Genomic DNA, 51,537 nt, shown 5'->3' on the forward strand with positions numbered 1-51,537 from the left:
CCCTGCCAGTCGATCAGGCAGCCGTTTCCCGCAATGCCGATACTGCCGCTTCCCAGCCCTCCCACGGGAAAGGATATGGCCCGCTGCCGGTCCTTTTTATAGGTAAAAGTATTGTAAGTGTCAGTTTTAATCGTGCTCACCTCTTTTCCTGTTTAATTCACTTCCAGCGCGTTGGCATCCGGCAACGGCGGAACGGGTTTGTGCGGCTCCAGCTGATACCAGTAGCCTACGGAAGCAATATCGTCCTGCAGGGGAAGATATCTGCCCTCGCTCCTCCAGCCAAGGGCCTGGATTTCCACATGCAGATCCGTATCGAACCGGATAGGATCCGTCAGATGAAAACGGTACATGCCAAAACGCTGCTGGGAGCAATACAGGCCGTCGGGCCTGATAATCTGATGCAGCCCGGAATAAGGTGTGGAGAAACGGCAGTATTCTCCCCTGGGATATTCGAAGTTCCAGGCGCCGCCGATATAGTCCTCTGTCCCGGTTCCGCATATGGTAGGAAAATCAGTGTCCCCGTCAAGGAAAAACTTGATTTCACCCTCGCCCCACCAGCGGTTGCTGTTTACGCCCCAGGCAAGATAGGTTCCCACATACTGCCCTTTGCCCACGGCCCGATCGACAATCACATGGTTTTTCATATATTCCAGCGGATTGTCTCTCCTGAACTGGGCGTGAAGATAGGGGGTATCCTCTTCTACGGCTGTTTCCACATAGGTGATCTGATAGTAGATCACACTTTTTTTACCCGTCAGGTTTTCCAGTGTGATTTTTGCACCTGTCCGGAAAGGCATCTGCCAGTAGCAGTTCATCCCGCCACTGGGATTAACGCAGACAGGAAGCGACTGCAGAAGCCCTGTTTCGCACCAGCCCATGCAGAAGAAATCTCCCAGGGGCACCTCTATGGAGGGCGTCTCCTCCGCATCCCAGTAAAAACGAAGCACTAAAGAACGCCAGTCCTCATGGGGACAGGTCAGCCAGATGTGCTGGATTATACCGCTGCCCTGGATGTCAGCCAGAAGCAGGGTTTCCTTACCGGGAATTTCAACGGAAGGGGATATCTTCCAGCCCTGTCCCAGCTCTCTTGCGCACTCCTTTCCCGTTCCTTCCACAGCCATGCCGCCCTTTCCCTTTTCCCCATGGAAATTTTCCGGGCTGATGGATCTTGTTTTTGCGTCTGCCAGGCAGGTCAGGCCTGCCAGCAGGGAATGTTTTTCGTTCATAAGAAATCCGTCTCCTTTTGCTTTGCTATATCTTTGTGGAAATGGCTTCTGAGCACAAAGGCGCAGAGAGCCGTTACGGCAAGCAGAACCAGTCCATAGAGGAAATAGGTTTTAAGCAGCCCGATTTTTCCTCCCAGCCAGCCGCCCGCGATGTTGCTGAAGGTACAGGCCAGGCCGGTCTGCACCATATAAAACAGGGATTGCCCAGTGCCATGCAGCTCCTTTGACAGGTTCTGGTTCATAAACATGACACAGCTGTAATACATGATCATATAGGTGACGCCCTGCAGGGACTGGCCTATGAAAATACCGGCTATGCTCCCTGTCAGCGGCAGCCAGATTCTGACGGTCATGGCTGCGCCTGCAATGAGGAGCAGGTATTCAATCCGGATCTTGCGTGAAATATAGCCGATGCACAATAGCACGGGAATTTCGCTCAGCGCCGAGACGCACATCAGCCGGCCGATTGTAGCGTTATCATACCCCATATCCGTCACCACCAGCCCCAGGAAGGATCCGTAGCAGCCCAATACGATCTGGAAAATACATGCATAAAACAGGACAAACAATATCTTCTTGTTTTTAAAAACAGATAATATCCCCGTCCGTTTTTCACATTTGTATTTCCGCACCTCTTTGTTCATAAACAGGGTAACCAGCAGCATGATGCACCAGACCGCGGCCGTAATCCCGAAGGAGGCGGTGGGATTTGTTTTCAGGTACATCCCTGCAAAAACCACTGTCGCCGCATAGGCAAGAGTCCCGCCCAGCCGGATGGAAGAAAACTGCAGGCCATTTTCCAGGGCCATATCCACCACGATGGAATCCCCGATGGGCCCGACTGCACAGTTGAAAAAACTGTAGACGGACACGCATACGGCAAAAAGAAGGAAGGTGTCCGCCCGGTAATAGCACAGGACACCGGCGGCGGAGCCTGCAAGGGCCAGGCGGAGCACTGCCATGTGGCGGCCCCGCCTGTCGGAAAAAATCCCCCAAAGCGGCTGCAGGATAAGCGCAAGAAGCGGCCCAATGGCCGACAGCAGGCCTATCTGAGATACGTTCATTCCCTTTGATCTGTAGTATACACCGATATATGCGCCGAAGGTAGCCCCGGGCACATAAAATAAAGCATTAAAGGCAAACAGTGTCCAGAATATCCGGAGAGTCTTTTTACTGCCTTTCATAAACGCTCCTATCTGCCTGCCGAAGCGGGCGGCTCATCAATACCGGTTCGGCATATCCGGCAGATCAATCCGGATTCCCAGATAACGGCAGGCTTCCTGGATGATATGGGAATACCTTCCATGGATGCCGACCACATGATGGATATAGGGCCCGAAAATAAATTTTTTCTCCCATTTTACCCAGTTGTCCGTTTCGATCCACAGATAATTGCCGTTGGTAACCGGCCCGTCCACGCCTTTGGCTTCTCCTGCGAACATATAGTACTCTCCATGGTTCCCGTCAAAGCGCAGTACGGTGACCGGCCCGCCCTCCAGCTCATAGAAGCCCTTTCCCTCTTTCACAATCCGTCCGTTTGCATCCGCTTTCTTCAGCTTCTTGGCAAAGGAACCGCAGTGCCATAAAAGCTCCGCATTGTCATTTTCGGGATGCCTTATGGTGAGATCCGCCACAAAGGAGGGCGTTTTGTATCTTGCGGCGGCTACCGCCATTACGGAGGTGATTGCCGCGTGGACGTCGTTTTCACAGGCGGCAGGCAGGCCGCGGTCGTTCAAATCCCCCAGGATAAAGCAGGGGGATACACCGTATTTTTTGCGGAACAGGTTCCAGCATTCACAGGAAAGGGCATTGCAGTCGTTTGCTTCGGCAAAGTCCATCAGTGCCAGCTCAATGGCGGCCAGAGGATATCTTTTTTCTCCCAGCGCGCTGATATCAAGCCCTGCGTCCACCAGATCCTGCAAAAGCGCTTCCATGCGTTCCCTGTCCTCTGCCAGTATCCGGTCCACCCTGTCCAGAATCACCGTCGGCTCCCCGGATACGATTTCGATATCGTATTTTTCCAGAAGCTCCGCTTCATTGACCATGACGCTTAAAAATTCCTTGGGGCGGCTGCTGATCCTGGCGATGCGCAGGGCGCGGAAGGCCTTTACCACATTGGCTGCGGCCAGGAAATCTGCCAGCTCTTTTTTCAGGATATCACTGTCAATTGCGCAGTTTTCTATGTAGGAAAAGGTTACGCCGTAATGCATGAGCAGCTTGGTGGTGGCGAACATGCCGCACTGGCTGTCGGTGGGCCGCCATTCCAGGCCGTTGGGGCAGCCGTCCCTGGGCCCCCAGATCAGAACCGGCAGATTCATATCCTTCGCCAGCCTGCCCACAGCCTCCTCCTGGCCGAAATTACAGTGGGGGAAGATCAGGGCGTCCACGCCAGCAGCCGTCAGCTTTTTGTAAGCCGCTTTCACATCGTGATATGTCATCAGCAGGCCTTCTTCATTAATGTCCTCGATAGTAACGATTTCAAAATCCAGTTCTTCCGCCAGCTCCCGGAAGCGTTTAACGACGGCTTCCTTCTGGCGGGTGGTAGTTTCATTGGCAAAGGCCTCTCTTCGGGTAGGAACCAGGCCTATTTTCAGCTGTTTGTCCAGATTTTTCATAGCTGCTCCCATCTGCCCGTACCAACGGGCATGTGAAATATGTCTGTAAGTAACCGGTAACTGTCCGTTTCATATACCGTTACCCTGCACTATACAATGGTTTTGTCAAACAATGTTTTATAAGTCGGCAGGCTGTAAGCGAAGTCCCGGCTGTACTCATCCAGATACTTCATATCCTCTGCGGAAAGCTCCCATCCGCATGCGCCTGCGTTGTCATTTACCTGCTTCCTGTTCCTGGCGCCCACAATCGGCGCCGTCATGCCTTTACACTGCATTACCCAGCGGATGGCGGTCTGCGCCGGTGTTTTGCCATATCTGGCGGCGACCTCCTTCACCCGTTCGGTTACGGCCAGCGCGCGTTCAAAGTTTTCCGGTGCAAACAGCGGCGTATTCTGTCTGGAATCCCCTTCCCTGAAGGTATGGCCCGGCTGCATGGAGCCGGTAAGAATCCCCTGTCCCAGAGGCGAATAAGGGATTACGGCGATTTTGTTCTCAATGGCAAAGGGCAGGATATCCCTGTCAATAAAGCGCCAGAGAAGACTGTAGCAGGGCTGTATCACATCAATCTCCCCGAAACGCAGCGCCTCCTTCATCTGTTCCAGGCTGAAATTGGATACGCCGATGGCTCCGATTTTTCCTTCGGCCTTCAGACGCATAAGCTCTGTCATGGTTTCTTCGATCGGCACGGTTTCCGAAGGATAATGGATGAAGAAGACATCTATATAATACGTCTGCAGCCGCCGCATGGCCTCTTCCAGCCCCGGCTGCACCCTTTCCCGCGCCATATCTGTTTTCCAGAGCTTTGTAATGATAACACATTTATCCCGCACACCGCGGAGCGCTTCCCCGAGCAGCTCCTCCGCATGCCCCTTTCCGTAAATATAAGCTGTATCAAAGGTATTGATTCCGTGCTCCAGCGCGCATTGTATCGCCTCTGCGGATTCCCTGTCCTCGGCCCCTCCCCAGTAATCCTTTCCCATGACCCAGGTACCCTGGATGATTTCGGATACCTGAAGCTTTGTTTTACCCAATGACACCATTCCCATAAAATAACCCTCCATTCTGCCTTAGGACGGCGTGCCGTATACGGACACGTCCTCCGTTTATAAATTGTTTCTGTAATAAGCCAGTCTGCGCTGTGCCTCCGTCCGGTCGATTTCGCCTGTTTCCAGGAACCTTTGCACCGTATCCCGGTTTGGAATCCCGGTCCTTCCTCCGAAGCAGGTGCATTTTATGGCGGAAACCGCGCTGGCAAACCTGGCGCATTCCGGCGCGTCCATCCCTTCCAGCAGCCCCACGATATAGGCTCCATGAAAAACATCCCCGGCGCCCGTGGTATCCCTGACCGGCACATGGAAGCTTTCCGTCCGGAAAAAACCATCCTGCGCCGTCATCCCTACGCTTCCCCTGCTTCCCAGCGTAACTATCGCCGTAGACGGGCCGGCCTCCAGCAGCTTCCTGCAGCCCTCCTCATAGAGCAGATCCCCGAACATATCCCGGTAGAAAAATTCCGAGGCGATAAAAACATCCAGACAGGGAAGCAGCTTTACAATCCCCTCCTGATAATTGTCCGCATCCATTACCGTTACAATGCCGTGCTCCCTGGCAAAAAGAGCTGCCGCCGCGCTGGCAGGTCTGCCGTTTTCCAAATGAAGGTATTTTGCTTTGCCCAGATATTCATAATCGATTTCCTCCGGCAGCAGTTCTCCTGCGGTGCCCTCCTTGCCGATAAAAATCCTGGTTTTGTGCTCCTCCTCGGAAAGAGACAGGCAGAAGGGACTGGAGGTCCCCGGGGCATCCACGATGATGGCGGAGGTGTCCACACCATTGTAGCGGAAATCATTGATGATAAACTGTCCTCTGTGGTTTTCGCCCACCTTGGCCATCATGCCTGCGCTTCTCCCCAATCTGGCGGCAGCGGCCATTGCGGTCGCCACCTTGCCTCCCCCCTGGTAAAAAGCTTCGTTGGCGCCCGCCGCACCGTCCAGCCCGGGCATTTTGCTCACGTTGATCACCATATCATAGTAAGGGGTCCCGATTCCCACAACATCCATAGTTTCCCTCCCTATAATGAGAAATGGTAAGGATTAATCCGGGCAATCCGTCCTCTGACAAAATCGATTACCTCTTCCCCTGCTTCTTTGTAATGATCCAGGACAAATCCGTCCTCTCCCATATGCGCTGCAATGCAGTTTTTACACTTTTCAAAAAATTCGGTTCCGATATTTACCTTATTGATTCCATATTTTACGGATTCGATCATCTGCTCTGCCGGAATGCCTGAGCCGCCGTGAAGGACCAGAGGGGTATCGATGGTTTTATTGATTTCATCCAGCCTTCGGATATCCAGGTGCGGCTCGCAGACATAATGTCCATGGCTGTTGCCTATGGCGACGGCGAGGGAATCCACGCCCGTCCCTGCAACAAAATCCCTTGCCATTTCAGGCTTTGTATAAAACTCCTCGTTGCAGAAATCCTCTTTTCTGCTGCCCTGTCCCACGGTTCCCAGCTCTGCCTCCACATCCACTCCCAGCAGATGGGCGCATTTTACCACGCTTGCCGTAACCGACAGGTTCTCTTCAAAGGGACGCGCGGAGCCGTCATACATAATGGAAGGAAAGCCTGCCGCAATGCCGCCCACCGCTATCTCATAGGATTTGCCGTGATCCAGATGGACGCCTACCGGCACCTTTGCCTGCCTGGCAAGATCCACCGCTATGGCCGCCATAGTGCTGAATGGAATGAACCAGCTCATATCCGGGTAAAACATCAGCAGTACGGGCATATTTTCCCTTTCCGCGGCCTCCACCACCCAGTGCGCGGACTGGTAATCGAATACATCGATGGCCGCCGCCGCAAACCGGTTTTCATCCGCCATTTTCAAAATACTTTTTACATCCATAAGTCCCATAGAAACCCTCCGTTTCTCCGCATAGTGCGGTTACATCTATGACCGGCCGGCTTTATGCCTGCCGGTTTCCCAAGCGCTGGTTTCTGATTCCAGGCTTTGTTCCCTGTATTTCCGCGGGCAACGAGCCAAACGGATGCACTCGTGCGTCCACTTGGCGACTGCCGCGAGGGTCAAATGCCCCGTTGCTTGCGGCGGGGTGTTTGACTTGTGTTTTTTGGCCTACCAGCAGGATTTCCTTACCGGAAGCGGGTCACAGGTCTGCGCCATCCGGTCGCACATGGTTTCCAGAAGCCGGATCCTGATATTTAAAAGCTTCGGGTCTTCGTAGTGGTTTACCCGCTCCAAAGGCTGTTCCTCCAGATCATACAATTCTCCGCAGCAGCCCTCTTCACCTTCCTGTTTATGTACCTTCACCAGCTTGTAGCGGCCGTCCGAAACCATGGTGGCAAAGGCAAGCGGGTTCCTGTGGTTAATATTGCTGTTATAGTATTCGCTGTACACGCTGCTTCGGTGTGAATGCAGCTCTGCCTCCCCTGTCAGCAGCTTCCAGAAGGATTTCCCCTGAAAGCCTTCATAGGGAGCGATGCCTGCAGCTTCACAGAGGGTTGGCGCCAGATCCGTAAGCTCCACCAGCGCCCGGCTCCTGCGGCCCTCCGGTATTTTTCCGGGCCAGCTGATGATCAGGGGTACATGGACATTATTTTCATAAAAATACGGCCCCTTCAGATACATGCCGTGATCCCCCAGATTTTCCCCATGATCGGAATGGAAAAGAATCAGTGTATCCTTCCGTTGTCCGGTTTCCTCCAGATAATCCAGCAGGCGGCCAACCTGGTGATCGATCAAATCGACCATAGCCCAGTAGGCGGCCCGGATCAGGCGATGGTCCTTTTCACTCATTTTTTCATAAGCATAATAGTCCTTCGTATCATAGGCTCCTTCATGATCCTTCTGCTGGAAAACCGGCTTGTTATTAAGCTCCCCCTCTTCGTAATTGGGCAGTGGAATTTCATCCAGTCTGTTCAGGTATCTCTCCAGATACTCTGCCGGAGGATCAAAGGGATGATGGGGATCGAAGCAGTTCAGGGAGAACATCCATTCCTTCCCGAAAATCCGTGCGCTTTCCATAAAGTGTATGGCTTCGTTGACGCACCAGGCAGTCTGGTGCCATTCTTCCTCCACGCCGGTTTGTACATAGGGGCAGTCCTCTCGTTCCGGCGTCAGATAATCCCTGCCGTTTTGCATCAGGAACTGGTTATAGGCATTGGCGGGCCAGTTCGTACCGTGGTGCGGCTGCGGATGATGGGACCATTGGAAAAAATGATAGCCATCGTCAATGCGGGGTTCCATCAGCCTTCCTGTATTATCGTGGCAGGCCGACAGGTGAAGCTTGCCTGCCAGGCCGCAGTAATAGCCGTTATCGGCAAGAATTCTGGGAAGCAGCCGTTCCTTTGCATCAATATCCTGCCCGTTCTGCCTGGGGCCGCAGGTTCTGGGATAACGGCCGGTAAGGAAGCTTCCCCTGCTGGGCGAGCATACGGGGCTTTGTGCATAAGCGTTTTCAAACAGCACCCCTTCGGAGGCAAGTCTGTCCAGATTCGGGGTATGAACCCATTCGTTTCCCGTGCAGCCCAGTGTATCGAACCGCTGCTGATCCGTACAAATCCACAAAATATTCATAAAGTGCTCCGATCTGTCTGCTTTAACAGACATTGAAATCAGGAAGGCCGATGGCAGGATTCACGCCCCGACACAGCTGTTTTCCTGAAATATACATCCAAAAATTATGTACCTATACCTATCTTGATTATATAAATTACACATTAAAATTCAATATAATAAATTAATAATATACATTTTATATGCAATGCATTCATTTAATACATTTTTTATGTATCTATCTATTGATTTTTTGACAGTGATTGTCTATACTTTGTTTATAATCACATAACATATGCGGCCCGAAAGACGGCTTCCATCGCAGGGCTGACGTTTCACCCATTATTGAAGGAGTATCCTATGTACGAAGAAGTCAAAAATAAAAAAGACATCGTTATGGATCTATCGGATACGGAAACCACCGCCAGGATATGCCGGGCCCTTTCTTCTGAAACCCGTCTGGAAATTCTCAAATGCCTGGTGGCGAAAGCCATGACCATCAGTGAACTGGCGGAGGCCTTCTATCTGCCCATGTCTTCCATGTGCCTGCACATCAAGACACTGAAAGAGGCCAATCTGATTACGGTGGTGCCCAAGCCTGGAATGCGGGGCTCACAGAAGCTGTGCGGCATTAAGACGGCCAATGTTTCCCTGGATGTATTTGCCCATGTGAACAAAATCACACGGAAGCCGCCGGTCTTTGTCAATATGCCAATCGGGCACTACTGCAACTGCGAAATTTCTCCGCCATGCGGCATTGCCTCCGCTGTTTCCTATCTTTATTATGAAGACAGTCCCTATGGCTTTTATTCCCCGGATCGCACAGATGCTTCCCTGCTGTGGTTTACCAGGGGCTTTCTGGAATACCAGTTTTCCAACTACTCCCTGCTTCAGGACAAGGTCTCCCAGATTGAGTTTTCCTTTGAGGTATGCTCTGAGGCACCCGGCTATAACAATAACTGGCCGTCCGATATCACTTTTGAGCTGAACCATAAGAAAATCGTCACCTTTCTTACCAAAGGGGATTATGGCGGAAGGAAGGGAATCTATAATCCCAGCTGGTGGAGTGAATCCAACACACAGTTCGGTGAATATAAGAAAATTTATGTCACTCACAGCGGCTGCTACATGGACAATCAGAAAATATCGGATGAAACCATTGAAAGCCTGGGGCTGCTGAATGATTATTTCTTCTCCTTCATCCTGAAAGTGGACAGTGACAGCCAGCATGTAGGGGGCATGAATCTGTTCGGGAAGCATTTCGGCGACTATGCCCAGGACATTGTAATGAAGGTAGAATACGAAAACGGCTGATTTGCCCGGAAAGGAACGTTATGTTTAATCAGGAAAGCACTCTGGTAACAATATTGAATAAAGCGGCGGATATGGTCATCTTAAGCGTGCTGTGGTGTGTATGCAGCCTGCCCGTGCTCACGATCGGGGCCGCCTCTGCTGCCCTGTACCATACCTCAATCCGTGTCCTGCGGCAGAACCGGGGATATGCCTTTGCCACCTTCCGGGATTCCTTTAAGGAAAACCTGAGGCAGACGCTTCCTTTTACCGCCCTTCTGCTGCTCCTCTACGCCCTGTTCGGCGTCACCGGCTATGTGTGCTGGCAGAGGCCGGACAGCATGATTGCAGGTATGTATGTTTTTTTCTCCCTCTTTTCCATTCTTGTGTGCCTGACGGTTCAGATACACGGGTTTGCGCTGATGGGAAGATTCCGCCTCAGAAGACAGGAGCTGTTTACCCTGCTGGTCAGACTTACTTTCGGCCATCTTGTAAAAAATTTCCTGCTGCTCTGCCTGTTTCTGTTTGCAGTTGAACTTTCCATCTATTATCCGCCGTTGCTGTTTATCGTGCCTGCCGGTTTCTTCTTCCTCTCCTCCTACCTGCAGGAGCCTGTTTTCAAAAAACATATCAATTACCAGGAAGAGGATCCGTTAGAAGAGCTTTCAGAGTGAACAAAAGGACCGGCAAAACCTGCCGGCCCTTTTTAGATACGCTCCAGTCTGTTATCTTGTAACTTCTACGGACAGGACATCTCCGTCTATTTTCATTTCATCAATTCTGGCAGACCGGGCATCCTCCGGCAGATTTATGTCTCCAATATCACGCCCGTGATACACGATATAGCATGTTCCGTTATCAAAGATCACGCTGTTATGCCCCATCCCTTCCACAAAATCATTTTTGGAAAGAAGCGGCGCGTAGGTGGTATCGTCAGGAAACTTTTTCCAGTCCAGCGTTCGTAAATCCGCATCCGGATCCCCGTGCGCCACGCTGTAGCCGATAAAATATGTAGGATTCTGGTGGCATGCGCCGGAGTACATAAGGTAATGCGTATTCCCTTTACTGAAATAAAAAGCGCCCTCTATGGTATGCCAGTGCTCTCCCTTTTTGAAACGGTCGCGCTGATAAATCTCTTCATCCAGGGTGGGACGGATGACGCACACCGGTTTTCCTTCCATGGTAAACGGATCTGTCATTTTATCGCACATTACTACCGTTCCTACACGCTGGGCCTCGTATTCGTTTACACAGTAAAATAAATACATTCCCGAAGGGGTAACTACCATATGGGGATCGATGGAGAACGGAGGGAGAAGGTTCTTCACAAACCGGAACGGTCCCCCGGGGCAGTCAGCAACCGCGACTCTCATGGTCTGGCCATGCACATCATCGCTGTCTTCATCCATGCTTGAATAATACATATAATATTTACCGTCAATTTCGATCACGCAGGGCGCCCAGCAATTCTTCTGCCCCGGCGCTTCCAGGCAGCAGCCCTTGTATTCCCAGCCGTCAAGCAGGCTGTCGCTGCAAAATAGCTGGGGGCCGGGATTCCCTGTGGCGTAGATATAATATCTGCCGTCACCGGCTTTGATCATATAGGGGTCCGGCTGGCCGAGAGGAGCCCTGTCATCTGGTTTACGTTTATAAAGCTTCATTGTCTGTCTTCCTTCCTGTATTATATAATATTTGGTTATATTTTAACCGCTATTTTACAGAGCTGTCAATCTGTCCTTCAATAATATATTTCTGCAGGAACAGATACAGCAGGATGACCGGCAGAAGGCCCAGCGCACAGGTAGCACAGGCCTTCGGCAGATTGCCGACGCCGTTCGTTCTGTTGAAGGCTGATTTGATAACCAGGATAATTGTAAATTTGGATTTATCCTGCAGCAAATACATGGGCATCAGATAGTTATTCCAACAGCCGGTGGCGGACATGATAATTCTTGTAACCGTAACCGCCTTCAGCTGGGGCATGATGATCTGCGTGAAGGTCCTGAGCACTCCGGCTCCGTCAATGGCTGCAGCCTCATCCAGCGCCGTGGGAATGGAAACAACAAAGTTAACATACATAAACATGGTGCCGGGGATGCCTCCCGCCGCAGACAGAAGAGCCAGTCCGTAAAGCGTGTTGGTCATATGGAATTTTACCATCAGTCCGTAGGTGCCGACCAGCAGGGCAACGCTGGGTATCATCATGATGCCCATGTTGATATTACGGATGGATTCCGCGAGCCTGCCGCTGCTTCTTGCAAGCCCGTAGGCGGCAAGCGCGGACAGGACGATTTCCAGAGTGACGGTTTCCACCACCAGAATGATGGAATTCTTAAAGCCCAGCCATAGATCACCGCTTTTGAATACCTCAACATAGTTTCCAAAATTCCAGGCGGCCGGCAGGGACAGCTTGGTGCCCAGATCCTGCAGCGTCCTGAAGGACAGGTTCAGCATGATATAAATAGGGAGCAGATAAATCAGAATCAACAGGATGGCTACAATATAGCACCACCATACGGAGTGGGTATTTGGTCCTTTGGATTTTTTCAGCTTTCCTTCCATCAATACTCAACCTCCTTCTTGCGCAGATATGCATTTACCGGCAGGGCGATTATCATAATGATAAAGAATGTCATAATGCCCACGGCAGATGCATAGCCTGCTTTTTCATCGTTAAAATAAAGCTGGGATATGTAGAATGACAGGGACATGGACTTCCTGTTCGGTCCGCCGTTGGACATGGCCACGATGGCGTCAAACAGCTTGAAACCGCCGATTAAGTTGGTTACAACCGCTGTGGTAATGGACGGAATCAGCAAAGGCAGCGTCACATAAATGAATTCCTTCATTTTGCCGGCGCCGTCCAGCCTGGCGGCTTCCTTATACATGGAAGGGATATTCTGCAGTCCTGCCAGGTAGATAATCATACAAAGACCCATGTACTGCCAGGAGTTGGCAAGCATAATCATCAGCGTTGAGGAGAGGCCGGTTTTCATCCAATATATGGGGGAGATTCCGATGATTCCCAAAAGCTCATTGAAAACACCGCCCTCCGCCTGTACAAAGTAGTAAAGGATCTGGCCCATGATGAACGCGGAAATCATGATAGGCATATACAGAATTACCCTGACCCCGTTCCTGCCCTTGAATTTGTTATTCAGGAACAGCGCCGCAGCAAGGCCGCACACATTTTGGAAAAAAGTGGAACCAAAGCCGTATATCATTGTATTCAGCGTCGCGCGCCAGAACAGATTATCCGTAAAAAGATTTACAAAATTTTTCAGACCATACCAGCGCATGTTCTGGGAATATCCATTCCATTTAAAAAAAGAGATTCTGACCGCATTAACAAGCGGTGCCGCTATAAACAGTATCATCAGAGCCAATGCCGGAATAGTCAGGGAAAGATATATCCATTTTCTTTTCTTCAAAGTATGACCCCCTTATATTAAAACTGGTGAGATGGCATTGCCACCCCACCATCGTTTTAGTTTAATCAGTTATATCAGCCCTCTTTAGCTGCTTCATATAAATCCTGGTAGTTCTCAAGCAGATATTCAATCACTTCATCCTGTCCTTTTTCACTGTGGTTATCGAAAAGCATGTTGCTTGCATTTCCGAATATCGGCCACATTCCGGAAGGCATATACTGTCTGTCCCAAAGGTTTTCATAGAAGATATCGCAGTCAGCGCATTTTTCCTTCATGTCCTGGAATACCTTCAGGCCGTAGCCGTCGTCGATAGCCATGGTGGATTTCAGGCAGCTGATTTTACCGGTTGCCGCATTCATTTCTTTTGCCACTTCAGGGCGAGCCATGTACTCTAAGAAAACTTTTGCCGCATCAGCATTCTTGGTGTCTTTCCAGATACCGAAGGTATCGCCTTCACCGATGCCTACATGCTCTTTTCCACCTTCTTTGGATGCAAAGGAAGGAAGGAAAATAAAGTTGGCGTCAGGATTCAGGGTAAGGCAGGTAAGCATTACGGAAGGGTCGTTGCCGAGGCAGAAGGCGCCCTTGCCGGCTGCAAAACGCTCGGTCAGGTCGGTATCAACCAGTGTAAGGATATCATCAAAGTAATAGCCTGATTCAATCCAGCCGGACATGTATTTAATCAGGGATTCTTTGTAATGCTGCCAGTCATAGGAGCCATCCAGCATTGCTGCGGAATCCTGGAACATTTCGCCGTCGTAGCTTACAAAGGTTCCTGCAAAGTTCGCCAGCAGTCCGGGATTGGATAATACGCAGATGGGAGTGGTTCCGGAGGCTTTTATCTTTTCACATGCCGCTGTGAAATCATCCCATGTATGGATTGTGTACGGGTCAACGCCTGCAGCATCACATACGTCGGTGTTAACCAGGGTTCCGTTAATCAGTTCAGAAATCATCAGAACATAGATTGCGCCGTCGTCGTCCTGGATAACGCCCAGTGCGGAATCATCATAGTCGGAAACCCAGGGCTGATCCTTCAGATCCATCAGATACTCTTTATAACGGAGGATTGACCATCCGTGTGTCTGGAATACGTCGGGAAGCTCATTAGCCGCCATACGTGTCTTTAAGGTATTTTCGTAATCTGTGCCGTATTCCGCGATATTCACAGTACATCCATATTCTTCTTCGAACTTTTTAACCAGTCCCTGGAAAGTGGTTGCCTGATCACCTGTATAGGTAACCGCTACCTCCAATGTACTTCCGCTGATGTCTGTCCCTTCTGCAGACGCGCTTGCAGCGGGGGCAGCCTCATCGTTCCCTGCTTCGGAAGCAGCCTCTTTAGCAGGTTCCTTGGCGGGTTCCGAAGCAGCCGGAGCAGTTGTCGTATTTCCTCCGCATGCCGTAAGCGACAGAACCATAGCTGCTGATAATAATACAGCGCCCAGTCTCTTCATAACCATTTCCTCCTATTTCGAAATTTGATTTACAGTTCCGGCAGGTGACAAATACGGTAATTAACAGCTTTTATTTTATTAATGCAGTATTACTGTATCAATACTGTTCCTTTCCCGCGTTGTCAATCCCTGAATGTAATTTTTAAATTGACTATCATTTCTGCTTATTGTTTGTGTAAAATAATCATTTTGACTATGCGATAGGCCTATCTTAATAGTCTGATCTGTTTATTTATGTATTTATTATATATTTACGTTGCTATATTTTCAATAGCATTTATTTATTTTATACAAATCATATGTGTAACACATATTTGCTACAATTTTTATGTAGTTATTGCGGTGGTATTAAAAGAATTTCATGAAGATAGGTTGCTTCAGAATTTATGCGGGATAACAGATGACATATAAAAAACAGCGGCGGCGAACCGGAATGCTGCCGTTCCGATCCGCCGCCGCTGTCTGCTGATGCCATAAAGTGCCGCACATCAGTATCAGCATATAAGATTTATCATATACATATATAACTTCCCAGGTAAAAATTTTCAGCTTCTGAAAAATTTTTTCTTTGTCCGGATTTCCTGTTTCCATCTGCAGCAGTCATTCAGGTGAAGCATGACATGCCGTGTGGGCGGCATCAGCAATAAGCCGGCCACATCCTTTTTCCCCCAGAAATCAAGGAGCCAGGCGGATTCCTCCTGCTGCGTGACGCCGCCTTCCTGCCGTATCCTGGCAATATCCTCACAGGAAACCTTCCGTTTCAAAGCTTCGCTGTCCAGTTCCCGAACTATCTTTCTTGTACGCTCTCCCACTGCGTTCCGGTAGCTGATAAGCTCCGCAGTATTTATATTTTTGCTGAGAAGCATGATTTCATCGTCCGTCAGCGCATTTCCCGTATCGGTGATGGAGACATTCAGCCGTTTCTGCCATTCCTCATTGAACAGCTGGTTACCCTTTGCGGCAAGGATTCCCATAGTGAGATCCTCTATTCTGGCAATATGCCAGAGTACCCAGGCAATAGTTTCATCCCTGCCCGAAGGCATTACCGCATATTCGCTGTCCGTAAGATCACTCAGAAGGGCATCCACTTCATTGGGCTGTGTCCCGGAAATCCGGGATAAATGCAGGGACGCATGTATTTCCAGGAACAGCTGCGCCGCCTGCTCCAGCATGGACGGCTTGCGTATGATTCTGCTGAGTTCCTTATGTTTTTCACTGAGACCTTCCCCAAAGTATTTCATTCAGCTACTCCTTCTCTTTCGGCGTTTCGTAAGCTGTTGTCATCTGTGCTGGGCGATGGATTATCTGGCAATACCGTATAGCCGTGCCGGGCAAGAAGCGCCATGACCCTTTCAAAGCTTTCCTCCTTTGTCAGCACATAGTCTGTGTTGTAGGTTGACACCACGAAGATTCCGATTTTATTTTCTGCAAGTATCCCGGATATCCCTGCAAGGATGCCTATCAGGGAGAAATCCAGCACACCCTCTATCCGAAATGCCCGCCATCCGTCTTCCCGGGCCAGGGTGTGCCCGGGAACAGAGCTTGTCGGGCAGACCAGGGAAATCTCTTCATCCGTTTTGCAGAGAAAACAGTAGGTATCCGCGAAAACAGCTGCTGCCGGATCCCCGATCCGGCAGACAGAAAATTTTTCATCAATTATTTTGAGTATCATATTTTTATGCCCCTTTCCGAAAAATACGCAGTTCTGCTTTTTTCAGTGTATCAGAAAAGAGCGGCGTTTACCAATCCTATTTTGCTCATTTCAGGACATTTATCAACGAAGCATATTGACCGGGGCCCAGCTTCCCGTGTCCTTTGATTCCTCCGTCGCCAGGCCGATACTGTTCAGCCGCGCCACTGTTGCGGCATTTCCCTGGCTTGCGTCGCAGCTTTCCACAGCGTCCAGGAAGGCGGAAACGCTTTCCCTTACTCCCGGATAATCAGCATATGGCTCCAGGGGGCAGTCATAGGAAAAACGAAGTCCCGGATGCCTTACGGACTGGAAGCCATATGCGCCGGTAAAATAATTGATGCAGATATTGCCCTCATCACCGGTCACATCCACCACAATTGAAGTTTCATCCTTGCGGTTAACCTCTGCCTGGAAGATGCCCCAGACACCATCATAATCATAAATTGCCGTGCTTACAGACTGCATGCGGCCCGGATTGCCGCTGCCGTCCAGAAGGAGGACGCGGGAGGGATACGCGCCGATAATCCGGTTCAGCACATCCACGTACCAGCAGGACATTCTGTCTATCAGGCAGACATCGGAATTAACCGCGCTGCCCCAGCCTGCATGGAGGGTTATCGTGATTTTCTGCAGGTTTCCAATCTCCCCGTCCCTTATCATATCCGCCGCCCTGGCAAAGCCCGGATGAAAACCAAGCTCCAGATTGGCGAAGGTTACCTGCGGCGCTGATAGGAGGTTGTGCACGATGATCGGGATCCGGCTTCGCCGGATGGAAACCGGTGGTTCATAAAACACGGCTTTCCCGGAAGCAATTGCCGCCGACAGGGCTTCTTCATGTACTTCATCCGGGACGGCTATCATAACTGCATCCGTATCTGATTTTTCCAGAAGCTCCCCGTAGCTTCCAAACAGCCGGATCTCCTCTCCCAGCGTCCGCCGGATTTCCTGCCTTGTTTTTTCCGTGGCAGCCGCAGCGGCTGTGATTATGGCTCTCCCATCGTATTCCAGGGCCGGCAGATGGGCGCGTCTGACCCAGGAACCGAAGCCGATAAGGCCAATTTTAATTTTTCTTTTATCCATATCCGACATTTCATACCTCCATGCGTAATTGACTTTGTCAGTTCCTTGCAATTCAGCAGTCCCCTGCATAGTAGCAGACAATTTTCAAATAATCCGCAGGCTCTGCAACGTCAATCCACATTTTCAGGCTGCGCCGGTTGTCCTTATAGTTTTTCAAAAGCCGTTCCTGCAGGCTTTCCTGTTTGTTCATATCCTCTCGTCTTCCGTCCTGGGAGACCAGGACCACCGGCCCGCTGCATTCATTCACTGTCTTCAGGAAATTAATCATATTTAAAATATTCAGCTTTAACATCATATAATTCCCTCCTTATACCGTCAGCTATCGGTGACCTGCACTGCTGCTGGGGCTTCCAAAGTCTTTGTATGATGTCATTATAGTGCATGCTTTTTTCCAATGATATCTTATTCCTGCCGATTAATATCACTATTCCGCCATCTGCGCCGGAACTCAACAGGACTGCAGCCCATCCTCTCACGGAATACTTTTCCGAAATAGCTGCTGCTTCCCAGACAGCAGGCCTGGCTGATCCGGGTGATCGGTTCCTCCGTTTCTATCAGCATATGGCAGGCCTGCTGCAGGCGGTAGCTGATAATATATTCCACAGGTGTCAGGTGCACGCATTCCCGGAACACGCGGTACGCTTCTCTTTCACTGATAAAGGCGGAAGCTGCCAGTTCGGCCACTGTCAGCCGTTCCCCGTAATGCTCATGCACATAAGTGAGCATGGCTTTTATTTTATCACCGGCTTTATCCTGTACCTCCTCCTTTTCCAGCATTGGCCGGGCAGTATTCAGCAGACGGCACCATATATCCGACAGCGATTCCCGCAGGCGTATTTCATAGCCGAAATCCTCCTCTGAAAAACGGAAGGATTCCTGAAGCTTCTCAAGCAGCGGCGCATGCTCCGGATTGTCAGGGTACAGGCCGATGATGTCTATCCGGGAAGCCATTATCAGCGGCATGACATACTTCCGGTCAATGGCGCTGCCGCGGCTGCCGCTGATAAAAATCGGATCGAAAATATGGAGCATAGCTGTAACGGTCCGGCAGCTTTCATTTGCCCTTGTCATATGAAGGACGTTGGCATTGACCAGCCCTCCCATGCCTGCTGTAAAAACCCTCTTCCCATGGGGCGTGTCATATTCCAGTTCTCCATCCTTCATGTAGAAAAGCTCCACTTCCTTATGCCAGTGCCAGGGGGACTGGCGGCCTATATATTTATGCAGCTCCACAAAGGAGGCAATATAGGGAAATTCCGGTGAGAAATCCGGCAGTAACTCCTCCTGGCTTCCCTGTTTAAGCTCTATTCCGCGAATTATTTTCATTTTATTTATACCTTCCCAACAGGCGGCAGCCCTTTTGTGCCGCACTACTTCTGTATCTTTCGGCCAGTATATCATATCCTCTCCGCGGATATGGGCCCCGGCAGAATTCAGCGCCTGGATTCCTGCGGCAGGCGCAGAAACCAGAATGCGCAGATATAATGTCATCTTCGACGACATTATATCATACCTTCCTGTTTTTTGGCGACCCTGTGAGAGGATTGCCAGAAAACAAGGAGGGCCTGTACCCCGGTAACCTTCCCTTCCAGTTATTCCGAAATGGAAGGGGGTTCGCCGGGACACAGGCCTGATAAAAATCTCCCTGTTTTATGACTTTTGCGCGAGGTGTTGCTTTTTCCTATACAAGAAATCTCCTGTATCGTGTTCCATTTTATCATAAAAACATATATGAGTAAATACTCATTAAGCATTATTGCTTTACAGGTTACCGTTGTGGACGGGCTAATTCTTAAAATTTTTGGAACTAATGTATACAAGTTGACTTTATCATCTTTTGTTTACTATAATGAACTTATGAAAAAACAAACAATAACCCCGGAATCCATAATTGAAGCAACAATTTTATATGTAGCCAACAATGGCCTTGAAAATGTGACAACAAAAAAGGTGGCCCTGGATATGGGAATATCCGAAGGAACCATCTTTAATAATTTTGCCAGCAAAAAGGCCCTTTTAGAGGCCTGCCTGTTTTACATAGACAGGCAGGTTGATGCTGTCTTAAAGGGCATTTCCTTTAAAGAGATTCATATTACGAAAATTATCCGCAAAATGTGGTTTGCCTATTTTTATTATTTTGTGGAACACTGGCCTTATGCCAAGTTCTACTGCCAGTTCCGCCAATCCTCCTACTATGATGAAGAAGTCATGGACGGCCAGGGGAAATCCTTTTCCTTCTTCTCAAAATTTCTCAAGCAGAATGCTCACCGTTTTGGCTTCTGCCCGGATTTTTACTGGGTTTTCATCATTGAAACCACGCTGAACTTTGCAGTTCGGGTTGCCAACGGCACGCTTTCGGGCACACCGGAGGATGTGGAACGTATTTACGGACTGATTTCACACGGCTTTCTGGGCAGCCTGAAGCTTATCAATCCAGGCGAGGTTAAATGACAGATGATGTCCTCCGGCATTGGTGGACCCTCTGACAGGCAGGCACCGGCTTTATTGCTCAGGTGCTGTCTGCCCGGGGGTTTTTTCGTCTGAGGCTGTATCCAGCTGAAGCTCTTCCAGCAGCCGGGCAATCCGTTCCTGGGCGGTAATAATCGAACGGTTCACATTTTCCGCATGCCTGCGGTACAGTTCCTGCGCGGATTCCATGTCATCTTCCTCCGGATATCCCGGCTCTGGTTCCTCTGTTATGACGGCCGGTTCCTCTTTTGGCAACTGCGTATCCAAAGATTTGGTATCCAAAGTGTCTAAAGCATCAGCCTCCGGGAATGTCCGGGCAGTCGTTTCTTCAATGTGAGACGGTGCGGGAACCGGTTCTTCCATAGATGCAGATTCTTCCATTCCCATAAAGCCGGCGCTTAATTCAGGCATTGGCTCCGGCGCTGAAGCCTCCGGTGAAAAAGGGATTCCGGCCTTTCTTTCCTGTTTTGCCGCACGGGCAGCGGGCACCAGCTTTTCCAGCACTCCATTCAACCCACTTTTCCTTGCTTCGCCATTTCCCTTTACAATCCTGTGATCCGCCTCAAGCCTGCGGCAGCGCTCCATAAGCTCATGATTGCTTTTTTTCAGCCTTTCAGCCTGACGCTGGACATCCTGAAGCCGGCGGAGCTTTGTCTCTCCGTCCCGGACTGAATCCCTGAGTCTTCTGCATTCCGCTTCCAGCTTTTCTTTTTCTGAGAAAAGGCTTTCTTTTTCCTGCATCCATCCGGATGCCTCATCCTGAAGACGTTCGTTTTCTGCCAGGCTGCGGGCAAGCTCTTCCTGCAGCCTGCTTTCCTGGTCTTTCAAGCTGGCCAGCTCATCTTTCAGGACTTTTTGCTGCTCCTGTTCCTGCCGCACCTGTTCCCGCAGATGTGTTACGGCCTGCTCCTGTCCCCGCCGCGCTTTTTCAAGCTCCAGGAATTTCTCCGTCCGCTGCCGCCACTCCTCTTCCTGTGACTTCAGATCTTCCTGCATCCGGGTCAGGCTTTCCGCCCAGGTGCTCTGCTTTTTCTGCAGATTGCTACGTTCTTCCATCAGCTGCAGGCGGATCTGCTCCTGCTCTTCTTTTGTTTTTTTTCTTTCCGCTTCCAGCCGGCCCAGCTGTTCTTTGCAGGAAAGAAGGGCATTTTTCAGCTCCTCATTTGCTTTCTTTTCCTGTTCAAGCTCTGTTTTTATGCCTGCATTTTCTTTACTGGCGAGAATCTTTACCGTTTCCTTCTCATTTTCAAGGGAACGGACGTAGTCCATCACATCTTCCTTCTGATATCCGCCGAACACTGTGGTCCGGAAAATGTCCTTATTCGCCATTTCCCATTCCTCCCTCTCTGCAGGCACTTCCGCCTGCCCCTGACAAAAACGCCTTTCATTCCTCCCCGAATACGGTACCCGCATTTCCGTCATAGCTGTAAATAATATTGATGCCATCCTGGTAACGTTTGTTCATGGCAAGCTCAATTCCAGGTTCCTCAGTCTGGGGATCCAGAATCCCGATCCCGATAGTATAACCCTTCCTGAAAAGATCATTAAAAGGAATATCATTCACAGTAGTCACCGTTTTACCCGGAGTCAGCTGCGTCAGATCCACATCCACGCCTTCCCAGTAACGTCTGTTTCCTTCCGCATCATAAATATACATCATAACCGGCCATTCAAAGTAGATAGGTGCCGCACCGTCATTTTTCCATACAAGCTCCACCTTAAAGGACTGTCTGAAGTAATCCATTTTAATATCCATATGTGAAATACGGTAACGGTAGCCGAGATGTTTTAATATCTCTGCAGCTCCGTTAGATGCAAGCATTTCTCCTTCCGGAGCACGCGGTCCGATAAAAGTCATATGTGACCGATCAATTAAAGAAAGAGTCTGCTCCAGATCCTCTCCCAGCATCTGTTCCAGGGGAAGCTCTCCGGTAAACTCTCCGCCCACAGGCGCATTGTTCCAGACAGCTTTCACAGGAGCGTAGGGAATCTGCCTGCCAGGTGTTTCATAAGCACCGCCGTTTTCCTGCCAATCCAGCCATTCCAGAGTATCCCCGGGCAGGCCGGTCATATCATTATACAGTCCCATACCCCCGTCTACGGCCATCACATAGTTCCTGCGCATGAGAAGCCTGGCATGTATAAAGCTGTCTGCATACTGGCCGGCATACTTCCAGCATACCTCTGCGCCCGGCATGGGCGGTACGCCATCCTCATACTTTGTGTGCCATTCGCCCCAGTGCCCGAGGCTTCCCAACTGCACATAGGAAACAAAGGTATCCTGACTGCAGTAGCTGCCCAGCGCAGCCAGGGCTTTCCCGTGCGCCTCCAGAAATTCAGGATTATCGTAAACCGGTGCGTATCCCTTTCCATAATCCGTATCATAGAATATGCCGTCGGCTGTTTTTTCATAGAGCCACTGGGGAATGTCCATATGCTTTTCACTTCCGGGCATATCACAGACAAAACGCAGAACCGCATGCTTCCCTTCGTCCTTCCAGCGTTTTATATGGTTCCTTTCTTCCAGCCCTTTTATATCAAAATGCCCTTCCCTGGGTTCCCATTCCGCCCAGGTTACATCAATATAAACGAGCTGTCCCGACTGGGCTTCTTCGGGATGTCTGGCCCAGTTAACATATCCCATCAGCGGATTTTCATACACCCCGTCTCCGGCTGTAAAATCTACCGAGGCAGACAGATTATAAATGCGGGGGATCATGTAAAAAGCCAGAAGCACGAAAGCCGCCGCCAGCAGGATAACCACCCCTGTAATTATTTTTACTCTTGTACCATTAGCCATGATATTCTCCGTTATACTGTATTAACGTCACATCCTTCACCTGCTCGATTGCCCGGATATTCTCCAGGAAAACCGTGCTGTCAGTTCTACAATAAACCTCAAGCATCATTTCTGTCAAGCTGCCCCGCAGCGTCTTGGACTTCATCTGGTATTTGATTTTTTTCATGGCGCGCAGTACTTCATCTCCGGTAAGCTCTCCTTCATAATGTACCACCATGATGTAAATCATTCCTCTTTTCTGCCTGTGGTAAAGCAGATGGATTAAAATTACCATCAGGACACAGGCCGACAGAGCCAGTACATACATGTTCGCTCCCACGGTAATACCAACCGATATCGCCCAGAACAGGTATAAAAGATCCATGGGATCTTTTATGGCGGTACGGTAACGGACAATGGAAAGTGCGCCCACCATACCGAGGGATATTACGATATTTGTGCTGATGGCCAGCGTCAGCATACAGGTCAGCACCGTCATCCCCACCAGGGTTGTTGCAAAGGAACGGGAAAATACCACGCCTCCGAAATAAATCTGATATATCTTATAAATGAACAAACCCAGTATAAGTGCCGCACTCATTGCTATCACAATCTGCAGCACCACATCCTCCGTCATCGTCTGGCTGTTCATAAAGGATTCCCAGACCGATTTTTTAAAATAATCTTTGATATTCATATCTGCTCCTTATCCTGCGGCGGGAAAGTCATGCTTCCGCCGTCCGTTTTACCAGGTCTTATCAGACCTTGAAATCATAAATAATGCATCCGTCCGGTGATATAATCTCTCATAGCACATTGTATATTTGGAAATTGCGGAAAACTCATCTCCGTCCGGCGGAAGAATATCCCTTATAAACTGAGGCAGGAATTCCGTGAATTTCACTTCCATCACTGTCTTCCCGAAGGGAACCACCTCGTAGGAGGGCAAATCTGGATCAAAGAAATCCGCATCCGGGACAGCCGCCCTTACATTGGAGTCAAAGGTAATTCTCACATCCCCCTCCTTTAAAATAAAGGGTTCCCTGTCATAGTCCACAATGACCTTCGGGCGCAGTGCATTTGCCATACATTCATAATAAAATTCCTGACAGAGCCGGTTTTTATGCCTGAGCAGGAAATCGTACCTGCCTTCTGTAATCCAGTCGAACTCCTGCCGGGTGATGGATGCGGAGTCTTTGTGTATGTAGTTGGAGAGTTTTATCTTTCTCTCCAGCTTGATATGGCTGTCCTGGCAGTTATAAATCCTGATTCTGTACTTTTTCCTGAAATCCACTCCTGCCATTTTCTCATTATAAGCGCTGTTCCAATAGTCATCAAAATACAGGCTGCGGATCATATAAATCCCATTTTGGGCATGAGGATCCAGTTCCATCATGTTTGAGAAACGTTCCCGCAGCGCCTGACATTCCCAGAGGGAGATATAGTATTTCCATTCATTGCGGAAAGTGCCATAATATTTATTCCTGCCGTCCTCACAAATCTTCATTTTCCGTATCCTCTTCTATACTTCCGTCCTCCAGTACATAGAAGCATTTGGTTCCATAAACCTTTCCGTCATCAGTGTGATAATAGTCAAAGGCAGTCTGGGTTTTACCGGACTCATTTTTTGCAGTTACCCGAATAAAATACTGTCCTGCCCCGGGCATATCCAATTCTGCCTGCGGGATACGGATCGCTGAATCGGAAAATAAAATATCCTTAAACAGACAGTCCCTTGCAAGCTCAAAGGTATAGGTAATATTTTCACTGTCAAAATCATAGGCGGCATCCCAATTGACGGTAAGCTTCCCCTCCTGAGGTTCCGGCACCCCAATGTAAAAGGGCATTGGTCTTTCCAAAGACTCCAGGTATCTTTGATAATTCTCTTCAATTTCCTTTGGAATATTATCTGCCACCTGCTCAAATTCAGCCTCGGTCAGAGGTGCGTAAAGCACATCAGGCATGCTGTAAAGATAAGGCTTTGTCACGCTTTTATAGCTGTTTACTTTTTCACTCACGCGCTCTGGTGTAAGATAATCCGAACGCAGGGTGTTAATGACATCCGTCAGCTCCCGGCGGTATTCCTCATTCTTAAACATACGCTGATACAGAACGTTCCCCCAGTAATTACTCAGACCATATTCCCAGGTATCCCTCAGATCCTTTCCCTTCAGCTGTTCTTCCAGATACTCCAGGGAACCATCGTTATCCCAGGAAATAATGTAAAATTTGTTTACATTTAGCGGACTGTAAAGGTAATAGTTCCTTGAACTGGTATCCGTATTTCCCAGCAGGATTTGAAAACCCATCCAGTAAAACAGGTTTTCCGTGTCAAACCATTTTTCCACCGTTTCCTCTATTGGTATTGAATAATCATTTACATCATTGAGCATGGCAATCAGCTTTGTATGATCGTTATCGCCCTTTATTTCCAGATGTTCTTCAAAGGCCGTCTGATCATAAGCGGGATCAGTTGCCAGTCGGATGGCGTCTTCATAACGCATAAATTCAAAAAAATTCACCTTGTACATATGCCCGTTTTTATCCAGGCCATGGCTTTTCAGAAATGTCTTGTTCATCTGCTCCACCTGCGTGAACAGCCCGTAATCCTCAAAGACACCGCTGCCGCCTTCTGTCTCGTCCTTCACATATAAATGTACAAACTGCGTCCTGGCGGAAATCATCTGAGGAATATCCTTCATAAGATCATAAGCGAGCTTATTCCGGAAGCGCAGGCCTTCAAACATATGCTTATTCAGATTAATCGTCCGTTGTCCCCTCCAGGTATCCTTACCGTCCTTTAGCTCGATTTTATAGTTTTTCTGGGCTCCTTTGCTGGAAGACTGCCCTCTGATTTTTATGATTGCATTGGGAGTGTTTTCGCCATAGCCCGCTTCCCCTTCCAGAGGGCCGTTCTCATCCCCTACCTGCAGGATTCCTTCCACGGCGTACTGTTCGATATTATTATCCTCATACCAGTATTTGGAGTAGGAATTGATTTCCGTCCATGTATGGTTGGTATGTTCGGCTTCATTCCCTTCTCTTACGGTCAGGTACATGGTAACCACACTTGTTTCATCATCCTGCTCATATATGGTTTTATTTTCCCGCAGATGGTAATCCTCAAGCGAGGATTCCGCTTTTTCCACTGTTTCCGTCCGGACAACCGCCGAAGCCTCTGTTTCCACCGGCTGTTGTTCTGTCAGGCTGCAGCCTGACAGACATATGCACAGTGCGGACGCAAACAGCAGAACTGCCTTTTTCCTTTTTTTCATTCCAAAGTTCCTTCCTTTCTCTCCAGCCAGTTGCAGAGCCTGGAAAAAATGCCCTCTTTATTATTTTGTACAAGCGCCTGTCTGCTCAAGAGAAAATACGGAAGCCTCTTTGTATACTATTCCAGACGCAGCCAGCTCACCAGATAAAACGACAGGCCCCCCAGCAGGAAACCGAAGCCATAATAGTTTACTTCCCCGAACAGGATCTGCCATACGGTAGCCAGGATGCTCACCGCCGCAAAAGCCGTTGTCCCCATCAGCGCCCCGGCATAGTCTTCAAAGTACAGGAGAATCAGCATGATAGTGTTGCTGATCGCATAAAGTCCGTATCCGGCGCACAGCAGGCGGTAAATTCCCATGGAAGTATCATTCATGCCCAGGGGCAGAATCTCCAGTACCAGGGAACCGATTACAATGAACAGAAGCGTTGAAATCAGCTGTTTATGTGCATTGAAGGTCAATTCCTGCTTCAGCACCGCAAGCATTTCCATTTCCGCCTGTTCAATATCCCGTATGGAACCGTTGTCGTTAAACAGGCTGTAATAGTTCTTATATTTCGGATAAAAACGTACCTCCACCGAGGTCACAAAGTTAATTGTAGTAATCAGGATGGAAAAGAATGCGCACAGCGCAGGCACATCATGCATTGGCGCCCCATAGAACAGGCCTTCCACCTGAACCTGCAAAGGACCGAAGTACATGATTACAAGATGGGCGAACAGGCCGAGGTTGACAAAAATTCCGGTAAATGTCAGTGAACGGTATTTATCAAACCACCGCAGGAAGGAGAAACAGCTTCCGCTGCTTTTGGGGAAATATTTGAGCAACTGCCTGTAATAAAGTGTCATCAGCAGGCCATAGGCGAGTATCACGCATAAAAACAGCGTCGTTATCGTAACCATGCGCAGCAGAACCAGAATAAGGGCCAGAAGCAGTCCGATTCCCAGCGAGGCCGCAAAATCCATCACAAGCACCTTATAATCCTTTAAGGCGGTCAGATAGTTCATTTCCATCCATACAACGATAAGAATTACATAGAACCACAGACAAAGTAGCTTATATACCGGCGACACTCCTGAAAAATGGAGGAAAACACACCAGACAAAAGCTCCGCCCACAAGCAGGATGGCACAGCTGCCATAGAGGCTGGGCATAATTTTTGAGGCTTTTTCTTCGTACAGCATATCCGAAACAAAACGGGTCACTCCCATGTTGAAAATACTGGTAGTGGTAAGGGACGCCAGCAGACAGTAAGTGAGCATACAGTTAAGCAGCTCTCTGTGATGCTGATCCATGCCTGCCAGCTGTGACAGAAAGGCAACTCCCGTCAAAAGAATGACACCCAGGATCATCGGTCCTGCACAGATAAGCCCTGCATATCCATATGCGCGGCACAGATTGAATACCCCTTTTTTATTGAACAGCTTTTTTAGACTGAATCCGATCCCTGCCATTTTTCCATTACCTCTGCATAAACCTGTTTGTAATTTTGAATCATATCCTCATGGCGGTAAAATTGTTCCACCCTTTTCTTCCCGATCTGTCCCATCCGGTAACGTTCCTCCACACGCAGACACATCCGTTCCATAGCGCTGCAGAGGGCTTCCCTGTCCATGGGAGGCACACAGAAGCCCGCGCTGCCAAGCTCATCGCCCTCCATTCCGTTAAGCAGTTCCCGGCAGCAGCCTACATCCGTTGTGACACAGGGCCTGCCTGCGGCAAAGGATTCCAGAACGGAAAGCGGCTGCCCCTCCGAAATGCTGGTCAGAACGGTAAAATCCAGCTTTTTCATATATTCCAGCACATTCACCATACCGGGAAAAAGCACATCCTTTACTCCCAGCTGCCTGACAAGCTCATAGCATTCCTGCGCATACTGCTTATCATCTTCCGGTCCGATAATGTGCAGCCGTACCTTTTCCAGCCGGAATTTCAGCTCATAAAATGAATAGATAAGCGTTTTTATATCCTTGATCGGCGCCAGGCGAACCACCGCTCCGATATCCGTCCAGCCATCCTCTTCCTTAAGAGGAATGTCACAAAAGCGTTTATAATGGATTCCGTTGGGAATCACCCTGCAGCGCTCCGGTGCGCAGCCAATATCGATCTGGATCTTCCTGGCATTGCCGAATAGGCTGGTAATCATATCCGCCCTGTCATAAACAGCGGCTGAGAGCATATAAAAAAAACGTACCCAGAACCGTTTAAATGCCGCAGGCACCCATTGCGCCCTGATGATCTCCTCTTCTCTTTCCCTTGTATAAATGCCATGCTCCGTCAGCATGAAAGGGACATGATATTTATAGCTGCCAAGACGGGCCAGTATCCCGCTGTAGCCGGTGGCAATTGCGTGATACAGATCCGCCCTGGGCACCTCCTGACAGATGGTGTACAAAACAGGCAGGAACATGGAACGCAATGTATGAAACATATCTGAAAAGGCCGTATAGGGATAATCATCTTCGCAGATATCCGTAAGGATATCCAGAAATTCCTTACTCATCAGGAAAGACATCGGGGACATCCCTTTATCATTGTACATATGGAACAATACTTCCCAGTCAGGCCTGCTGCAGTGTACGAAATCCCTCAGCGCCTGCAGTTCCTCCTGCTTCAGCCTGTATTTTTTCTTCCCGGGCGGAAGATTCAGCGCATCCTGAAGGAATATTTCGTGAACTTCCGTCACGTTATCAGGCAGCTCATATTTGAATTTTCCCCTGTCCCGGGAGGAGGCGCCTATTGTCCAGAGCACAAATTCATGCTCCGGCATCGCTTTGATATACTGATGCATCCAGGTGGATACCCCGCCTGTCACATAAGGATAGCAGCCCTCCAGTATCACACAGATACGCATCTACTCGCCTCCCCTTGTGATTACAATATTGCTGTCATTGGCTTTGATTAAAAACAGCCCTCCGCCCATATCCGTCAGTTCCCCGCCGCTGATGCAAGACGCGGTATCCACCGGAATTCTGCCGTTGATGCGGATAAGAAGATATCCATCCCCTTTGAAATTCGTCAGGCTCAGCCTGATTTCATCCTCCGTAACCTCCTGCACGGCATCCAGATAAAAATACCGCTGTACTGCACCGGCCATTTCACTGGCGGTCAGGTTCCGTATATCCGGCGCCGCTCCATATAACCAGGCGAGATATTCCTCCAGCCTGCTTCTCATCGTTTCCCATCCCGCTTCAGCACCACGGTCGGGATCGAGGACATCATCGGGATGCTGGAAATGGGAATTAACATAATGCAGATTCAGCTCGGAAAGGGCCGCCATTTCCATATAAGGATCGATGATATAACCGGATATGATACGCGGCGTTTCCACGAGTCCATCGGCAGCCACCTCAAAATCCTGGGTATATTCCACATCGCCTTTAAAATAAATGCTGGCAATGGCCTTAATATCCGGAAATTCTTCAGCCAGTATGCTTCTGGCTTCTTCGGACAGAATATTGGAAGGAGGGACATAGACACTGGCCGAAGCCTGTGGAAACAGTTTCTTTGTAAAACGGACCAGTTCATGCATGGCGGCTTCCATATCTTCTTTTGAATTCCAATAACCATAATCGAACAGCCGATCGTAGGTTCCCTGTACATAGCCGTCCCCGAAGCTTTTATCAAAGCCCTTCAGACAAAGAGGAATGTGATTGTATCCATGCAGACCGATTTCCCCGCCGTTTTTCAAAAGAGAGGAACCGAAATACTGAAAGCGCTGAATATTCTGGTTCGGCTTGAAAGGGGCTTCCACCTGATCGTTATAATCCTCAATGACCATGCCGTTGTACCGACAGCCATATTTTTCCGAAAGCTTCAGCAAATCTGGCCACCAGACATTGGTATAGAAATCTTTAACACTGATCCCGTAATCCCGCTGTATATACTCACTGGCGCCGGAAGGGACCGGAGAGGGAAAGTCATCCAGATAAAAAGAACTGCCATTGATTACCGGCCAGGCAAAAGCCTCCCCCAGCAGGCTGTAACCCGCCGCATGGATTCCCCGATAAGCCTTTTCCATAATGCCGAAGTTGTCAAAGACAATCGTTCCATCCTTGTATTTCCTTTCCCACAGAACCGGAAGCTCCCTGTCATCAGCGCTGACAATATGCACGGTACAGTCTTCATTCAAAGACAGGGACAAAGAGGATTCGTATGGCTCTTCCACCATGAAATCCTTTCCTTTGCCTCCCAGCAGAAAATCAGTTTTCATGCGGATTCCGGGAAGCTCATACATCTCCCGTCCCACCTCCCGGATGCCCAGGCCGGCGCTGATTGACTGAAAAACGGAGCCTGCCTGTGGCGGGAAAAAAATCATCAGGTTTCCGCCGTTCCCGACCCAGTCCATCAAATCTGATGCACGCGCTCCCAGCTGGTCATAATCCTCAGCCGCCAGAACCACCTTTTCATAAGCATCATAGGCAGGAAGCTCCTCCCGGGAAAGATCCACATAGTCAGCCCGGACCTTCAGCTGTGAAAATATTCCCTGTATTTCATTGTATGCATGCGCTGAATTTGCTTCTTCGCTGTTGGTCACGACCAGGCATTCCGTTTTTTTCTGCGGCGGCTCCAAATCAAAGCTTTCCTGCTCCAGTATTGCCACCTGTATTTCACGGGGCTGGTAATTTCCATAAAAACGCTGTCCCAACAGGGCCGCTGTGAGGATGACAAACAGGACACAGATAAAAATGACTGATAAAAAACGAAAGAGCTTTTTGGTATCCATTTAATCCCCTCCTGTCTGTTCCGTAAGCTTCAGTACCAGTTCACTGCTTTCGGCCTTCAGAAGATAGAGTCCGTCCGCAGTCTCCACGGCTGTACCGCCCTCCACACTTTCCAGCAGGCCTTCATTGATTCTGGTAAACAGCCATGCCTCATCACTGAAGTTGGAAAGGCTGATGTGAATTTCGTTTTCCTGCCTGGTAATCCGGGGCTCCAGATAATAATAGCGCTGTACGGCTCCTGCCATTTCGCTGCCCGTCAGGTTCCGGATATCCGGCGCCGACTCATACAGCCAATCCGTATATTCCGTCAGCCTGTTTTTCAGCTTTTCCCAGCCCTCCTGTGCTCCCCTGTCCGTATCCAGGACATCATCCGGGTGCTGGAAATGAGAATTGACATAATGAAAGTTAAGCTCTGAAATCGCACCTGTTTCCATGTAGGATCCGATGATATAGCCGGAAATGATTCTGGGCGTTTCGATCATGCCGTCTTCAGACACCATAAAATCCTGGGAGTATTCAAATTCCCCTGGGAAATAAATGCTGGCGATCGCCCGTATCTGGGGAAAATCCTCCACAAGAATCTGCCGGCCCTCCTCCGAAAGAATATTGGAGGGAGGTACATACACCTGGAATTTTTCCTTCGGGAACAGCCAGGTACAGAAGCGGTTCAGCTCCTCAATGGACAGGCGCATGTCTTCCCGGCTTTTCCATTGCCGGTAAGTATCAAACTGGTTTTTATAATCAAAATCTTCAGGGACAAGAGGCATGTGGTTGTACCCATGAAAACCGATTTCCCCGCCGTCATCCAGCAGCTTGTTGCCAAAATAGCGGAACCGCTGCAGATCGTCATTCCCTTCAAACGGCGCCTGGTTTTCATCGGAATAATCCTCAATGACCAGACCCGTATACCGGATTCCATGTTTTTTCCACAGTTCTTCTATATCCGGCCACCATACATTAGTGTAAAAGGTTTTGATGTCCATGTGATAGTCCCGTTGGATAAATTCCCCTTCTCCCGCCGGCACAGGGGAGGGAAAATCATCAATATAGAAGGCGGAACCATTGATAACAGGCCATACGCAGACATCGGACAGCAGGCTGTAGGCGGCGCAGTAAAAACCTCTGTATACCTTTTCAAAAAAGTTGAGATTGTAAAAGACTACCTTGCCGTCGCCGTATGCATATTCCCATAGCAGAGGCATTTCCTTATCATCCGCGCTGACAATATGTACGGCAGCGCCCTCTTCCAGCGTAACGGACAGCGCGGAATCAAAGGGATCACTCACCTCGATATCCCTGTCCTTTCCGCCAATCATAAACCCGCTTTTAAAACGCAGCCCTTCCACACGGTACCGGGTCGCACCCACATCACGGATGCCCATTTTATCGCTGACAAGCTTAAGATAAGTGTCAGGTTCGGGCGGACAGAGCACCAGCATATTACCGCCGGCCTTAATGTGATCAAACAGTTCAAGCAGGGAAGTTCCCAGTTTTTCATATTGATTGACCGCAAGAATAATATTTTCATAACCGAAACTGGCGGTTCCTTTATTCTGTTCCCAGTCCTGCTCTTCAAATGGGATTTTCATTTGGGAAAGGACGGCAGACATTTCCGTTTTGGCATTTACGGAATCCTCCTGTGTGCTGTCCCACAGCAGCAGACATTCCGGATCCTGCTGTACAGATGGTCCGGAAAAGCTTTCACTGTTGAGTATGGGCAGGCTGCTTTCGGATTGTTCATATTTCACATTGCGCCTTTCAAACAGCAGGACCACAATCATCAGTCCGAATAAAATCATCGCCCACTGCATTTTCCCAAACTGGAGCCTCAATATTCTGTTCTTTGGCCGGGTGCTTTCTTTTTCAGCTTTCCGTTTCATCGTTTTCCTTCCAGAAGTCCACCGTTCTTCTTGCAGCTGGAGAAAGATATACTTTATTGTTTTCCAGCAGGCCGATTACCGTCCCAATCTGTTCCGGATTCTTTGTCATTACCCCATGCCGGATTTTCATCAGATAGCCTTCCTCCTGCTGGGGCCAGAGCCTTATGGCGGCGTCAGCCATACGCAGGGCATCTTCATACTCCCCCAGGGCACAATCCTGTTCAAATTTCTTGCAGTACAGGGGCAGCTCCTCATGCCCTTCTTCTTTTCGCTGTGTGAGCTTGCGTTCCAGCAGCCCACACAGTTCCAGTCTGCGGTTTTTCAGCATATTCCCCTCCAGCAGGCCGCTTTCCACATATTTTTCGAGCGTCTGTATGTATTCATCCAGAAGTCCGGCGTCTTCTTCCAGGGCAAAGGCCTCCTTTTGTTTCTGCAGCTTTGTTTCATAGTCCTTCTGCAGTTCTACCATGGCGGTGGTGGCATAATGCACTACCTCGGTATCATCATTCATCCGGGCATTCTTCAGCACTTCTACATATTCGCCCACATCATCATATAAAATATCCATCATAAGCTCTCTTCGCGTGGAAGCATCGTTCATAAGAAGTGCTTCCTGAAGCGGCACCATCAGATCCCTTGCCGGATCTTCTTCCATCAGGATGCTTCTGTGGATATCATCATTAATTTTCAGCTTTTCAATGCCGATTTCCTTTTTGTTTTCCTGATCTCCCCTGGATTCCCATTCCAGGAAAAGAAGACAGGAAAAACCGAATACCGGAACCAGAAATACGATCGGAAGAATCATGGGGCGGCTTTTCATAAGATGCGTATACATCAGTATCGCAGCAATCAGGCACAAAACACAATGGAACAACACAAACATCCACAGGCCCATTCTGTCACCCCACTTTCTCTACCACTTGATAGGAAAGTCCGGTTCCGGCCAGCCGGGTTTCCACAAAATGAAAACTTTCCAAATTAACCTGAGTGAGAAGAACATACAGGTTTCCATCCGTTCCTTCTCCGATCACATCCGCCGCCCGGATGATTCTGGAAAGAGAATCGCTGACCTTGTGCCGTTCCTTTTCCTCCAGCTTCACCAGAACGTAGTCCGCTATCTTTTTTTCTTTCATCTCGGACTGGACGGCAAGGATTTCCATAAAACGTTCCCTGCGCACCACATTGGTCTGGGGATAATAGATTTTTTCCTCCGCAAGCTCTTCATAATCCAGTGCCCTGAGAAAAGAGGTCTGGACCAGGCCGCAGAGAATACGGAAAATATTCATATAGTTCATCCCGTACTGATCCGGATTTACTTCGTAGATTACTACGAACAGAACAAGCTTTTCTTCCCGGAAGATTCCGCTGGCGTAAACAGGCATCCCCTCCTGCATTTCCGTGTTTTTGTAAATTTTTCTTTCCCGGACCATCTCAAAAAGGCCTCCGGACTCTTCCAGTACCATGGATTTTGGCAGTTTAGTCCGAAGCTGATCGGAACAGACCACCAGACGTCCAAATCGTTCATACTGATCCACGGAATAAATCGCAATGCTGCGGTTCTCAAGAATATCCTCCATTGTCAGCAGAGCCTCCATAAATATGCTCTGCGGCAGAATATTGTCCAGCCGCTGCACTGCATCGAAAATTCTGCCGAAGCTGTCCTTGAAGCCAAGTATCTGCTTTTTATATTCTCCTTTATTTTCCACGGCGCTTCGGTATACTTCATTCAGGAAGAGGTATTTATCCCGAAGCAGTCCGTATTCTTCCCGTGAGAACTTGATTTCTTCCGTTTTTTTATTTTTTATGTAACCCGTTACGGAACCGGCCATCAGGTAAATCATGAAGGGAATCCAGTTTTCCACATTGTAAAACAGCAGCGTCCAGTCCACGCCGATCCCCAGATACTGCACAAACAGAGCGATACATTCAAGCAGTGCCGCCAGCAGCCCGGTCCGCATTCCATAAATTGTGCCCATGATAACAATAAAAAACAGGCGGATGTCAACGAAGCGGAAATACACATTTACACCCAGATAATGGTTGAGAAGCTCTGCGAACAGAAAAACAACCAACAGCTCCACATATTTGAAAATCCCTTCCTGTCGGTTCAGAAGCTTTTCAAGCCAGTCCCGAAGGGAACGCTTCCCTTTCATCACTTTTTTGCAAAAAAGTTCATAAAGCCATGCAGTCTGTTCCATGACATCTTCTTTGGGAATCCAGCCATAAATTTTCCTCAGTTCAAAGGGATAATCCTCCCTGGGGATTACATCCGCCTTATTTTCATAAAGGATACGCAGGCCAGGTGACAGGGAGGACAAAACAGCCGCCAGATCCCCGTAGGTATGACGGTAACCGCTGCTGACAAAATAACTGCCGCTCTCATCTTCATCCTCTTCAACAATACGCCTGAGAAGTTCTGCAAGATCCTCCTGACTGATAAAATCTACCCGGTCATTCTCTCTGTAAGGCAGGAGTAATTTTTTGTTTTCATAAATATTCCGGAAAAGTTTACCCAGGAAATTTCCATCATTACAGGAATTCGTCAGATACGGCAGCCTCAGTATTATGGTTTTTAATGACATGGTTTTTGAAAAAAAACGGCACATTTCTTCCAGCTGATCGGCGCGCAGGGATGCGGCCTGATAGAAATTCCTGTCCAGTTCAATACCTCCTGTCCCTATGGCAGGAACATAGTTCATGCTTTCAATGGAGGAAAGTATCACCACTTTGTCCACATGGGCATGCGCCGCTTCCAGCAGTACCTTTTCCAGATCGTTCATTTCGCCGTAAAAGCCTTCTCCGCCGTCCACATAGCCGGATATAAAAAAGATTGCGGAAAAAGAGTATACATCAAAAAGCTGGCGGAAAGCTTCTTCTTCCGGAGAAATGCTATAGAAGCGGACGTTGCCGTCATTTCGGCGCGGCAGTTCCCTGTCCGCAGCAATAACCCGGAAATCTTTTGCCAGGTCACTCCAGAGAATTTCTTTTATTATTCTGTTGTATCCAGTTACAAGAATATCCTTCATAGTTTATTTTGCCTTCTGAGTATGCTCTTGATCAAAAATAAGTAATTACTTATTTATAATATAATTATATTTCGCCTTCGTCAACAAAATCTGAAAATTTGTTCATTAAATGTATGGTATGCTGTATTCCGCAAAAAGCTAAAAAACAGAAAATATATTAAAATCCATAAAAAAAACAGCAGAACTTGCCAGCCAGTTTAATATCTGGTCCGGGAGTTTTGCTGTTATTCTGTCAGGTTTTTGTCTTTCTTTATTCCGTATCCACAACATATTCCTGAAAATTGTTTTCAGGGAATTCAAGTATAAACACAGTGGATTCATCGGGAGTGCTCTTTACCGTAATATTTCCTCCATGCTTTTCCAGGATGTCCTTTACAAGCGGTAGTCCCAATCCCGATCCGCCCATGGCGCGGGAACGGGACTTGTCCACCCTGTAAAACGGTTCAAATATGCGGGAAATTTCCTCTTTCGGGATTCCGATTCCCGTATCTGCCATCCTCATAATTATTTTTCCTGCTTCTTTTCTGGCTGAAATGGAAATTGTACCGTAATCTCTGTTGTATTTTACCGCATTTTCGAACAGATTGCCCACCGTACGGGAAAGCATCACGCGGCTGCCTGTCAGCTTTAAGCCAGGCATGCTTCCGATGGAAACCGTCAGATGCTTTTCCTGGATCGGCCTGGAAAGCTCCTCTGCTGACTCTGCAAGGAGTTCTTCCAAGCTGACCTCCTCGTTCACGATGCTGCCATTTTCAGAGGTCAGCCTGAATAAATCATCCACAAGCCGTATCATGCGTTCATTATTTGTCCGGATGACCTTCAGAACCTTTTCCAGGCGGGCTGCCGGCGGGGCTTCCTCCAGTGCGAGGACATCAAGATTCACAGCGATGGTGGCAAGGGGGGTTTTAAGTTCATGCGCCGCGCTGGCTGAAAAACGTTTCTGCCGTTCAAAGGATGCGCTTACTTTATCCATCATCAGATTGAAGGAACGTGCCAGGCGGCCGATTTCATCCTGCCTGTCCCTGATTTCCACCCGATGGGATAAATCATTTCCGCTGATTTCTTCTATCGTGTCTGACAGCTCCTCCAGAGGCTGCAATGCACGGCCGGCTACCAGCCAGGCCGCTGTGGTACCCAGAATAAGAACAAGTATCAGCCCGGCAGTTCCCCAAAGGTTAAAGCGGTTTCCGGCTTCCTTTATTGTAAAAGTGACAGAGGCCAGCTCCATATCCTCTGCCGCTGCACCGGACAGCGTGATTTCGCTGCTGCCGATGAATTCCTGCGGCAGATTGTGGACAAAAATACGGTCTGCCCCAAACAGGAAAACACATGTAAGAATGACGGCGGCGCCGGCCATGACCATGGCTGATAAGAGGGTAAGCCTCATGCGCAGAGATATATTTTTCAGCATATATCCTCCTTTTTGTCAATCAGATAGCCTGCTCCGCGGATATTCCGTATAATTTCCTCATCTGTGACGGCAAGCAGCTTGCGTCGTATTACGCTGATATAGACCTTGACCTGATTGGAGAAAGGATCTGCCTGGCTGTCCCAGATATGCTCCATGAGCTCTTCTGCACTGACGGTCCTTCCGCTGTTTCTCATCAGGTACTCCAGAATGGCAAATTCACGCATGGAAAAATCCAGTGGATGTTCGTTAAAACGAACAGTTTTCAGATTGGTATCCAGGCAGAGGCCCCCTCTTTTCAGGGAAGCCTCCTCCTGGATGAAGGAACGCCGGAGAAGCATACGGATACGGGCCTCCAGTTCTTCGAAATGAAAGGGCTTGGTAAGGTAATCGCTGGCTCCGCCGTCCAGCCCGGCAACCTTGTCTTCCAGCTCTGAGCGCGCGGACAGAATCAGCACTGTTGCCGGCTTTCCAAGGAACTGTATCTGCTGCAGGACTTCCATGCCGTCCAGTCCTGGAAGGTTCAGATCCAGAACCACAAGGTCATATTCATTAATCTGGCACAGCTGAACTGCATCAGTTCCGTTCCCTGCGGCATCCACCGCATATCCCCGCTTGCGGAGCCCATAGCATAAGGCTTCCTGCATATCCTCTTCATCTTCAACGATCAAAAGTCTCATTTACCGTCATTCCTTCCTCGTCTGTCCATTTTACTCCGTTCCGGCGTCCTTATTTTCCCGCCTTAATCCACGGAAGCGCTTCTGGCGCTGCTTACATAAACCCTGCTTCCGTCCTCCAGCTCACTATACTGCATTCCGTTTCCGTCTGTTTTCAGGGAAGACTTATCCTGTTTTCCATTGCCGTCCGGCGTACAGATGGAAATCCGGACACCCTCGTCTGTGTCATAGTAACGAACCCCGTTTTCATCCGTCTTCATTTCTGTCAATGTCTTCTGGCTCCCTTTTTCACAGACTGTCAGGATGAAATCAGACTGTGTGTCCGTTCCCGCGGCAAATGCGGAAATGGAAAGGGTTGCAGCGGCAATGGCCGCGATGGTAAGGCCAGTTGTGATTTTGTGTTTCAGCATAATTTTTTACCTCCTGTTTTTGGTGTCGCGACATGGTTTATTATGTGATCACAGGCACATTATACAGAAAGCAAGGTTAAAGTACGGTTAGAAAAAAAATCACAAAAAATCCGGGTAACAAAATAAGGCATTAGGAGCCGCTGCCGGCTTATAATGCCTTATTTTTTCCATTGTCAGCCTGGCTGAAGCTTATGCATATTTTTATACAAGCTGGCCCCATTCATAGGGAGTTGCCTGGTATACATAGTAATTCAGCCAATTGGTATACAGGTTATTACAGTGGGATCTCCACAGCAGGTTAGGCCGTCTGGTACAGTCGTCATCCGGATAATAATTCTTTGGCACCTGGATGGGCAGTCCCTTTTCCTTGTCCCGCATATACTCATTATGCAGTGTATACCGGTCATATTCCGGATGCCCCATAACAAAAATCTGCCGGCCGTCTCCCGCCATGGCGAGCAGGACGCCTGCCTCTTCAGACTCCGCCATGACCATCAGTTCTTTGCATGCATGGATTTCTTCCGCGGAAACAGCCGTATGGCGGCTGTGGGGAATATAAAAATAGTCGTCAAAGCCTCTCACCAGCGGCACCCTGCGGTTGGATACCTTATGTGAAAACACGCCGAACAGCTTCTGGGGAAGCAGCACCTTGTTCAACCCGAAGTGGTAATACAGGCCAGCCTGGGCGCCCCAGCAGATGTGAAAGGTGCTTGTCACATGGGTTTTGGACCATTCCATGATTTCGCACAGCTCCGGCCAGTAATCCACTTCCTCAAAGGGAATCTGTTCCACGGGAGCACCTGTGATGATCAGGCCGTCATACTGTTTTCCCCTAAGCTCATCGAAGGTATTGTAAAATTTATTCAGATGCGTCATGGAAGTATTCAGCGATACATGACTGTTCATTTTCATAAATGTCACATCCACCTGCAGTGGGGTGTTGGAAAGAGAGCGAAGCAGCTGCAGCTCCGTATCCTGCTTCACTGGCATCAGGTTGAGAATGCAGATTGCAAGGGGACGCATATCCTGATGCTGCGCCCTGTATTCGTCCATGACAAATATATTTTCATTTTCTAGTATTGTCCTTGCGGGCAGATCGCTTTGTACTTTAATCGGCATTGCTTCTTATACCTCCATATCCAGATATTGCTTCATGAATTCTTCTTCTGTAACGATGGGAACCTCAAGCTCCTTGGCCTTTTTGTTCTTGGAAGAGCCTGAGGCGGAATCGTTGTTAATCAGGCAGGTGGTCTTTCCGGTAACGCTTCCGGTCACCTTGCCGCCTTTGCTTTCGATCAGTTCCTTCAGCGCGCTTCTGCTATCAAAATGCATAAGGCTTCCGGTAACGACAAACACCATCCCCTTCAGGGTGAGTGCGGATTCATCCACCTCTATCTGCTCGATTTCCAGCTCCTCAAGCAGCTTCTTCATATTCTCACGGTTCTTTTCGGACTGCCAGTAATCATGGAAGGTTCCTGCGATGACTTCCCCTATGCCGTCTATCAGGCTTAATTCCTCTACGTCCGCCTGCATCATGCGTTCCAGATCATCATGATACTCACGGCAGATCATTTTTGCATTGGCAAGGCCGATATTCGCGATCCCCAGCCCGTAGATCACTCTGGGCAGCGTGGTTTTCCTGGACTTTTCAATACTGTCCGCCAGATTCTGATAGGACTTTTCGCCAAAGCCCTCCATTTCCACGATTTCCTCCCGGTACTGCTCCAGATGGAACAGGTCGGCAAAGGTATGCAGATAGCCCCTTCCCAGGAATTTTTCCAGTGTGGCCTCCGACAGTCCATCGATGTTCAGGGCGTCCCTGCTGACAAAAAGAGTGAAGGACTTCACCTTTTTGGCATCGCAGTCAGGATTCGTGCAGTAGAGAGACTGTACATCATTCACCTGTTCGATCCTGGTTACTCCGCCGCAGACCGGACAGGTATGGGGGATTTCCAGCGTATCGCTCCCGGTGAGGTTTTCCGCGATCTGGGGGATAATCATGTTGGCTTTATAAACGGTAATCCGATCCCCGATTCCCAGCTTCAGCGCTTTTACGATGCTCACATTGTGCACGCTGGCCCTGCTCACCGTAGTGCCCTCCAGCTCTACCGGATCGAATATGGCAACCGGGTTAATCAGCCCCGTACGGCTTGCGCTCCATTCGATTTCCTGAAGCGTTGTTTCCGCGGTTTCATCCGCCCATTTAAAGGCGATGGAATCCCTGGGGAACTTCGCTGTCCGGCCCAGTGACTGGCCGTAGGCAATATCATCATAAATCAGCACCAGTCCGTCCGAGGGAACGTCATATTCCGCCACACGGCTTTCATAATCCTCAACGGCGGACAGGATGGACTGTGCATCCACCTCCTGATATTCCACCACCTCAAAGCCCTGCTTTTTTAAAAATATGAACTGTTCTTTTCTCGAATTCTGAAAGTCCACTCCGTCCGCGCGTACAAGGGCAAAGGCAAAAAAACGGACGTTTCTCTGTGCGGTGATTTCATTATTCAGCTGGCGGACGGAACCGGAACAGAGATTCCTCGGATTTTTGTATCTGGCGTCGGCGTCCTCGATCTGTTCATTGATTTTGCGGAAATCCTCATAAGTGATGACAGCCTCTCCCCGGAGAACCAGTTCTCCCTGGTAAGGAATTGCCAGCGGGACATTCACAAATACCCTGGCATTGCCGGTGATCACTTCCCCGATCTCTCCGTTTCCTCTTGTGACGGCCTTGAACAGCCGGCCGTCGCGGTAGGTCAGGACGATGGTCAGGCCGTCCAGCTTCCAGGACAGCAGCCCTTTCTGCGCGCCCAGCCAGTCCTTCAGCTCTTCCCTGCTCTTTGTTTTTCCCAGCGAAAGCATGGGGCTTTCATGCCGCTCCTTGGGCAGCTCGTCAACAGCCTCATACCCTACGCTGATGGTAGGGCTTCCCGCCATAACGGTGCCCGTTTCCTCTTCCAGTGCTGTCAGCTCATCATAAAGTTTATCATATTCGTAGTTGCTCATGATTTCGCGATCTTCGGCATAATATGCCTTCGCGGCCTCTCCAAGCTTTGCGATCAGTTCCTTCATCCTTGCAGTCTTGTCCATCTGCACTTAACGCTCCTTTTCTCAGGAATGCAGCATTCCATATAGTTCTTCCAATTCTTCTCCCGTCACCAGACGGTAATTGCCCGGTTTCAGCTTCCCGATGGTAATATTCGCCACGCGGACTCGCTTGATTCCCTGGGCGTCGTAGCCCAGCGCACGGCACATACGGCGGATCTGCCGGTTCAGCCCCTGGGTGAGGACGATCCGGAATACAAATTTTCCTTCCTGCTCAATTGTGCAGGGACGGGTGGTGACGTTGAGCTCCTTGAGAAAAACGCCCGCCGCCATCTTTTCCAGGAAGGTATCATTAATCGGCTTATTCACACGGACCAGGTATTCCTTTTCGTGGTAATTGGCCGCCCGCATCAGTCCGTTGATCAGATCCCCGTCGTTTGTCAAAAGAAGCAGCCCCTCCGAATCCTTGTCCAGCCGTCCGGCGTAAGTCACCCGGATAGGGTAATCGATGGCGTCACGGATGGTTTTCTCCGCATATTTATCCTTTTCCGTACAGGTAACTCCCACGGGCTTATAATAGGCAAGCACTACCTTACGGTCCTTCTTTTCCAGTATGCGGCCGTCCACCGCAACATCATCCGCCGGAGTGATCCGCATGCCCGTTTCAGCAGGGACACCGTTTACCATGACCCTGCCTGCTTCTATCATGCGGTCGGCTTCCCTGCGGGAGCAGATCCCGCAGTCAGCCAGATATTTGTTTAACCGTTCCTGTTTTGTATTATCGTCCATATTATCCTCATTTTAACTGTTCGGTGCCCTCACAGTTACTCCTCATTCCGTATTCTTTCCCAAAGCGCATATTGTTTATTATACACTAGGTATTTTTTCCATGCAAACAGAAAAATGTTCTGTTTCCTATTGAATTACGCCGCACGCCATCTTCTCTCCTGAATCTCCGGAAGGCTGGGTATGGTAGTCATCAGGCATGGAATGGATAACTACCGTTCTTCCCAACACATCTCTGGGTGTAAATCGTTCCGTATAAAATGCGAGCCATGATCTTCCCCGGTTTTCTTCAAGCACCGGCATATCCCCGGCATGGGCCGGATGGGGGCAGCCGTCGGGATTAAAGTGGGAGCCGGCATCGGCAAAGGGATCCTCTTCATTTCCCGTGCAGGCGGCCCCTTCATGGATGTGGAAGCCGAAGAATCCCCTTTCACAGGTTTCTTCCTCATGAGGCAGACCGGAAATATCGGCCATCACGATGGTGCCGTCCAGAAAGTCATAGAAGGTGACAAGCCCTTCCACCTGCGGGTATTTTTCGGAGCCCTGCACATGGGCAAAGGCTCTTGGCTGATTTGCAAGGAACTGCAGAATAGAATCCGTCATTAATCTTAACACAGTTTTTCCTCCATAAAAAAGCTTCATAACTTTTTTCTTCCATAAAGTTATGACAAAGTTTCTTTATATATATATTCCTGTGTCCTGTCCATATAACCTCCCGGCTGCGGTTCGGGCATAAATATAGCCGCCGCTGTAGGTTCAGCGGCGGCCGGTTGCCGATGTTTATGGCTGATTAGCCGATGCGTCTGTCTTTTTCACGGCGCGTAGTTTCCCCGCTGTTACGGCGGGAGGAACTGCCTGTACGGCCGGCTCCTGCGGGTCTGCCGGATGCCGAATCGCGGTATTTGCGGCGTTCTCCCCCCTTGTCTTCGGGGAAGCTCCTGCGCTTGCCGTCATTCCTGCCGTAACGGGGATTATTTCCACGTCCGTCTTTTCCGGAACGATTGTCTCTGTCCTGACGGCCGCTGCCGAAATCACGGCTGCCGCGGTAATTCCTGCGTCTTTCGGGGATTACCTCCTGGATTTCCTGGGGTTCCTCTCCCATCTGCATTTTCAGGAAGGCGGCTGCAAGCTCGACAGCGCTGTAATCGCTGTCTTCCAGCTTCCCTTCTATCATATCCGTCAGTTTATCCAGCTGTGCGCCTTCCAGTGTCTCAAATGCGGCACGCAGCGCCTTTTCAGCCTTGATGGATACGATATCCGCAGCGGACGGCACCTTTCTTTCCTGAATGGTTGTCTTGCAGCTTCTTTCAATGTCTCTTAAACGGTACATTTCCCGGTTGGAAACAAAGGTAAAGGAACGGCCTTCTCTTCCTGCGCGTCCGGTACGTCCGATTCTGTGAACATAGTATTCGATATCCTGGGGAAGGTCGTAATTAAATACGGCTTCCACATCATCCACATCAATTCCCCTGGCCGCCACATCCGTTGCGATCAGAATCTGAAGGCTGCCGTTACGGAAACGGTGCATTACGGTATCTCTCTGGTTCTGGGAAAGATCACCATGAAGGCCTTCGGCCGTATAGCCTTTATTTTTCAGGGTTTCTGAAAGCTCATCCACCATTCTCTTGGTATTGCAGAAGATCAGGGATCTCTGAATTCCGTAATAATCCAGAAGGCGGCTTGCAACCTCCACCTTAATCTGGCTGTTCACACGGTAATAATACTGCTTTACAAGCGGAATGGTCAGCTCCTGCTTGGTCATCTTCAGATAGACCGCATCCTTCTGGTAGGTATCGGTAATCTCCAGGATGGGCTTGGGCATTGTGGCTGAGAAGAGCGCCGTCTGGTGCTCGGAAGGGATTCCCTGGAGGATAGTTTCGATGTCCTCCCGAAAGCCCATGTTGAGCATTTCATCCGCTTCATCCAGAACCACCATATTCACATGCTCCATCTTCAGCGTATGGCGGCGCATATGGTCCATTACACGGCCGGGGGTGCCTACAATAATCTGTACGCCACTTCTTAAGGCCTTAATCTGTCTGCTGATATCCTGGCCGCCGTAAATGGGCAGGATCTTTATACCATGCATATATTTGGCAAAACGATGCATTTCATCTGCCGCCTGGATGGCAAGCTCCCTTGTGGGGCAGAGGATGACTGCCTGCAGGCTTCTGTTGTCAGGGTCGATATTCTGTATGACGGGGATTCCGAAAGCCGCCGTCTTGCCGGTTCCTGTCTGTGCCTGGCCTATCACGTCTTTTCTTTCCAGCAATACGGGAATCGCCTGCTCCTGTATAGGTGTCATCTGGTCAAAACCCATTTCCTCCACAGCGCGGAGGATCCGGGAATCAATGTCTGCATCCTGGTATCTCGTTATTTCCATTCAAAAGTCCTTTCTTATTTCCACTCTTTTTTCACGCAAAAAGACAACACCCGTGATATCAGGGTGCTGTCCTTCTTTCTACGAATCTTTTCTATTATACTGTGCCGCTTCGGCAGCTGTCAAGCTTTTTCACATCAATTATGGGTATGCAGCAGCTGATGGGCTTTTTCTCCAAGGGGCGCGCCCATATATTCCGCATAAAGTTTTTTGATTCCCGGATTGTCATGGGAAAAACGCAGCGGCCGTTGTTCGTCCAGCTTGTAAAGCCTGGGGCCTCTTACGTCCGCCATCTCCACGCCGTCCAGTATGGGCTGTCCCCCGCCGCCCACACAGCCGCCGGGGCAGGCCATTACCTCCACAAAGTCATAATGGACGGTTCCCGCGCGGAGATCCTCTATCAGATCCCTTGCATTTTTCAGTCCGCTTACCGTACATGTGCGCAGCGTCCTTCCTCCCAGAGAAAACTCCGCCTCCCTGCGGCCTTCAAAGCCTCTGACATCGGAAAATGTATCCGCCGGAGGATTGACGCCCTCCACACAGTAGTAGGCCGTTCTTAAGGCCGCTTCCATAACACCGCCGGTTACGCCGAAAATAACGCCCGCTCCTGTGCTCTCCCCCAGCGGGGAATCAAAGGCCTCCTCGGTAAGCAGCGCCGGCGCAATATGCTCCGCCCGCACCAGTCTGGCGAATTCTCTTGTAGTAAGTACAATGTCCACATCTGCGCCTCCTCCGGCGCTGTACATATCGGGAAGCGTTGCCTCCATTTTTTTGGAGACACAGGGCATAATGGAAATACTGCATATTTTCCCGGGATCCGCACCGATTTTTTCTGCAAAATAGCTTTTGGCCACGGCGCCGAACATCTGCTGCGGCGATTTTGCCGTGGAAAGGTGATCTGCCATGTCGGGATACTGGGATTTGAGGAAACGTACCCAGGCCGGGCAGCAGGAGGTGAACATGGGCCATCTCTTCTCTTCCGGATCGGCAAGCCTTGCAAGCAGCTCGTTCCCTTCTTCCATAATGGTCAGATCTGCGGAAAAATTGGTGTCAAACACATAATCAAAACCTATTTTCTTAAGGGCCGCCGCCATGCGCCCTTCCGTGGCCATATAAGCAGGCAGATCCAGCGCTTCTCCCCAGGCCGCTCTGACGGCGGGGGCCACCTGCACCACGGTAATGGTTTCCGGATCGGCCAGAGCGCGGAAAACCTTTGCGGTATCATCCCGTTCCCGCAGCGCGCCCGTTGGACAATGGGTAATACATTGTCCGCAGATGCTGCAGTCAGATTCTTCTATCCTCCGGTTCCGGGAAACATCCACTGTAGTTCTGGAACCGGTGTTCTGTACGTCCCAGATATGCAGGTCCTGTACCTTATCGCAGAACTGTACGCAGCGCATGCATTTGATACATTTGCCGAAATCCCTGATCAGCGGGAAACTGTTATTCCACGGCATTTCCGTAATTTCTTTTTCATAAGGGATGTCAATGATGCCCAGATCATTGGACAGCTTCTGGAGGTTACAGTTTCCGCTCCTGACGCAGGTGGCGCAGTTGCTGTTGTGCTGGGATAAAATCAGTTCCACGTTTGTCCGCCTGACGGAACGCACCTTGGGGGAATTAGTAAAAAGCACCATGCCCTCCTCCACCGGGTTATTGCAGGCGGTGATCAGTTTGGTTTTTCCCTGCATTTCCACCACGCATACCTTGCAGGCGCTGATTTCGTTGATGCCCTCCAGATAGCAGAGATGGGGAATCATAATCCCCACGGACGCCGCTGCCTTCATGATTGTCGTACCTTCCGGCACGCTGATTTTCCTGTTGTCTATTGTCAGTGTTACCATATTGCCGCGCGGCCTCCTTTCAGGTTCCCATATCCGTAATGATCACAGCGCAGACAGCGTCCGGCTTCCTGCGCCGCCTCTTCTCTGGTCATGCAGCGTTCTATTTCACAGAAATCCTGCTTCCTCTCGTCAGCTTCCCGCTCTTCCATATTGACGCGTCCGCAGGCCTTCTTGTCCCCGTAATTTACCTGGGGGATATCCACATCGCAGGCTATGACATGATGATAGCCCAGGTATTCATCAATATTTGCGGCCGCCACCTTTCCTGCCGCGATGGCACGGATAACCGTGGCGGGACCTGTTACACAGTCGCCGCCTGCGAAGATGCCGGGGATATCCTTTACCGTGGATTCCTCCAGCGCTTCAATGGTCCCTCTTTTCACAGGGACGCCGGAATCTTCAAAATGGCGGGATTCAATACCCTGGCCGACAGCAACGATGACGATATCACAGGGGATTCTTTTGGGTTCCACGTTGGCCTTTACCGGACGGGCGCGGCCCCATGCGTCAATGGGGCCGATAATCTGCGGTTCTACCCAAAGTGCGGCCACATTTCCCTTTTCATCAGCTTCCACCCTTACCGGGGCTTTCAGGCTGTAAAGCTCGGCGCCTTCCGCAATTGCGCCCTCCACCTCCTCCGGCAGGGCGGTCATGTCATTCTGGCGCCTGCGGTAAGCGATGCCAACCTTGGAAGCGCCAAGGCGCAGCGCGGAACGGGTGCAGTCCATGGCCACGTTTCCGCCGCCTACTACAACCACACGTTTTCCTGTAAAATCAGGGGGATTGCCGTCCCCGATGCTACGGAGCATTTCCACCGCGGATATTACGCCGTGGGCATCCTCTCCCTCCATCCCCACCTTCTTATCGGTATGTGCGCCTATAGCAATATAAACCGCGTCAAATTCCTCACGGAGGCGGCTTAAGGGAATGTCGTTTTCCCCATTCCCGATATTCACATTGGTATGTACTTCCACGCCGGTGGACAGAATCGCTTCAATATCCTCGTCCAGCCGTTCCCTCGGGAAACGGTAGTTGGGAATTCCGTAGCGCAGCATTCCGCCCAGCTTGCTTTTCTGCTCAAAAACAACAGCATGATGCCCCATCAGCTCCAGATAATAAGCGGCGGAAAGGCCGCCGGGGCCGCCTCCGGCAATGGCGATCCGTTTTCCTGTGGACGGCGCTTTGGGAGGCACCGGGACTGTATTGGCCCGTGCATTGTCCACGGCCATTCTCTTCAGGCCGCGGATGTTGACGGAGCTGTCAATCATATTCCGGCGGCAGCGGGCTTCGCAGGGATGTTCGCAGATGAGGGCGCATGCGGTGGGGAAGGGATTGTCCTTACGGATAAGAGATACGGCATCCGCGTACCGTTCCTCTCCCACCAGCGCAATATAACCTGGAATATCCACCCCCGCAGGACAGAGTGCCACGCAGGGCACCGGCTGGGTGATGGAATAAGAGCATTTTCCGTGCTCAATATGATAGATAAAGTCATCTCTGCAGCCCTGGAGTCCTGCCAGCACCATATGGGCGGCTTCAAAGCCGATGGCGCAGTCTGCGGAATCCGTAATGTTGTTGGCGGTTTCTTCGATAAGCGCCAGGGTGTCCATGGTTGCGGTGCCGTCCAGAACCTGTTCCAGCAGATTCTGAAGCTGTCCCAGGCCTATACGGCAGGGTACACACTTACCGCAGGTCTGCGCATGGCACAGCTTGAGAAATGACAGCTGCAAATCCACCGGGCACAGACCCGGCGGGCTGGCAACGATATGACGCTCCAAATCCTTGTACAACCGTTCCACAGTCAGCTGGGCCCGGTCTGGTGTGCTGATTTTCAGTCGGCTCATTGATATGTAACTTCCCCTTTCCTTCTGCTTTTGCATATTTTATGTATTTTCTGATTCTGAGGATTTTAAGACTGTTAAAATTATAACATATATTTATCCTGTATACTAGCATAATTGAATAATTTTACCTTTTATATTTAAAAAATATTAATATATTTTTACAAGAAGCAAATCAATTGTGTACACTTTAATATTCAATTGTGCCTTGCGTTTTACATGAATACGTGTGTTTCACAGTCATTTTGACTGTGAAAAAAGAATAATCAGGATTAGAAAATACAGGGAAGCTTTTCAGGAAACGAATCCGCAGGCTTTATGATTAAATAAAAAAAGCGCAGCGGCATCAGATGTTAAAAATCCGATGCGCTGCGTTTAAAAAATATTATGAGGAAGCACTTTCCAGAATAACCTCCACCGCCTTTTCAATCAGTTCATCACGGCCTTCCCGGATTCCCTGGATGGTGGGTTCCACATAAATATCCGGAGTCAGCCCCACCCTCTGTGTCTGCGACATATCCGTATCATAGACGCCCAGGCTTGTCATGGAGGTATGCACAGCTCCCGGAAATACCATGTTGGCCACATTGCCGTCGGCTCCGATGGAAGGGGAACCTATGACAACCGCGTTGGGCGCCTGCCTGAGCGCCATGATAGTAAATTCCGCCTGGCTCTGGGTACATTCATTCATCAAAAGAACCACTTTGCCTTTATAGTAATCCGGATTATCAACACCAACATACATGGGTTTATCTAAAATAAACCGGCCGGGGACCGTCAGGGACGGCCGGGACATGATAACATAGTTCTTCTGTTCCGGCATAATAAGGCAGCCCAGGGAATAAACGATGAAATCGCTGGGATAATGGCGCAGATCCACAATGATACCCAGCGTATCCTTAAATTCTTCCATGATGGTAAAGATTTCTTTTGCCTTCAATGCACCCGGATCGATATAGCCGATGGAATTCCCAAGCAGCCGATGGGAAACCGGTTCAGGCTCATTGATGGATTCACTCCTGACCCGTTCAATGCAGGGAACGGCAATATCAAAAATTTCATCGTCCCTTTTTACGGTCAGCGTGATTTCATCCGCATATCCCCGGAAAATATCTTCAGGCAGGTCATTGAGCACCACAGTGTCCCGGGAGCGGGATTTGATTTTGCTTTTCTCCGCGATATAATCCCATATCTCTATGCCGTCTGTTTTCAGGATGATGTCACCCGGCAGTACGGTTTCAATACCGGGCGGATAATCCGCGTCAATTCCGTCCACAACAATATTTTCTCCCGTATGGGTAAAAGTGAACGGTGCAATCAGCACGCCTCCCATCAGAGCTGCTGCCTCATCGAAAGCATAAGCATGGGAATCGTGTATTTTCGTTGTCAGCTCAGCACAGGCCATCTTATAAGAAAGCTCATCCGTACCCTCCATAAAACGGGGCAGGAATTCCAGGAATACACTGTCCCAGTCCTCCCCGATTATGTCCTTATAAGGATAATAATACTCTATCATATTCCAGTAACGGAAAAGACCCAGCATACGGTAGCCCTGATCGGCATAATTCATGTCAGGGTAGCTTTCCTCACCGGTGAAATGGGGAACCATTATATTATCAAAGGAAACATAGGAACGGTTTTTATCTATATAGCCTGATTTGGAAATATTGATAAGAAGGCTGCTCAGCTCCGGGGATAAGTAGCTGCTGTCATAAATCCAGTCCGTTCCGGCCTCCTGAGCTATCTCGCCCTTTTCCTCAGATTCATTCTCCTTCACCGTCCCCAGCTTATGAATCCAGTCATATAAAACAGCATTGACTTCCTCTTCGTCCGATTCGCCGATAATAGCCGGAAGGACGCGGAAAAGCTCGTAATCCCAGTTGACATCGCCCTTCAGGATTTTAGGATGGTAATACTTTGCAAAACCCCAGACCCGGCACAGCTTATGAAGCCGCTGCGACATTTCCTGATCCGGCGAGCCGATGGAAACACGGCTTCCATCATCAAATTCATGATCAAACTGTCTGCCCCCTGCTTCTATCCTGTAGCAGAGAAAACAGATTAGAACCGTTATGCATGCAATCAGCCCCCATTTAACCCATGCGCGCGGCCCCTTCTTCCATTTTGACATATACAGCCCCTCCCATACACAAATACTTTTTATCAGTATACCATTTTATTTAATAAAAAGTCCCAGCTTTTCGGTTAATATAGGGCGGTAAAAAAGGAGCCTATTCTTCCACTCTGACAGCGGCCTGCAGGATATAGTCCTCATTTTCCCCGTTTTCATGTTCTATGGTAAAGACCTTCTGTATGAGATATTCTCCCGGCGCTGTTCCTTCATACATAATGGAAAAATCGATGGTTTCTTCGGCGCTGCCTCCGGCGGGGATGACCCGCAGGACCTGAAGCCATGCCGTATTTTCCTTCATGGGCAGCTCACGGTAGCCTCCGTTTTCTTTTATCAGCATACGATATTCGTCACCGTAATAAACAGTCTGTCCGGTAAAGTTTGAAATGGTCAGGGTAAGGCTGGTATCTTCTGCGGTGCAGGTATCCCTGTCAGTTTCCATGAGAATACCCTCCTCCGGCTGTGCCGGAGGAAGCAGCTCGGCTTCTTCCTTTGTCATAAAATCAATGTCAGAATTTAGGACTTGCCCGGAAACAGCGGTATATAAACCATCAGGATAATTCTCTGAAGCATAGGCTTCCAGCTTCGCCAGAAGCTGTCTTGTTTTATCCCTGTCTGAGGAATACTCATACAGAGGGCCGAAAACCTCCTCCAGACTGCTTCGTTCATACTGGTGATAATAGGTGTTATTGCCTTCCTCGATAGCATAGCTGATTTTCCCTGCGTTTTCTATTGTGGCGAAAAGCAAAACCGCATTGGAGAAGGTCCACCCGGAATCCTCCGGCCGCTGGCTGCCGTCTTTTACCCGGTAGATCATGCGCAGTTCATAAGGTTCCTCCGAGGTCTGCAGTTCCATTTTCTCATAGACCAGCTCCTCCGGTACGGGGAGCCTTCCAAACAAAGCCTGATCCTGGAAGGGGCTTCCGATATAAGGAGTCCTTCCGGCGGAAAGATAAGCAGCCAGCTCGTCTGCTGACAGAGCCTCACCGTCTGCTGGAATTGTCTCTGCCACAGCTTCCGGTACGGGCTCTTTTCTTTCCGGCGAAGTCAGAAGGACGACTGCAGCTGCCGCCACCAGAAGCAGCGCCGCGGTGCATAGCCAGCCGGCAGGCTTCCTGAAGCCGAGAGCATGCTGAATCCGTTTTTTGGTATTGCTTTCTCCGAAGGCCATGGGCGCAAGCAGATGGATACCGCTGCTTTTCATACCCAGATGCAGCAGTGTTTCCGCATATCCGGCACGCTCCTGTGACGTCATTTTACGGAGCACCCGGTCGTCGCAGGAACGCTCCATGTCCTCTGTCATCAGCTTGAAATAAAACCAGACAAGGGGATTAAACCAGTGCAGCAGGGCAGCAAGAAAACAGAATGGCTTAACAAGATAATCCCGGCGGGAAAAGTGTTCGTTTTCATGAGAAATCACATGGTGCTGCTCTTCCTGGGACATCCCGGCGGGCAGGTAGATCACAGGATGGAAAAATCCCAGCAGAAAGGGGGTTTCCA

The 51,537-nt window shown here is 49.6% G+C and carries 43 protein-coding genes; 3 read left to right on the forward strand and 40 right to left on the reverse strand.

What is annotated here, in order from left to right; translation table 11 throughout:
- The 8 genes from HMPREF1548_RS31000 to HMPREF1548_RS27575 all read right to left on the reverse strand — a co-directional run.
- A partial coding sequence (locus HMPREF1548_RS31000) for a hypothetical protein (RefSeq protein ID WP_021640152.1) occupies window positions 1-140 on the reverse strand: 140 nt, incomplete at its 3' end.
- A gap of 12 nt (window positions 141-152) precedes the next feature.
- Window positions 153-1,226, reverse strand: coding sequence for a glycoside hydrolase family 172 protein (locus tag HMPREF1548_RS27545; protein WP_021640153.1), 1,074 nt, complete (start codon window positions 1,224-1,226; stop codon window positions 153-155).
- Window positions 1,223-2,410, reverse strand: coding sequence for an MFS transporter (locus tag HMPREF1548_RS27550; RefSeq protein ID WP_021640154.1), 1,188 nt, complete (start codon window positions 2,408-2,410; stop codon window positions 1,223-1,225). Before HMPREF1548_RS27550 ends, HMPREF1548_RS27545 begins: the two co-directional genes overlap by 4 nt.
- Window positions 2,411-2,446: 36 nt before the next feature.
- Window positions 2,447-3,841, reverse strand: coding sequence for an L-fucose/L-arabinose isomerase family protein (locus HMPREF1548_RS27555; protein ID WP_035324319.1), 1,395 nt, complete (start codon window positions 3,839-3,841; stop codon window positions 2,447-2,449).
- Window positions 3,842-3,930: 89 nt separating this feature from the next.
- Window positions 3,931-4,887, reverse strand: coding sequence for an aldo/keto reductase (locus HMPREF1548_RS27560; RefSeq protein WP_035324320.1), 957 nt, complete (start codon window positions 4,885-4,887; stop codon window positions 3,931-3,933).
- 57 nt (window positions 4,888-4,944) lie between these two features.
- Window positions 4,945-5,895, reverse strand: coding sequence for a carbohydrate kinase family protein (locus HMPREF1548_RS27565; protein WP_021640157.1), 951 nt, complete (start codon window positions 5,893-5,895; stop codon window positions 4,945-4,947).
- Window positions 5,896-5,906: 11 nt separating this feature from the next.
- Entirely contained in the window at window positions 5,907-6,752 is an 846-nt protein-coding gene (locus HMPREF1548_RS27570; protein WP_021640158.1) for a class II fructose-bisphosphate aldolase, read from the reverse strand.
- A gap of 219 nt (window positions 6,753-6,971) precedes the next feature.
- Complete coding sequence (locus HMPREF1548_RS27575) at window positions 6,972-8,432, reverse strand: sulfatase family protein (RefSeq protein ID WP_035324321.1); 1,461 nt, start codon at window positions 8,430-8,432, stop codon at window positions 6,972-6,974.
- 339 nt (window positions 8,433-8,771) lie between these two features.
- Between HMPREF1548_RS27575 and HMPREF1548_RS27580 the strand changes: the two genes are divergently transcribed.
- On the forward strand, window positions 8,772-9,725 hold the full coding sequence (locus HMPREF1548_RS27580; RefSeq protein WP_021640160.1) for an ArsR/SmtB family transcription factor: 954 nt from the start codon (window positions 8,772-8,774) through the stop codon (window positions 9,723-9,725).
- A gap of 20 nt (window positions 9,726-9,745) precedes the next feature.
- On the forward strand, window positions 9,746-10,375 hold the full coding sequence (locus HMPREF1548_RS27585; RefSeq protein ID WP_021640161.1) for a DUF624 domain-containing protein: 630 nt from the start codon (window positions 9,746-9,748) through the stop codon (window positions 10,373-10,375).
- Window positions 10,376-10,426: 51 nt separating this feature from the next.
- On the opposite strand, the gene HMPREF1548_RS27590 is transcribed toward HMPREF1548_RS27585, so the two are convergent.
- The 9 genes from HMPREF1548_RS27590 to HMPREF1548_RS27635 form a co-directional block, all read right to left on the reverse strand.
- On the reverse strand, window positions 10,427-11,362 hold the full coding sequence (locus HMPREF1548_RS27590) for a glycoside hydrolase family 43 protein (protein ID WP_021640162.1): 936 nt from the start codon (window positions 11,360-11,362) through the stop codon (window positions 10,427-10,429).
- A gap of 49 nt (window positions 11,363-11,411) precedes the next feature.
- Entirely contained in the window at window positions 11,412-12,263 is an 852-nt protein-coding gene (locus HMPREF1548_RS27595; protein WP_021640163.1) for a carbohydrate ABC transporter permease, read from the reverse strand.
- The gene (locus HMPREF1548_RS27600; protein WP_025489851.1) at window positions 12,263-13,132 is read right to left on the reverse strand and encodes a carbohydrate ABC transporter permease; all 870 of its coding nucleotides are present in this window, start codon (window positions 13,130-13,132) and stop codon (window positions 12,263-12,265) included. Before HMPREF1548_RS27600 ends, HMPREF1548_RS27595 begins: the two co-directional genes overlap by 1 nt.
- 74 nt (window positions 13,133-13,206) lie before the next feature.
- Window positions 13,207-14,589, reverse strand: a complete 1,383-nt coding sequence (locus HMPREF1548_RS27605) for an ABC transporter substrate-binding protein (RefSeq protein ID WP_035324322.1) — start codon at window positions 14,587-14,589, stop codon at window positions 13,207-13,209.
- Window positions 14,590-15,134: 545 nt separating this feature from the next.
- Window positions 15,135-15,830 (reverse strand): DinB family protein, encoded by a 696-nt coding sequence (locus tag HMPREF1548_RS27615; protein ID WP_021640167.1) that lies wholly within the window; start codon window positions 15,828-15,830, stop codon window positions 15,135-15,137.
- A complete protein-coding gene (locus tag HMPREF1548_RS27620) occupies window positions 15,827-16,261 on the reverse strand; it encodes an ACT domain-containing protein (protein ID WP_021640168.1) in 435 nt (144 codons plus the stop codon). Before HMPREF1548_RS27620 ends, HMPREF1548_RS27615 begins: the two co-directional genes overlap by 4 nt.
- A gap of 102 nt (window positions 16,262-16,363) precedes the next feature.
- Window positions 16,364-17,362: a Gfo/Idh/MocA family protein gene (locus HMPREF1548_RS27625; RefSeq protein ID WP_198168694.1), complete on the reverse strand. Its 999-nt coding sequence runs from the start codon at window positions 17,360-17,362 to the stop codon at window positions 16,364-16,366.
- 52 nt (window positions 17,363-17,414) lie between these two features.
- Window positions 17,415-17,657, reverse strand: a complete 243-nt coding sequence (locus HMPREF1548_RS27630) for a hypothetical protein (RefSeq protein ID WP_021640170.1) — start codon at window positions 17,655-17,657, stop codon at window positions 17,415-17,417.
- Between the two features lie 107 nt (window positions 17,658-17,764).
- Complete coding sequence (locus tag HMPREF1548_RS27635; RefSeq protein ID WP_035324342.1) at window positions 17,765-18,688, reverse strand: AraC family transcriptional regulator; 924 nt, start codon at window positions 18,686-18,688, stop codon at window positions 17,765-17,767.
- A gap of 531 nt (window positions 18,689-19,219) precedes the next feature.
- Here HMPREF1548_RS27635 and HMPREF1548_RS27640 point away from each other — a divergent pair.
- Entirely contained in the window at window positions 19,220-19,813 is a 594-nt protein-coding gene (locus HMPREF1548_RS27640) for a TetR/AcrR family transcriptional regulator (protein ID WP_117530507.1), read from the forward strand.
- Window positions 19,814-19,864: 51 nt separating this feature from the next.
- On the opposite strand, the gene HMPREF1548_RS27645 is transcribed toward HMPREF1548_RS27640, so the two are convergent.
- The 23 genes from HMPREF1548_RS27645 to HMPREF1548_RS27755 all read right to left on the reverse strand — a co-directional run.
- Window positions 19,865-21,160 carry a coiled-coil domain-containing protein gene (locus HMPREF1548_RS27645; RefSeq protein ID WP_157065744.1) on the reverse strand — a complete coding sequence of 432 codons (1,296 nt, stop codon included), beginning with the start codon at window positions 21,158-21,160 and terminating at the stop codon, window positions 19,865-19,867.
- A gap of 55 nt (window positions 21,161-21,215) precedes the next feature.
- A complete protein-coding gene (locus HMPREF1548_RS27650; RefSeq protein WP_021640176.1) occupies window positions 21,216-22,631 on the reverse strand; it encodes a DUF4832 domain-containing protein in 1,416 nt (471 codons plus the stop codon).
- Window positions 22,624-23,307: a DUF4956 domain-containing protein gene (locus HMPREF1548_RS27655; RefSeq protein ID WP_021640177.1), complete on the reverse strand. Its 684-nt coding sequence runs from the start codon at window positions 23,305-23,307 to the stop codon at window positions 22,624-22,626. The genes HMPREF1548_RS27650 and HMPREF1548_RS27655 overlap by 8 nt, the downstream gene beginning before the upstream one ends.
- Before the next feature lie 48 nt (window positions 23,308-23,355).
- On the reverse strand, window positions 23,356-24,117 hold the full coding sequence (locus HMPREF1548_RS27660) for a polyphosphate polymerase domain-containing protein (protein ID WP_021640178.1): 762 nt from the start codon (window positions 24,115-24,117) through the stop codon (window positions 23,356-23,358).
- Complete coding sequence (locus HMPREF1548_RS27665; protein WP_021640179.1) at window positions 24,104-25,885, reverse strand: CotH kinase family protein; 1,782 nt, start codon at window positions 25,883-25,885, stop codon at window positions 24,104-24,106. The genes HMPREF1548_RS27660 and HMPREF1548_RS27665 overlap by 14 nt, the downstream gene beginning before the upstream one ends.
- Window positions 25,886-26,001: 116 nt before the next feature.
- On the reverse strand, window positions 26,002-27,339 hold the full coding sequence (gene pelG, locus HMPREF1548_RS27670) for an exopolysaccharide Pel transporter PelG (protein WP_021640180.1): 1,338 nt from the start codon (window positions 27,337-27,339) through the stop codon (window positions 26,002-26,004).
- Window positions 27,315-28,739: a GT4 family glycosyltransferase PelF gene (pelF, locus tag HMPREF1548_RS27675; protein WP_021640181.1), complete on the reverse strand. Its 1,425-nt coding sequence runs from the start codon at window positions 28,737-28,739 to the stop codon at window positions 27,315-27,317. The genes pelG and pelF overlap by 25 nt, the downstream gene beginning before the upstream one ends.
- Window positions 28,740-30,611, reverse strand: coding sequence for a DUF2194 domain-containing protein (locus HMPREF1548_RS27680; RefSeq protein WP_021640182.1), 1,872 nt, complete (start codon window positions 30,609-30,611; stop codon window positions 28,740-28,742).
- Window positions 30,612-32,489, reverse strand: coding sequence for a DUF2194 domain-containing protein (locus tag HMPREF1548_RS27685; RefSeq protein ID WP_021640183.1), 1,878 nt, complete (start codon window positions 32,487-32,489; stop codon window positions 30,612-30,614).
- Window positions 32,473-33,384, reverse strand: a complete 912-nt coding sequence (locus HMPREF1548_RS27690; protein ID WP_021640184.1) for a hypothetical protein — start codon at window positions 33,382-33,384, stop codon at window positions 32,473-32,475. Before HMPREF1548_RS27690 ends, HMPREF1548_RS27685 begins: the two co-directional genes overlap by 17 nt.
- A 4-nt stretch (window positions 33,385-33,388) precedes the next feature.
- A complete protein-coding gene (locus HMPREF1548_RS27695; protein WP_021640185.1) occupies window positions 33,389-35,515 on the reverse strand; it encodes an NAD-dependent epimerase/dehydratase family protein in 2,127 nt (708 codons plus the stop codon).
- A 250-nt stretch (window positions 35,516-35,765) separates the two neighbouring features.
- Window positions 35,766-36,926, reverse strand: a complete 1,161-nt coding sequence (locus HMPREF1548_RS27700; RefSeq protein ID WP_021640187.1) for a sensor histidine kinase — start codon at window positions 36,924-36,926, stop codon at window positions 35,766-35,768.
- Window positions 36,920-37,603, reverse strand: coding sequence for a response regulator transcription factor (locus tag HMPREF1548_RS27705; protein ID WP_021640188.1), 684 nt, complete (start codon window positions 37,601-37,603; stop codon window positions 36,920-36,922). The genes HMPREF1548_RS27700 and HMPREF1548_RS27705 overlap by 7 nt, the downstream gene beginning before the upstream one ends.
- 62 nt (window positions 37,604-37,665) lie before the next feature.
- A complete protein-coding gene (locus tag HMPREF1548_RS27710) occupies window positions 37,666-38,010 on the reverse strand; it encodes a hypothetical protein (RefSeq protein WP_021640189.1) in 345 nt (114 codons plus the stop codon).
- 201 nt (window positions 38,011-38,211) lie between these two features.
- Window positions 38,212-39,129, reverse strand: coding sequence for a homoserine O-acetyltransferase MetA (metA, locus tag HMPREF1548_RS27715; RefSeq protein ID WP_021640190.1), 918 nt, complete (start codon window positions 39,127-39,129; stop codon window positions 38,212-38,214).
- 6 nt (window positions 39,130-39,135) lie between these two features.
- Window positions 39,136-41,100, reverse strand: a complete 1,965-nt coding sequence (gene ligA, locus HMPREF1548_RS27720) for an NAD-dependent DNA ligase LigA (RefSeq protein ID WP_021640191.1) — start codon at window positions 41,098-41,100, stop codon at window positions 39,136-39,138.
- A gap of 21 nt (window positions 41,101-41,121) precedes the next feature.
- A complete protein-coding gene (locus HMPREF1548_RS27725) occupies window positions 41,122-41,844 on the reverse strand; it encodes a pseudouridine synthase (RefSeq protein WP_021640192.1) in 723 nt (240 codons plus the stop codon).
- 126 nt (window positions 41,845-41,970) lie between these two features.
- A complete protein-coding gene (locus HMPREF1548_RS27730; protein WP_243003116.1) occupies window positions 41,971-42,456 on the reverse strand; it encodes a superoxide dismutase family protein in 486 nt (161 codons plus the stop codon).
- 175 nt (window positions 42,457-42,631) lie between these two features.
- Window positions 42,632-44,224 (reverse strand): DEAD/DEAH box helicase, encoded by a 1,593-nt coding sequence (locus HMPREF1548_RS27735; protein WP_021640194.1) that lies wholly within the window; start codon window positions 44,222-44,224, stop codon window positions 42,632-42,634.
- A 134-nt stretch (window positions 44,225-44,358) separates the two neighbouring features.
- Entirely contained in the window at window positions 44,359-46,065 is a 1,707-nt protein-coding gene (locus HMPREF1548_RS27740) for an NADH-dependent [FeFe] hydrogenase, group A6 (RefSeq protein WP_021640195.1), read from the reverse strand.
- Window positions 46,059-47,909 (reverse strand): NAD(P)-binding protein, encoded by a 1,851-nt coding sequence (locus tag HMPREF1548_RS27745; protein ID WP_035324326.1) that lies wholly within the window; start codon window positions 47,907-47,909, stop codon window positions 46,059-46,061. The genes HMPREF1548_RS27740 and HMPREF1548_RS27745 overlap by 7 nt, the downstream gene beginning before the upstream one ends.
- A gap of 382 nt (window positions 47,910-48,291) precedes the next feature.
- The gene (locus HMPREF1548_RS27750) at window positions 48,292-50,037 is read right to left on the reverse strand and encodes a S41 family peptidase (protein WP_021640197.1); all 1,746 of its coding nucleotides are present in this window, start codon (window positions 50,035-50,037) and stop codon (window positions 48,292-48,294) included.
- 100 nt (window positions 50,038-50,137) lie between these two features.
- A partial coding sequence (locus tag HMPREF1548_RS27755; RefSeq protein ID WP_021640198.1) for a M56 family metallopeptidase occupies window positions 50,138-51,537 on the reverse strand: 1,400 nt, incomplete at its 5' end.

The organism is Clostridium sp. KLE 1755, from assembly GCF_000466465.2.
Taxonomy (GTDB): Bacteria; Bacillota; Clostridia; order Lachnospirales; family Lachnospiraceae; genus Eisenbergiella; species Eisenbergiella porci.

Bases quoted from the DNA above. Each gene is read 5' to 3' on its own strand.
- HMPREF1548_RS27545 (WP_021640153.1), bottom strand. From the start codon at position 1,226: ATGAACGAAAAACATTCCCTGCTGGCAGGCCTGACCTGCCTGGCAGAC.
- HMPREF1548_RS27550 (WP_021640154.1), bottom strand. From the start codon at position 2,410: ATGAAAGGCAGTAAAAAGACTCTCCGGATATTCTGGACACTGTTTGCC.
- HMPREF1548_RS27555 (WP_035324319.1), bottom strand. From the start codon at position 3,841: ATGAAAAATCTGGACAAACAGCTGAAAATAGGCCTGGTTCCTACCCGA.
- HMPREF1548_RS27560 (WP_035324320.1), bottom strand. From the start codon at position 4,887: ATGGGAATGGTGTCATTGGGTAAAACAAAGCTTCAGGTATCCGAAATC.
- HMPREF1548_RS27565 (WP_021640157.1), bottom strand. From the start codon at position 5,895: ATGGATGTTGTGGGAATCGGGACCCCTTACTATGATATGGTGATCAAC.
- HMPREF1548_RS27570 (WP_021640158.1), bottom strand. From the start codon at position 6,752: ATGGGACTTATGGATGTAAAAAGTATTTTGAAAATGGCGGATGAAAAC.
- HMPREF1548_RS27575 (WP_035324321.1), bottom strand. From the start codon at position 8,432: ATGAATATTTTGTGGATTTGTACGGATCAGCAGCGGTTCGATACACTG.
- HMPREF1548_RS27580 (WP_021640160.1), top strand. From the start codon at position 8,772: ATGTACGAAGAAGTCAAAAATAAAAAAGACATCGTTATGGATCTATCG.
- HMPREF1548_RS27585 (WP_021640161.1), top strand. From the start codon at position 9,746: ATGTTTAATCAGGAAAGCACTCTGGTAACAATATTGAATAAAGCGGCG.
- HMPREF1548_RS27590 (WP_021640162.1), bottom strand. From the start codon at position 11,362: ATGAAGCTTTATAAACGTAAACCAGATGACAGGGCTCCTCTCGGCCAG.
- HMPREF1548_RS27595 (WP_021640163.1), bottom strand. From the start codon at position 12,263: ATGGAAGGAAAGCTGAAAAAATCCAAAGGACCAAATACCCACTCCGTA.
- HMPREF1548_RS27605 (WP_035324322.1), bottom strand. From the start codon at position 14,589: ATGAAGAGACTGGGCGCTGTATTATTATCAGCAGCTATGGTTCTGTCG.
- HMPREF1548_RS27615 (WP_021640167.1), bottom strand. From the start codon at position 15,830: ATGAAATACTTTGGGGAAGGTCTCAGTGAAAAACATAAGGAACTCAGC.
- HMPREF1548_RS27620 (WP_021640168.1), bottom strand. From the start codon at position 16,261: ATGATACTCAAAATAATTGATGAAAAATTTTCTGTCTGCCGGATCGGG.
- HMPREF1548_RS27625 (WP_198168694.1), bottom strand. From the start codon at position 17,362: ATGGATAAAAGAAAAATTAAAATTGGCCTTATCGGCTTCGGTTCCTGG.
- HMPREF1548_RS27630 (WP_021640170.1), bottom strand. From the start codon at position 17,657: ATGATGTTAAAGCTGAATATTTTAAATATGATTAATTTCCTGAAGACA.
- HMPREF1548_RS27635 (WP_035324342.1), bottom strand. From the start codon at position 18,688: ATGAAAATAATTCGCGGAATAGAGCTTAAACAGGGAAGCCAGGAGGAG.
- HMPREF1548_RS27640 (WP_117530507.1), top strand. From the start codon at position 19,220: ATGAAAAAACAAACAATAACCCCGGAATCCATAATTGAAGCAACAATT.
- HMPREF1548_RS27645 (WP_157065744.1), bottom strand. From the start codon at position 21,160: ATGGCGAATAAGGACATTTTCCGGACCACAGTGTTCGGCGGATATCAG.
- HMPREF1548_RS27650 (WP_021640176.1), bottom strand. From the start codon at position 22,631: ATGGCTAATGGTACAAGAGTAAAAATAATTACAGGGGTGGTTATCCTG.
- HMPREF1548_RS27655 (WP_021640177.1), bottom strand. From the start codon at position 23,307: ATGAATATCAAAGATTATTTTAAAAAATCGGTCTGGGAATCCTTTATG.
- HMPREF1548_RS27660 (WP_021640178.1), bottom strand. From the start codon at position 24,117: ATGAAGATTTGTGAGGACGGCAGGAATAAATATTATGGCACTTTCCGC.
- HMPREF1548_RS27665 (WP_021640179.1), bottom strand. From the start codon at position 25,885: ATGAAAAAAAGGAAAAAGGCAGTTCTGCTGTTTGCGTCCGCACTGTGC.
- pelG (WP_021640180.1), bottom strand. From the start codon at position 27,339: ATGGCAGGGATCGGATTCAGTCTAAAAAAGCTGTTCAATAAAAAAGGG.
- pelF (WP_021640181.1), bottom strand. From the start codon at position 28,739: ATGCGTATCTGTGTGATACTGGAGGGCTGCTATCCTTATGTGACAGGC.
- HMPREF1548_RS27680 (WP_021640182.1), bottom strand. From the start codon at position 30,611: ATGGATACCAAAAAGCTCTTTCGTTTTTTATCAGTCATTTTTATCTGT.
- HMPREF1548_RS27685 (WP_021640183.1), bottom strand. From the start codon at position 32,489: ATGAAACGGAAAGCTGAAAAAGAAAGCACCCGGCCAAAGAACAGAATA.
- HMPREF1548_RS27690 (WP_021640184.1), bottom strand. From the start codon at position 33,384: ATGGGCCTGTGGATGTTTGTGTTGTTCCATTGTGTTTTGTGCCTGATT.
- HMPREF1548_RS27695 (WP_021640185.1), bottom strand. From the start codon at position 35,515: ATGAAGGATATTCTTGTAACTGGATACAACAGAATAATAAAAGAAATT.
- HMPREF1548_RS27700 (WP_021640187.1), bottom strand. From the start codon at position 36,926: ATGCTGAAAAATATATCTCTGCGCATGAGGCTTACCCTCTTATCAGCC.
- HMPREF1548_RS27705 (WP_021640188.1), bottom strand. From the start codon at position 37,603: ATGAGACTTTTGATCGTTGAAGATGAAGAGGATATGCAGGAAGCCTTA.
- HMPREF1548_RS27710 (WP_021640189.1), bottom strand. From the start codon at position 38,010: ATGCTGAAACACAAAATCACAACTGGCCTTACCATCGCGGCCATTGCC.
- metA (WP_021640190.1), bottom strand. From the start codon at position 39,129: ATGCCGATTAAAGTACAAAGCGATCTGCCCGCAAGGACAATACTAGAA.
- ligA (WP_021640191.1), bottom strand. From the start codon at position 41,100: ATGGACAAGACTGCAAGGATGAAGGAACTGATCGCAAAGCTTGGAGAG.
- HMPREF1548_RS27725 (WP_021640192.1), bottom strand. From the start codon at position 41,844: ATGGACGATAATACAAAACAGGAACGGTTAAACAAATATCTGGCTGAC.
- HMPREF1548_RS27735 (WP_021640194.1), bottom strand. From the start codon at position 44,224: ATGGAAATAACGAGATACCAGGATGCAGACATTGATTCCCGGATCCTC.
- HMPREF1548_RS27740 (WP_021640195.1), bottom strand. From the start codon at position 46,065: ATGGTAACACTGACAATAGACAACAGGAAAATCAGCGTGCCGGAAGGT.
- HMPREF1548_RS27745 (WP_035324326.1), bottom strand. From the start codon at position 47,909: ATGAGCCGACTGAAAATCAGCACACCAGACCGGGCCCAGCTGACTGTG.
- HMPREF1548_RS27750 (WP_021640197.1), bottom strand. From the start codon at position 50,037: ATGTCAAAATGGAAGAAGGGGCCGCGCGCATGGGTTAAATGGGGGCTG.